Origin of the sequence: Weissella cibaria KACC 11862, assembly GCF_000193635.1 — a bacterium.
Lineage (GTDB): Bacteria > Bacillota > Bacilli > Lactobacillales > Lactobacillaceae > Weissella > Weissella cibaria.
The window spans coordinates 1-57671 of sequence record NZ_AEKT01000031.1; the positions used below are offsets into that span (position 1 = coordinate 1).

The window sequence follows — 57671 nt, forward strand, 5'->3', positions numbered from 1 at the left end:
ACAACACACGAACGATTTTTAATATTGTTTAATCTTCCACTTGATCAGGATGATTTTCAGCAAATTCAACTTCTTTACGTTCTTCTTCATGCGCTAAATCAGCTAAATGGCGACGTGACCAGCGATATGCAATCAACACAACAATCAATAACGCGATGGCCGCGGCTTGAATCAATACGCCAATCGTATCAGCATGATATACCAATAAATTACGCAATAAAGCTGTAATACCAATATACATAAAATTCTGTAATGAAATACGATCTTGCACAAAATACTCTTTTGTTAAGACCACGAACTCGAAGAACAAGAACGTTTCCAAAATCGTTTCAGTCACTGCGTAAAAATCAACTTCTAAATCGGTGTGCAACACCATCGTACCTAAATTCCAAAGATCCTTAAAAAAGAATCCGACCATGGCAATGCCCAAAATGAGCATCGCCACGTCTAGTACAATGCCATAACCCTTCTCGATAAATTTTCGATTCATATGGCTACCCTCCAGTAGTTCTTACTTCTAATCATAACAAACCCCACCTAAAAAGTACCGCATAACTTGTCTCAAACTATTTTTCAAACAATTCCAAGCCTTCACGACCAATGTAAATCGCAAAGATAACGGCCGCAACCGCATCAGCCCACCACAAACCAAATAATGCTGTTAACAGCATGCCCAGCAAAACCAAGGCCGCTAACACGGCACACGCCACGTTACACATCGCATCTTCGCGTAGGGCTTCCGAGCCAATTTGGGCACCTAATCGTCGCTTCATCGTTGTCATAACTGGCATCAAAACCACTGACGCAATCGCCACAACTAAGCCAATACCACTTTCACCCGGCACTTCATGTTGCACTAAATTGATAACTGACGTGACGATAACGTAAGTTGCCAATAATAATAAAATTGCCTTCACAATTTTCGAAGCACGTCGTTCAACAGTCAATACCCGCTCATTATCAGCACCATCATATTCTGCCCGCAGTCGCCAAATCAACACGCCCCCCGCGATGACTTCCAAGAGCGCATCCAAGCCAAAAGCAATCAACAAAATCGAACCAGCTTGCAGACCGGCTGAAACACCCAACACAAATTCAAGTGCCATCCAAGCGATTGAAATCACTTCCAATTGAATGCCCTTCGCTAATAATTTTTGTTTCACTATCATTTCCCGTTCCCCCAAAATAATACATGTCATTTTCTTCATATATTATAACATAACTTTGAGAAACTGTGCACAAACAAAAAGTAAGCGCGGTAAATATAAAAACGGTTGTTCCACGTGGAACAACCGCATCCTATTAATTCATCCGTGAATGTTTAATACCATACGTTAGGTACAAAATCAGTCCTAACACAAACCAAATAGCCGCTGCAATTAATGTTTCAACGTGTAATTGCGTAATCAAGAAGAACGTAAATACGGCTGACAAAATGGGCAACACTGGAAAACCGGGCATCTTATAACCATCTTGTTTCACATCAGCACGCTTACGTAATGGCAAAATGCCTAGCGACACAACCATAAAGGCTAGTAACGTTCCCATATTAACCAGATCAACCAATTTGTCCAACGGTACCATACCGCCAAAGAATGCTACTACAATCGTTGCAATTCCCAACGCGCGGTTTGGTTCACCCTTTTGGTTTAACTTCCCTAAATTACCGGGCAATAGACCATCACGGCCAACAGCATAGATCAATCGTGATGACGCATAAAGCATCGTTGTCATCATAGTGAACATCCCAATCAATGCACCAATTGTAATAATTAAGGCCGCCCAATTTTGACCGACTTGTTGTAACGCAAACGCAGCCGGATCAGCCACATTTAGTTTGGTGTAGTGCACCATTCCTGTCAGCACGAACGCGACTAATCCATACAATATGGCTGCAATAATCAACGTCCCAATAATTCCGATTGGCATGTCGCGCTTCGGATTTTTCACTTCAGCTGCTGAAGCCGATAAGGCGTCAAATCCAAGAAAGGCAAAGAAAACCATCGACGTGCCGGCCAAGACACCTTGTACACCAAATGCGCCATGCATCCGCGCTGGAATCACTGGCATCAAATTACTGCTCTTAATAAAGAAGAACCCCACCACAATAAAAATAATGATAATCGCGACTTTCAACAAAACCATTGCGTTTTGAATTCGCTTCGATTCCTTCATACCACCACGTAACATTAACCCAATCAACAACACAATGATTACCGCAACCAGATTCACGTACGTCCCTTGGGCTGGATTGTAAGCTCCCGACAAGGCCGTGGGTAGTTTGAAGACCGGCGCTATCAAATTGGCAAAATAGGCTGACCAGCCGGTCGAAACTGCCGCGACCCCCAATGCATATTCCAAAATTAGTGCCCAACCTAGCACCCAACCAACAACTTCACCAAAAATAACGTTACCATACGAATATGCTGAGCCCGCAACCGGCATCGCTGAAGCAGTTTCCGAATATGCCATGGCCACTAACCCCGAAACAATTGCGGCAATAATAAAACTAAAGACAACGCCTGGACCAGCGGTTGTCGCAGCAACCGTTCCTGGCAAAATAAAGATTCCGGTCCCGATGACCGCACCAATTCCCAAGCCAATCAAATCTTTCGCGGTCAGCGTTTTGGCAAAGTGTTCATCACTTTTTAAATACGCCGTCAACGATTCCTTCTTAAACATCCGTTGCCACAACTGCATCCTACTACCTCCTATGAAACCAATAAAAAAACACGTATCGGATAACACCAAAGTATCCGATACGTGTTTAAATGAGTTCCATGGTCTGCCCGCAGCAGTTAGCATGTCTCACACACTCGGATACTTTACCGTCATCCGAGTGTCCAACGCAAAATAACTTTACGATTGTTTCGGATGACTAACCGAAGAAAAACGTAAAGTTGAAAAACGCTTGCGTTGTTGACAGGTGCATTTGCATGAATTTCATTTCCTTTTCTAATTGTTTAGGTTTTAACTCCCTAATCATAAGTGAGGAATTAAATTTCGTCAACCATTTCTCAGTAAATACTCATACTGACTATTTGTAACCGCCTCGGAACACCTTAGAAATCGGATAATGGCGCGAACAGTTGGAAAAAGCATATAATGTTAAGTAAGTATTCTAAATAACTGAGGTGGTTTCATGTCGATCCGCACATATCATAATGCGCAAGTCTACGATGTTGCGCAAGCGAAATTCATTCCTAATTCATGGTTCTCAGTTGATTTAACAACCGGGCGTATTACGGCTACCGGTACTGGCGCTACGCCTGCCGATGCTCAAGAACTTGTTGATTTAAATAACAAGTTCATCACGCCTGGTATGATCAACACCCACGTTCACATCATTAATAAAGTCTTCCCATACGGGCCAAAAGCCTCACGCGAACCCTTCGAAATTGCAATGCAAGCCCAAGCTAACTTAAATGAAATGTTAGCTTCAGGGGTGACATACACCCGTGTTCTGGCAACTGCGCAAAGCTTCGATATTGGTATGCAAAAAATGACGCTGAATGGTCAATGGCGTGGCACTGGCGTTGTCGCATCTGGTCGTGCTTTCTCAACCATTGGTGGCCACGCTTCCAAGATTGGTGAAGCTTTGTCTGGTCCAGAAGAATTCCGGGCCGGTGTCCGCCGTCGGATTGAACAAGGTGCCCATGCGATTAAGTACATGGCGTCAGGTGGTATTGCGTTTGATCAATTCGAGCAACCTGATATGCCACAAATGACGGAAGCTGAAATGGCTGCTGGCGTTGACGTGGCACACCGTCGCGGCATCAAGGTTGCGGCGCACGCGGAAGCTTTGCAAACTGTTAAAGAAGCCTTGCGCGCCGGCGTTGATTCGGTTGAGCACGCTTTTGTGATTGACGATGAGGCACTCGAATTATTCCAATCAACGGGTACATATTTAACGCCAACATTAGTGGCTCCTTATGTCATCATCAAGCGCGGTGATGGTTTGTTGCCACAGTGGATGGTCGACAAAGCCTACAAGTGGGTTGATTCACACTTTGCAGCCTTTGGTAAAGCGGCAAAGAATGGCGTTAATTTGGCACTGGGTACTGATGCTGGTTCACCATTGAACGGTTATGCTGACACTGCCCTTGAGGCTGAACTTTGGTCAATTGCCGGCGCAACTAACGCCCAAATCTTGCAGGCACTCTTCACGAATGCAGCTGATTTATTGCAAATTAGTGCTGATTATGGTGAATTAGTTCCTGGCAAAATGGCTGATTTCGTCGTCTTTGATGCTAGCCCACTAGCTGACATTAAGGTACTCCAAGAGCCAAAGCGAGTGGCGAAGTTTGGTGAGTTCGTTGACACAACTGGCTTCCAAAATCCTTATATCTTACCTTTAGATAAAGGACATTTAGCTTATTAATAGTAGATTCTAAAAGGTCCCAACTCCTCCGCATTTGTTCGGAAGATTTGGGACCTTTTTATCGCCATGTTCGTTGCATTGCTGAGAAGACAGCCAAAGTTGCCTTGGCATCCGCCAAAGCACGGTGCTTCTGCTTACCAATCTCGACATCATACGTCGCAGCCAAACCCGATAATGAAATATCATTAGGATTACCATTTAAGGCCCCGTGGAGCTGTTGCGTATCAAAAATTTTACCATTCGTGTGCCACTTACCTAAATCATGATAGCGGAGCCCCTCTTTGACTAACTGCACATCCCCATCAACAATCGCGTGGCCAACAACCGGATATTCGCCAACAAACTTCATAAACCGGCTCAACGCCCGTTCTTCCGACAAACCGTTATGAATCATATCCAACGTAATCCAGCCGTGTTCCCCACCCATGGATTGTGAAATGAATTTAAATGACGCCATTCCACTGCCCTTGGGCGGGTTATTAACAATCACGGAAAATTTTTCAATATCTTTACCGGTGGTAATTTTCAAAGCCCCAATTTCAATAATTTGATTACTACCGTTCATCTCTAAATCGAAAACGACATAATCCTTCAATTCTGTAAATAGCATTAACAATACTCCCCGCTCGTTTGTTTCTCTCAAGTATACGCTTCACCGACGAACTCTTCACTTGCATTTACTTCAAGTCAGCGTAAAGTTAAGATTGTCAATTATACAGAACAGGAGATTTTCCCCATGAAATCACTCGCAAAGTACAATAAGTTGCGTCGAAACTTCAACATGGAAAGCCACCGTGGTCTACAGCTCGACGAACACGGTAATACCGATGTTTTTGAGGGTGTCCAAGTCACGGTTTTAGTTAAGGATGATCAAGCAACGATGATTTTCATCGATTCAGAGGATGCTGATAGCGACGAAGCTGGTCGCGCATTCGTTGCCTTCGAGCACGGCATGAGCTGGTCATCGCAGGAGTTCTTCAACGCCTACATGGCCGTTCACGAAAACCCCGACGAACCAGCTGTTGCGACAGCAAACGGCATCCAAGTGACCCACAAAATCGATGCAAACGGGTTGCACATCAAAATTGTGCCAGCTTAATTTGCGCAAATAAAATGACCGCCAGGCTAAAATTCCTGGCGGTCATTTTATTTATCACAGCAGCTATTGGTCTTATTAATACGTAATCTTCAAATTCTTAACAACGGCTTCGGCTTCATTGAACAAACCTTCAATGATGTCCTTAACCGGACGCTTGCTGTTAACCATACCCGCAATTTCGCCGGCCATGACTGAACCATTTTCAACATCGCCATCAAAGACAGCCTTTGAAAGTGATCCCAATGATAATTCTTCTAGCGCATCACGTGACGCACCTGAATATTCAAGCTCCAAATACTTTGCAATCATTGGATTCTTAATTGAACGAACTGGCGCACCAGAACGGCGACCCGTCACAGTTGTGGCCGTATCATTAGCTTCCAAAACGGCTTGCTTAAAGGCATCTGGTACTGGCGTTTCATCAGCTGTTAAGAAGATTGTGCCGGCTTGGATACCTTGTGCGCCCAAAGCGTAAGCAGCGGCTACACCACGACCATCACCAATCCCACCCGCAGCAATAACGGGAATATTCACGGCTGATGCTACTTGTGGTACCAAGGCCATCGTTGTCGTCTCACCAACGTGACCACCAGATTCCATTCCTTCAGCTACAACCGCAACGGCGCCCAAATCTTCCATCTTCTTTGCCAACTTAACTGATGGAATAACTGGAATAACCTTGATACCAGCCTCCTTCAAAGCAGGCATGTATGGCTTAGGCGTACCGGCACCCGTCATAACGATTGGCACTTGTTCTTCGATAATGACATCAACCATGTCAGGAATGTTGTTCATCATCAACATCAAGTTAACGGCGAATGGCTTATCTGTGCCGGCCTTAACTTTACGGATTTCTTCACGCAAGCCTTCCTTATCAAACCCAGCTGATGTCAAAACACCCAATCCACCGGCATTTGAAACGGCGATAACTAACTCATGACGTGAAATGCGCGCCATTGATCCTTGAATCAAGGGATACTTGGTTCCTAAAATTTCTGCAACAGTTGCCATAATAATGTCTCCTTTTTATCTCGTTAAATTTCTGATTGGTTAACAAGGGCAGAAAGACCACCCCATTCTTCTGCAAACAATCCAGCATCCATCTGCTTTAGATCATCACTAATAATAGGCTTGAAATCCATGTGAGCCAAAATGTCAGCATCCAAATCCATACCTGGTGCAATTTCGGTCAACATCAAGCCAGCAGGCGTCAATTCAAACACCGCACGCTCCGTAACATAAACAACGGGTTGTTGATTTTCAGCAGCGTATTGACCTGAGAACGTAATTTGTTCCACACTAGCCACAAACTTTGGAAAACGACCTTCTTGATCGATTACCAACTGACCGTCTGCAATGTGTTCTTTCAAACCAGCGGCAGTAAACGTACCAGCAAACACCAATTTCTTCGCCGTTTGTGAGATGTCAATAAAGCCACCAGCACCAGCGACACGCCCATTGAACTTCGATACATTCACGTTACCAGTTGCATCCGTTTGTGCCAACCCAAGGACTGACAAATCGATTCCGCCACCATCGTAAAAGTCGAATTGCGCATCCATATCAACCGTTGCCTGTGAATTATAGGCGTGACCAAAGTCCTTCAAACCAGCTGGCACACCGCCAACTGAGCCCGCTTCAGTCGTCAAAACAAAGTCATCATTAACGCCTTCCTCAGCAGCAACAGCGGAGACGTTAACCGGAATACCAACACCTAAGTTCAAAATTGCACCTGACCGCAATTCCATCGCGGCACGACGCGCAATGACTTTTTTCGCATCCAGTGGCAATGCGGGTACAGATTGCAACGGTACGCGAATTTCACCAGAGAAAGCTGGGTTATACAACGTATTTTCCGTTTGATATTGATTTTCAGGTTGTGCAACAACAATGTGATCAACCAAAATACCAGGTACCTTAACTTGCTTAGGGTTAAGGGTGTTCGTCTCCGCCAAAGCTTCCACTTGGGCAATTACAATACCACCAGAATTGTGAGCTGCTTGCGCGATAGCCTGGACTTCCATGTCCAACCCTTCCTTATCAAGCGTGATGTTACCAGCTTCGTCAGCATATGTTCCACGAATCAAGGCCACGTTGATTGGGAAAGTTGGATAACGCAACCAGTCTTCACCATCCAAAGAAATCTTTTTAACAATTTCTTCAGTCGTCACCCGATTCATTTTGGCACCTTCGATATCTGGATCCACAAATGTGCCCAAACCAATCTTCGTAATGACACCAGGGCCCTTTGTAGCGATGTCATGATACATACGTGTGATGACACCTTGTGGCAAGTTATAAGCTTCTAACTCATTGTTATTGATTGCTTCACCCAACCGAGGCGAGGCAGCAGCAATACCACCAATCCAGCGCTTCAACAACCCTGGGGCTGCCAAATGGCTCATCCCTTTTTGATCACGATTACCAACCGCACTAGAATGCATCGCCGTCAAACCCTGTGGGTGTGACTCACTGGCGTAACGTTCCTCTAGCGCAATCAAAAGTTCCTCTGCAACGCCAGCAAGGCCAAACCCGCTGACTGCAATTGTATCATTATCTTTAATCAAGTTTACAGCTTCACTTGCTGAAATAACCTTGCTCATGGTTGTTACCTCTTTATTTTCGGTATAAAATAAACTAAATATAAGTGAAGTTTGTTACCTAAATCACTTATCAACACTATCTAGTATACGCATTTGTGAAAGAACGAACACACTAAAAAAGTTAGTTACCCCAACCAAAAGTTGCGCAGGAGGTCACCATGGGTCTTGAACGCCTTACTTATTTTATCGACGCTGTTGATTTGGCTAGTTTTACGGCTGCGGCTCAGAAAAATTTTGTGTCACAAACTGCCATTAGCAAGCAAATGAAAAATTTAGAGGAAGAAATTGGCGCACCGCTATTTCATCGTGAAAATAATCGGGTCACCGTCACATCAGCTGGTCGTAAATTCTATAATCACGCTAAACAGCTCATCACAAATTACGAGCAGGCCGTCCAACTGGCGCACGCGGTCGGCGCTACCGACAAGCAAACCCTCACAATCGGTTTTACAACCTATTATGAGACACAATTAATGTCACCTATGCTCCACGATTTTATGGCCATGCACCCAGAAATCGACATCACCATTTCACAGGATAATTTTCGCGATAATAACCAAGCCCTATTGTCGCAAACCATTGATATTCTATTTTCCCGCAATTACGGGCTTGATTCACTTGCCGACTATGCACAAATCCAAACAACGGTCTTAGAAGAGGGCAATATGCTCGTCGCTGTCGCCGAAGATGACCCCATTACGCGTTATGAAGTGGTGCCAAACGAGGCATTAGCTAACCGCGACGTCATCTTTGTATCTTCTGATCCCAACATGCTGGCCCCACATGGTTTAACCAGCAATGCCCAAGCCGATGGCTATTCGTTCAACAGTGTCACACGCATTCAGAGTTTGGAATTGCTCTTAATGTTAATCCGTCTGAAAAAGCGCATCGCCTTCTTTCCTGAAAACTCACTCTTCAGTACGAATGGCGTCGTATTCCGACCAATCGCTAGCACATCACACCGTTATGAAATTGTCTTAGCAACTAACCAGCAAAATCCAAACACTGCCGTCAAAGTTTTTACTGATTTTGTCACATCAACCATATAAAAAGGGTTCAGCCTTTCGGAACACGTTTAAAAGCCGCAAATCCGCCGATTTTATCTCGGCAGATTTGCGGCTTTTTAGGCTGAGACAACGATTCTGTCCCAGTTTATTTTGTTTACATCATTAACAGGTGAATCAAGCCAAGCGCTAGCAATACCTGAATCACACCAATGACCAAACCAAAACTCAGGAAGCGAACCCCCGAATTCTTGATAATTGACCATTTTAGACTCAACCCAATGCCAGCCAAATTAATGACCCCGAAGAAACTTGCCAATTCCTTGGCGACAGCGACTACCGGTGCTGGCAAGCCAATCATCGTATTTACCAACATAAAGATGACAAAGGCCGTGACGAACCATGGCATCATGCGCCAAAATGGCTTTGCTGGTGCCATCACAGCTTCTTGTTGCGTTTGTCCACGACGACTCATCTTCGTAAAGGCCATAACCACAAAGGCCAACAATACCACGCGGAGCATCTTAAACAATGTTGCGTACGTTCCAGTCGCATCATTGACCATCAAACCAGCGCCAACAGCTTGACCAACCGATTGTAACGTACCACCAATCAAAGCACCCGATAATAAATCATTGTGACCTAGAATAGCCGGTCCGATGGTTGGCAAAATCAGCAACAGTGCCACACCAGTCAACGACACGGTCGCAGCAGCGGTCCGGCGTTGCGTATCATTAGCACCAATTACCGGCGAAACGGCAGCAATCGCGCTCGTGCCACACACCGCATTACCTGCACCCATCAACATTGCTGACTCAGATGACACCTTAAAAAAGCGCCCACCGAGCCACATGACAATTAAAATTGTGGCCGTCATCTGCAACACAATAAACAAAATCCCTTGCCAGCCTAACTGCTCAACCGTCCTAAGCGTGACCGTTAACCCAAGAAAAGCAATGCCAAATTGAATAAAATACTTTTCCGACCAATCGACCCCGGGGTTCCAGATTTGCTGACGAAAGGCAGTATTCCCAATCACAATTCCTAACAACATGGCGATGCCTTCCGCACCCAAAAACGGTAGTAATGGGGTTAACCACTCTGCAACGACTGCGAGGGCAACCGTCAGGCCAATACCTGGCAACATCTCTCTAGTAACTCGCATCGCAATTACCTCCTTTATTTACAACCAGTTGTTAACCTAGTTCCTTTTTCCACGTATATTTTATCAAAATAAAAAAATACGGTCCAACCAAACATTTTGATTGGACCGCACCAATTAGTTGCGCTAATTAATATAGTGAAACACCATTATGTTCTGAATCAATGGGTGCCACATTATCCATTAGATAATGTTCTACGGCACGCTTATATGATTGATGACTGCGCATCGCAATGCCCGTCAACTTGCTAAACTCAGTCGCATTTAGTGCCCAAACTTGCGCCACCGACTGTTTTAACAAGTGATCATGGAGCGTTTGCGTCAAACTAATAAATCGTTGGAATTCAGCATGACCGATACCGTAGATACGCTTTAAGTTACCCGTTCGCTTTTCGATGTTCGCTAACATCACCAACCCTTGCGCAAACGTTGCCGCCGTTTGCCCACCAAAGTTATACATCGTTGGTGTTGGGTAGGGGTGACCATTTGGATAGGCCCCTGATTCAGCCTCGTAAGCATGCAACTTGGCTACCACTTGGCCTGCCACATCAGGTCGAATACCTGACTTCACCAAAATATTACCAAATTCCAGCATGAACGCCTGCGTATGAACTGTCATCGTCATTATCTAAATCCCTCTCTTTGTACTCTTCTCTTAGTCGCCGAATACTAGTGTATGGCGAACCCAATTAGTGTACGCAAAAAGTTCACAGAATAGTACAAAAAAGTGTTGTTTTTGTGATTAACTCATCTTTAGTTAGCGTGCGCACCAGCCATAAAGCCATCGATAAATCCTTGAATAGAATCGGTTAGATATGGCACGCCTAAAATAACCACAAAGGCTAGCATGGCCCAGAAAAACGGCCTATTTTTAGCAAATAACTTATTGATATCCCGCCAGTTAGCAGTAATCATCACTGAAATAAATGCAACCAGTCTCAGTAGCTCGACATCATTATCGATCGTTCCTACCTTAATATGCAGCCAAATTTTTTCAATAATGTATGTGACTACGCCCAATACGAGTGTCGTAAAGACAATAATATTAGCTGGTGTAATCTTTGTACTTTCGCCTGATTCAAACTTTTCAATCAACGCTTCATCCCCCTTTACTAACTCATCTAACGACACCACGAAAAGGTCGCTCAAAGCCAGAACATTTTTGAAACTTGGCAACGCCGATCCATTCTCCCACTTTGAAATAGACTGTCGCGAGATACCCAAATAATCGGCTAAATCTTGCTGCGACATGCCTTTGTCCTCACGACGTTGTTGAATATTATGCCCAATTTCCATAACCGGCCTCCACAGTCAATAATATATATCCACCATACCCGAATCGTATATTTTTAACCAGCAACTATCGGTTGCACTTTAATATGCAACCAAAAAACGCCTAGCACCTGCATGCTAGACATTCTTAGTCGCTTATTTCATTAATACCGTAATGAGGACAATAGCCAACACAACCTGGAAAATAATGGTCACTAAACCATAGCCCAAGAATTTCATCCCTGACTGCTTAATGGTCTGCCACTTCAAATTCAAGCCGATTCCCGCCAAGTTGACAATACCGAAGAAGCTTGTAATTTCGTGAGCCGTTCCTGTCAGGACGTGAGGCAAACTGATAAATGAATTCACCAGCATCAATACCACGAACACCATCACAAACCATGGGATCTTAACACTTGTTTTGGGCGCAGTCGCTTCAATTGGCGTCAGCTTTGAGGCATGGCGCGCCATCAAAATCACGACAACTGACAACATAATGACACGCAACATTTTAAAAATTGGTGCGTATGTCACCACGTCGCCACCAACCAATGAGGCCGTTCCTGATACCTGACCAACCGATTGTACAGTACCACCAATTAGGGCACTCACCAGCAAGTCGTTATGTGGAAAGACTGCCGGACCAATAATCGGCAAAACGAACAAGAGCACCACGCCGGCTAACGAAACCGTCGCAACAGACGTACGCCGTTGATCATCAGTTGCGCCGACTGCCGGCGCAACTGATGCGATTGCACTTGAACCGCACACCGCATTTCCCGCACCCATTAACATGGCCGTTTGTGGTGCGACCTTAAAGACGCGACCGCCCAGCCACATCACCACTAAAATTGTGGCCAACATTTGCAACAAAATAAAAATGATGCCCGTCCAACCTAATGATTCAATGTTCTGTAACGTGACATTTAGCCCCAAGGCAGCGATACCAATTTCAATTGGATATTTTTCAGCCCACTTCACACCGGCACCCCACCGTTGCTGGGCAAAAACAGTATTTCCTAATATAATCCCTAGCACCATCGCCAAGGCTTCAGCGCCCAACGTTGGTAACCAAGGTGATACGAATTTTGCAACAAGCGCGACAGCTAGTGTCAACAAGATACCAGCAATCATTTGTCGTTTTATGGCCATAATTAATGACGTCTCCCACTAAATAAACTCTGCTATCCAGTGTACGCCTCTTTTATCGTTTGTGCTGATATATTTTCTTCACAACGAACCGAATAATAGCTGTTAATACCGCTGCCACAATCAGTGACTTAATAGCACCTGGCCAAAATGAATCTGTGCGAAAAACAATCGCATCCGACACGGCATAAATCAGCATGAATAATAAGCTGACCCAATCTACATATTTTGTCATACCTTTCACCCCTAAAGCGTTAACTTAGCTCAAGTCACGCTGCATATGTGTATAGTGATGCGCACCAATCATTAGTTCGCCCACTGCGACAAACCCTTCACGTTCATACAATACGCGCGCCTTTGGATTACCATCATCAACATTTAAGCCAATGACCGTTTCACCTTGTGCTACCACCACTTCTGGCAAAGCCGCCAGCAATTGTGTGCCGACACCTTTACCGCGTGCTGATTCAGCGACTGAAATTGAGTCGAGATACCACTCATCGGGCAACGTCTCAACATCTGGGAACAGTTCTGCTAATTCACCAAACCGTTCCGCTAACAATCGTTGCATCGTTAAATCCAAATGTGGCTCGCTAGCTGACGGATAGCCAAACGCCACCCCCACAATAGCCCCACCTAATTCAGCGACCGTTGCGTGCGTATGCGAATAGCGGGCCGTGTCATCAGCCAAGGCACTATCATGCAATAATTGTTCGATATTATCGCGTCCTAACTTGGCTACCATTGGAATTTCCATTTGGTCAATAATCGTCATTTCTAAGTACACAATGGTTGCTGTATCAGCCACTGTTGCTGGTCTAATTGTAATCATGTTTAAATCCTCCCCCATCTTTGTTACTAGTCTACTGGCTTTAAGGGGGAATTACCACTTTCATTTGGTAAACACCTTGAAAGGCAACTCAAAACCCTTTAATATGTTATTGTCCCAGTTTGGATTTGCGGAAGATCGAGCCGCACGAATGAAAATATAAGGTTAAAGAAAGGAATTTTGACATGGTTAAAGCAAAGTCAGCTTACTGGCAAGGCGTTGTCGACGAAGCACAACAGCACCCTAAGGCGGCCGGGATTGAGAAGACCCCATTCTTCTCACTTGCCCCAATGGAAGCCGTAACGGATACTGTTTTCCGTCGCGTTGTTGATAAAGCCGCTGCGCCTGATGTTTACTACACGGAGTTCACTAACGCCCGTAGTATTACACACCCAAAAGCTAAGTTTACTGTACAAGGTCGCCTACACGTTGATAAGAGCGAAAAGGTGCCAGTTGTGCAAATCTGGGGAAACCGTGGTGAAGACTTCGAAAAGTCATCCCTTGAATTGCGTGATCGTGGATACAATGCCATTGATTTGAACATGGGTTGTCCGGATTCAACAGTTATTAAGAACGGAGGCGGATCAGATTTGATTCGTCACTACGAGTCAGCACAAGAAGTGATTCAAGCTGCCAAGACGGCAGGCTTGCCCGTTTCTGTTAAGACGCGTTTGGGCTTCAATGATTTGGAAACATTCCGCGAGTGGATTCCATTCCTTTTGAAGCAAGATATTCAAGTTTTGACGGTTCACTTACGTACACGTAAGGAAATGTCAAAGGTGCCTGCTCACTACGAGTACATCGATGAAATCGTTAAGATGCGTGATGAAATTGCACCAGACACATTGTTGCAAATCAACGGTGATGTTAAGACTCGTCAAGAAGGGCTGGAATTGGTTCGCCAACACCCTGGTGTCGATGGTGTCATGATTGGTCGTGGTGTTTTCGAAAACCCATTTGCCTTTGAAATCATGCCTGCTGATCACACGTTGGATCAAACCCTTGAATTGCTCCGTTTGCAATTGGATTTGTACGATGAGTTCACGGCTGAATTTGGGCCAATGAACTTCCAAAAGTTGAAGCGTTTCTTCAAGATTTACGTCCGTAACTTTGCGTACGCTTCAGATTTGCGTGTTGCCCTAATGGATACCAACACGACTGACGAAGTTCGCGCACTTTTGGCCGAATTCGACAAGCAATGGGCGGCTAAGAAAGCTGCCGACGCTGTTGCAATTGAAGCTAATTAATTAATAAATCCCCCAGCGCATGCACTGGGGGATTTATTGTATCTTCAGAAAGGTCATTACCTATGCAATTACAAACCGGTGATTTAATTTTTGTTGGTGTCACAGACACCGACGACTTCTCTCAACGCATCGCAGCGAGCACACATCGCGAGACCGCTGTTGACTACACCCATATCGGGCTTGTCGAGAAAACGACAGCCACACTCTTCGTGCTCCACGCGTCACCCGAAACTGGCAGTACCCGCGAACCTTTGGCGACGTTTTTGAACCGCCAAACTGGCGTCGCCGATGTTTACCGACCAACAATCAGCAACGCACCCTGGCCAGCAATTTTACAAAATGCCAAAGCAATGCTCGGCCAACCCTATAACTGGTCCTTTATTAAATCCCGGCCTGGCTATTACTGCTCTGAATATATTATGAACGCCTTTCAACCAGCCCAAATTTTCACCGAAGCGCCGATGACATTTGGCCCCAACAATAGCATCTTACCCGGCTGGCTGGATTACTATGCCGACTTGGGGTTACCCGTGCCAAATGGTGAACCCGGCACCAATCCAAATGGCCTTGCCAATTCACCTCACCTTAACTATCTCGGTCGTCTTAACGACGTGAACGCGGTTGATGCTTGGTAATTTGACGCTGGCTAAGTGGTGACCGCCGTTTAGCCGCCACCCCTTTCGCCTGCTCGGGTACATAGGCATACCGGGTGCCGTGCGCAGCAAATAAATCTGCAAACCAAGCAATTAAAATTTGTGCGACAACCATAATGGTCCCGACCAAATTAAGATAAACCATCAATACCAACAATGACCCCAGCGATTGATAAAATCCTACGCTCTTAACGGCAAATTGTGCATAAAAGCTAAAACCGGCATTCAACGCTAAGAGAAGTAAAACTTCAATCCCAGAACCGGCCACAAGCGCCTTCCAAGGTAACCGTTTAGCCGGCAATGCGAAGTTGAACACACACATCAATACCCAGAGCCCAAATAGCGCAAACAACCAGCTCTGCTTGGCCAATTTATCTAACCATGGCATATCAAACGGCAATGCCGCAATAATTGCTGGCATCATCGCACTTGCACCCATCAGTACGCCGGCCGTTAACAAAATGACCATCAACCATAGAAAACTAAAGACCCGAGTTAGCATACCACTAACCCGTTCTGGCACATCATGAACCGCATTAAACGCTTTACGAATAACCGCCAACACTGAACTAGCACCCCAAATCGTGATCACGATTGAGAATGACAAAATTCCCACACCACCACTTAGGACCGATGTAATAATCGGTCCAAGAATCGACATGATGTTTTTAGGCAATTGTTCCCGCAACATACTATTGAGTTCCTGGGCATTAATGCCGACCAGCCCGGCGATGGCTCCCACACTCATCAAAACCGGCACCAACGATAATAATGTATAGTATGTAATCGTTGGCCCGACCATATTGAGATTAGCCCGGCTCAAATACGTCTGGAGCGCCGGCACCTGAAATTGTTTCTTCAGTAACGCGAGATCAACCAAAAATCTACGCATAAGCATCCCCCTAACTGTCCTTTTGATTAAGTATCGCAAGGTTGCCCAGGGCGGGTCAATGATTATGTATTTTGGTTTGCCAAGTTGGTTACACAGAAAAACGGTCTGAATGTTTCACATGAAACATCCAGACCGTTTTTCATTGTTGTCGATTATCTTTGACGTAATTCCAAAAGCTCCCCAAAGCTGAAATTAAATCAATGCCGGGCAAAATTGCGATAAAGACCCACTTTGAAAATGGATCTGTTGGTCGAAAAATAATAAACCAAACAATATCAATTAGCAATTGCACCAGTAATTGTTTTGGTGTTGCTCGAAAAAACGACTTACCAAAAGCCCCTATCATAGTATCCCCTTAATCAGAGCCACTTCGCCAAAAACGCTGCCTTTTCATCGGTGAATTCTGGCGACATGTAGTCTGCCGGTCCGTGTCCTGTTCCCTCAACTAAATGCAACACTGCCTTGTCTTCAGAAACAAACTCACGGGCTCCGTTAATCATATTTACTGTCTGTTGATAAGGTACCACAGCATCAGCCGTTCCTGCAAATGCCAAAATAGGTGGCATCTCTGCGTTGAAGTACATCTTAGGACTGTACATCTTCACACGTTGTGGAACGTCTTTGGGTGCTTGTTGATTAAACATTTGTCCCTCGAACGACTCAGCCGTACCCGTTTCAGCATACTTAGGCGTAACGCCACTCTCATTGAATTGGTCAACAAATTGATCAAATTCGTATGGCCCATACATCGCAATAATGGCATTAACCGTCTCTGGTTGATTATTGTTATCACCCATAAATGGGTTTTGCAACGCGTCAACTGACGCTGTTACGCCGGTCATCACGGCCAAGTGGGCACCTGAAGATTCACCCATCAACGCAACACGATTCATGTCCAATTGATATTCATCTGCATGCGCACGCAAGAAGCGCAAGGCTGCCTTAATTTCATAAATTTGGAATGGGAAATCCTTTTGATGAATTAACGAATAGTCCACACTAACAACGGCATAACCCTTATCCAGCAAACGCAAAGCCGGTTCCAATTTATGTGAACTCTTGTCACCGAAAATCAAACCGCCACCATAAATATCAACAATTACCGGGAAAGGCCCTTGTCCTTCATTAGGCAAGTACACATCAAGCGTGTGGCGCTCACCATCCATGTAAGCAATATCGTGCCATTGTTGCTTAATGTAAGCCGTCTCAGCTTCAATTTTCTTATAATCGCGATCAATAAACTTGTCTGTCATATCAGTCCACTCATTTCTCTAGGCATAATAAAAAAGGTAGCTGCATATCTGCATCTACCTTTTATCATACACTATTTTAATCTTTAACTCGGCGACTAAGGGCAATCATAATGACAAACCAAGCTAGTGCCAGGAGCGTTGTGGGCATCGTTGATTTCGTGAACAACAAAATCATAAAGATACCAAACAAGAATGCTAACGTTAGGTAATCCGTAAATGGTGCACCAGGCATTAGGAAGCGCTTCTCACCATTCTTAAAATCAGCTGATTGGCGGTAACGCAAGTGAGCAAACACCAACACGCCGTAGATAACCACGAAGGCTGCTGAGGCCACTGATGTCACCAAATCGAAAGCATTTGATGGGAAGAATACGTTCACCAAGACAGCCAAGGCAATCAAGACAGCTGACACGTTGATGGCGTTACGTGGAATGTAACGGCGGTTCAACTTACCAACATAGCCCTTACCATTTGATAACGAGAACAACATCCGACCCGTCGTAAACAATGAACTATTCAATGACGAGGCTGCCGCAGTCAACACGACGAAGTTAATAATGCCGGCTGCCGCCGTAATCCCGATACCTGAGAACACTTGCACGAATGGTGATTCACTTGCACTGTAGTTCGTCCAAGGTTGGATACTCATAATTGCAACTAAGGCACCTACGTAGAAAATCAAGATTCGAATAATAATTGAATTGATTGACTTTGGAATCGTTGTCAACGGATCCTTTGCTTCAGCGGCTGTCATACCAACGAATTCAATTCCCAAAAAGGCGAAGAATACCATTTGGAAGGCCGCTAGCAACTTGTGCCCGTGATGTGCAATGACACCGTGTTGCCACAAGTTCGACAAGCTTGTCACGCCGGCTGACGTTTTCGCATGCGTCACAATCATAATAATTCCAGCAACAATCATCGCCACAATCGCAACGATTTTAATCATTGAAAACCAGAATTCGGTCTCACCAAACGCCGAAACTGCGATGACGTTGATGCCATAAAGCGCAACCAGGAAGATGATTTCCCAAATCCAAACCGGAATACCTGGGAACCAGAACTTCATATACGTTCCCACGGCCGTTAACTCAGCCATGGCAATCGTAATCCAACCGATCCAATACGTCCAACCAATGACGAATCCCGCTTTTTTACCAAGATACTTTTCCACGAACCCGACAAAGGTTGGCTTGTCCGGATCAGTCAAAAGTAACTCCCCTAGCGCACGCATCATCCAGAACATAAAGAGTCCTGTAATAATGTATACAAGCAAAATGGCAGGCCCTGCTGTGCTAATTGAATGTCCCGCTCCTAAGAACAATCCAGTTCCGATTGTTCCACCAAGCGCGATCATTTCAACGTGACGACTAGATAGGCCTCGCTCTAGCTTCTGCTGTGAAGCTTCTTGCTGTGCCATAATAACACTCGCTTTCTATATTTATTTCTAATTTACAATCTCAGCCCCTACTGGGATGTTTTTTTACAACACTTAATCTAGTATATAAGAATTCCCCCATTTTTCAATATTCCTTACCATTTACATGAGTGAAATTTAATCATTCTCATGTACGTCAGCCACAAAAAAAGAGAGTGAGACGAAAGGCGCTTTGGACCCGATGATAACGTCGTTTGACCCGCTTATGCCTTGGAGCGTAGCGTAGAGGCATGAGTGGGTCAAATGGCGTTATATTAAGGATTCAGCCTTTCGGAACACGTTTAAAAAGCCGCCAATCCTCCGATTTTAAATCGGGAGATTGGCGGCTCTTTTGAGGCTGAGACAGAGACTTCTGTCCCAGCCTCTTGATTAATAATTGTTTAGTAATTTGGTCCTGGGAAATCGTCTGGTGTCAATGAATCCAAACGTTGCAATAAGCGACGCAAAATACCCTTCTCCGTCATTGCTGCCCACATACCTTCCAAGCGACGCTCACCGTAAATGACAACTGATGCCACGGCGCGCACATCACGGAAGTCTGAACCAGTACGTGAAATTTCATCCACTTCTTCTTCAGGCAACTCTTGGTGACCCTTTTGCTTCAACGTGCGATCAAAATTCTTGTCGAAGAAATCTGACCATTCAAACGCCTTTGCCAACTCGATCATACGAGGGTCGTATTGTGGGTGGCCATCTGCGACAGCACCTATTACCCAAGGAATTTCCTTGCCTTCAATTTCTGCCAAAAAGGCATCCCACTTCTTAAAATCAAAAGGGTGTTCCTTTGCCATTTGTTGCCTCCTTCTTTTGACGAGCGTGTTCGACAACTAGGTCGACCTCTCGATATCACGAAAGCTATTGTAACACTTTACTTCCTTTTAGTCAGTAAATAAGACTAGTCTACATACCGTTCTGGGAACAGCGTTGCTAATGGAACCGGCACTTGAATCGTTTCTTCGTGGTCATCTACCGCCAACGTTAAGTCAGTCCGGGTCCAATTTTTAACCCGAATACCCACAACCATTGCTTCGGCAACAAGCTTCGCAAACTGGCCAGTACCAAACAACGCTGCAAATTGCGCATCATGTTCAGTTCGGAACAACTCATAACGCTGATTACCTAATTCAGTTGCCCATTCCTGGAGCGCTTCCGGCGTACCAGCCGTCGCAATAATCCGAGCAGCCGGCGTCTTAGCAGGCGTCAAAATACGCTCAGCCACCAATGATAGCCCATCATTAAACCGCATGCCAAAATGATCTGCCAGTTGCGAAATCTCACTCATAATTGTCATGGCGTCTGCCTTGTTAGGCAATGGACTTACAGGACTTTGCAGCGCGATTTGATTGGCCAACGAATCACTTTGAATTAACTCAGTTGCTGAGTACTCACGGTCGCTCATGACAAAATGCAACAATAGTAAATGAATCAAATTCAGGGCGTTTTCAGAAATACCAGCCGGATCAAACGGATCAGCATCTAAAATTCGCAATTCCAAATATTCAACCCCGTGTTGCAACATATCATCGTAGTCTTCACGACCTTTAAAGCGCACCGTGCCATAAAATTCATGATTTGAGAATAATTCACCACGTGCAATATGCGTTTTAATTTGATTAAAGTGATCTGCCAAGTTCGTAGCATAATCAACCCGAATGTTACCATCGTTGGCAAACCCAAATTGACTGGTTCGAATTGAACGTACCGGCTGGTCCATGCGAGGCACCCGCGAATCAGTATCATTCATGCTGAACGGCGCAGCCCCAAACAGATAAACAAATAACCAACGGTGCGCCGCAATTTGTTGCGCCAATTTAAAGTAGACGGCATTTTTAAACGTCACATAATCCGCTTCATCACTCAATGCAAACAACTTTTCCAACAACGTTTCTGGCAAAGAATAATTCAAATGCAAGCCCGTAATAATCTCATGCGTTGACCCATATTTCTTAGCCAGCCAGTCCCGGTAATCTTGCATCCAAGGTCGATCGAACGTTTCATCAACCCACTGCAAATCATCCGCCGTTAACTTAGGTGGCATGCTTAATGGCCAAATCGTCTCGGACCCCGACATATGATCCCGCATGACCCATTGTAACTGCAACAAAAAATCCCGAGCTGCTTCAAACGAGCCAACCGGTTCCGTTACCAATTCAGATTGCGTCTCACTATAGTCGGTCTGTAAATAAGGGTGCGTTGTCCGTGAGCCCAAACTCGCGGGATATGTTCGCCGACTTAACCGACCCTCGGCAGTCACCCGGTGTTGTTCAATTTCTATGCCAAACTGGCCACCACTCAACTCACGATATAAGTTATTTTCAGCAATTAATTTGCCAATTTCCAAATGGTTTTCTGCCATTTCACACATCTAACTTTCATTTAGTATTTAAAAACTATTATAAACAAATGAGACAATTTTAACAGCCTTTTTGTCGTGTCCCTTTTTATTTGTCCCAATTCAGAAAAGCGCTTATGATTAGCCTTGAAATTAGACGAATGGAGTCAGCACTATGAAGATTGGAATCATCGGCGCAACCGGAATGGCCGGTTCAGCGTTCGTTATTGAAGGTTACCAACGTGGGCACCAAGTAACGGCAATTACCCGTTCAGCTAGCAAGGTAACACGTATGTTTGGAAACGAAATTCCAGCCCTAGAACGCCAAAACTTTGAATTGACTCGTGAAGACTTGACGCAATTCGACGTAATCGTCGTTGCCTCAACGTTCTCACGTGCCAGCGATCACCCTCGCTTTGCTGAGTACCTACACGACCAATTGGCCGGCACAGACGCCCCAATCGTGGTCTTCGTGGTTGGTTCATCAACATTGCAAATGCCTGACGGTTCAGTCATGGCTGACCGTTTGGGTCTAATGCGTGGTCAAGCACCTTGGATTGAAGTTGCCATTGAGCAAGCCGCTGAGTTGAACTACTTGAAGACGGTTGATGATTTTGCCTGGATGGCAATTTCACCACAACAAGCCTTCATGCCAGGTCCTGCAACGCCAACGTACTTGAAGTCAGATGATGCGTTGATTTTTAACAACCGTCAAGAATCACGTGTGACGACTGGTACTTTGGCCAAGGCCTTGTACGATGAGTTGGCAAACCCAACCCACGTTCACGGTCGCTTCACTGCCGCCGATAAGTTTTAACAATTAACACGAAATTACTGTTCAAAAATCATATAAATCCTAATATAATCCAAATCCATACAAGAACAGTAAAAAGGCGTCGAGCAATGCTCGGCGCCTTTTCGTTATGCTTAGAACTTTCCGTTGGTGTTTGCCCACTCTGATTCAGCGGGAATTTCTTCGATAATATCCCAGTGTTCAGCAATCTTGCCATCAGCAACCCGGAACAAATCATAGAATGCGACTGGCTTACCACCAAATTCGCCATCCCCCAAAACCAATACAAAGTTGCCTTGACCAAGGACCTTAAAGACCTTGTCGTAAACCATCGCAACGCCCTGTTCGGCCATCGCAGCAAAGGCTGTCGTCAAACCGGTCAAACCGTCAGCGATATCGACATTATGTTGGATGTAATCTTCACCCGCGATATATTCTGGCAGCTTATCTGGATTTTCACCGCGCAACACGTCACGAACAAAGTCAGCAACCAGTGCCTTATTGGCATCTGTCTTGTCCAAATCGGTTACTTCAGTTGCACCATCTGTTTGTGTGTGCCCTGATGGATTTGGTGCCACGACATTGGCCACGTTATCCCAGTGCTCAGCAATTTTGTCGTCTTCAAAACGGAAGACATCTAGTGCAACTTGATCACCACTACCAGCAAAATTAACGATACTGTGCAAAACGACATACTCGCCATCTTCAAATGAACGAACCGTCTTCAACGTCGTCTTAACTGGCGCTTCTTGCAAACCCTTAACTGCCGCAACGAATGCATCACGACCATCCCCAAAATTCAAATTGTGTTGCTTGTATGAAGGCAAGGCACTTGCCTCAGCCACTGCAATATCACCACTTACAAACGTACCAACCAATGCTTTTGCAATATCTGTGTGTGTCATCTGTTTTCCCTCCCAGGTGTGGGTATTCAATAATTGTTTTTTATCTATGCCAATAATATAACGCAATGCCGACAATTGCATAAGTAGGCACTTCAAAGTGGTATAGTTTCGCAAAGGAAACTTTTGTACGATAATAGGGTTAATACGAAATCATTTTAGGAGAAGCACATGGGCTTTACTGTTGAAATGACCCCTGCCATTGCCGAAAAGCTCGTCACACTGAATGAGTTGCACCGCAATCGTTGGCGGCCAGACATCGTTAATTTATTATTGGAAACCGACACATTACGGTTTGGTGAATTAAAAAAACAACTCGGCATCACGCAAAAAGTGCTGACCGAAAACTTAAAGTGGCTCGAAGAAAATCAAATCGTCATCCGGACGGTTTACCCCGAAGTGCCACCCCGAGTTGAATATTCTTTAACTGAAATTGGCAAAGAACTCCGCGACGTACACGAAGCGATGCGGATCTGGGCCGACTACTACGTCACCCACGCCAAATAAAAAATGCGTTCGCAGCTTGCTGTGAACGCATTTTTTTGACACTTTAATTTTCTTCAGTAACGGTTGGCTTTTCAATTTGCCAAAGTTGCCAAGCATAAACAACAATCGTCCGCACAACAGCGTAAAATGGCACTGCCAAAATCATCCCCGGAATCCCCGCAATATTTCCGGCCGCCAACAACAACACAATAATTGTCAGTGGGTGAATATTCAACGAAGCCCCCATAATTCGTGGGTAAATCAAATTACTATCAACTTGTTGCACAATCAAAACCACAACAATCACCCACACCGCCTGCATTGGACTTTGCGTAAAGGCCACGAACAAGGCAGGTACTAAACCGATGTACGGTCCAACGTACGGAATCAAGTTAGTTAGGCCCGCAAAAACACCTAGTAGCAAGGCGTAATTTTGTCCAATGATGAAATAACCAATCGTCGTGAAGACACCGACGAAAATCATTTCAATCGCCTGACCGCTGATGTATTGCGCAATCGTGCCATTCAAACGGCCTAAAATTTCGGCAACCCGGCCACGGGAGCGGTCTGGGAAAATTTTCTGCAGAAATGGCACTAACTTTTGACCATCATTCAACATATAAATCGTCATAACTGGTACAGTAATCGCAGTGATTGTGACACTCGTGACTGTCCCGATCAACGTGCTCAAACTATTTGCAGTCCCTGAGATGAACGTTTCGCCGAAATTCTCAATTTGGGTTTGAATTTTAGCAAAATCCACTTTGACGCCGATTTCTTTAACCCAACTCACTTGGCTCATATGTTTAACCCATTGTTGCATCGTTTCGACCAACGCTGGTGCATTTTTCACTAGCTTACCGACTTGTTCAGCCAAGGCTGGCACCAACGACAGCACTGCGGCCACGATTAAGGCCAGCAATAAAATCATCACAATGGCAATAGCAACCGGTCGGTTAACATGGTGGCGCTTACCCACTGGTATTTTTTGCAACGCTTCAACGACTGGGTTTAATAAGTAATATAAAAATCCCGATACAATCAAAGGCACAAACACCGCCCCAATGAATTTTCCAATCGGTTCTAGAATAAAACTAAGCTGCGTTATGACTAAAATTAACAACGCAACCGCGAGTAATTCAACGGTCCAAAAAAGAATTTTAGACTGTTTCAATTGTTGTAACATACCGCTACCTCGTATTTCTATTTGCCTTTCATTATATCAGAACATGCGACAAACGCCCATTTACGGGCGTAGTGAAAAGTTTCACTATCCAATTAAGTTTAACCTAACGCATTTATGCACGTGACAGTTGTCATGCGAACAAACTTTCCACAAGTTATCCACAGGCAAACTGTGTACAATATAAGTATTAATATCTCGAGGCATGCATTATGGCATTTTTTAACTTTAACGGTAGTCAACTCAGCTATCAAACATTCGGCAATCCAAGCAATCCCGCCCTCTTATTGCTGCATGGCAACAATGGCTCGCAGCATGATTTTAAGCGGCACGTTACTTATTTGGTCCCGGATTTTTATGTGATCACACAAGATGCCCGCGGCCATGGACAATCAACATCAAACACTGATCATCTGACGTACAGCCTCTTAGCCCAAGATGTCGAAGCCCTGCGCCAAGAACTTCATATCACGCATTGGCACATTGTCGGCTATAGCGACGGCGCTAACCTAGCGTTGCGTTACACATTGGATTTCCCCGGCCATACTGACACCATGGTCTTAAACGCCCCAAATTTAACGTTGTCGGGCGTCCAAGCGCCAGTCATGGCCCTCGCAACCGGGATTGATTGGTTACTCCGTCGCACACGCTATCTGAGTAAGTTTCTCCATGCCCGTTGGTTGCAGACACAATTAATGTTCGAATCACCCCACATTAGCAAGGCTGATTTGCGACTGGTGCCCAACCGGACATTAGTTTTAGTCGGTCAGTTTGACTTCATTAAGCGACAACACTCTGAAAACATTGCAAATTCACTTCCAAATGGTCAGCTGATGGTGGTAAAATTCCGTAGTCATTTATTCATTCAGGTTTCCCCACACGCATTCACAAAAATCGTGCGTCAGTTTATTAAGGAGTTATTCATATGAATCAGAAATGGCATAACATTCGGCGAGTTATGATTATCGCCGTCGCGTTTGTCGCGCTATTTGAATTAGGCGCTGTCATCAAACGCATGCCGTTAAAAATTTTGTTAGCAATTTTCGCTGAAATCCCGATTGGCCTATTAATTGGTATTTTCGTTATCGGTATCCTAACTGCCAGCGTCGGGGTTAGTTACAATTGGGCCTATAAACGTCTGTTAACCCCTACAGATTCCAAGCATTATTGGCTATCAAGTTGGGTCGTTAATGCGTTTGATAATGCCTTTGGTGTAGCGGATTTCGTCGTAACATGGTTGCAAGACCGCCTTTTCGATGATAACCGCACCGAACGCAGCGCAACCTTACATCGTGGTTGGTGGTTATCGACCAGTGGTTTGGCCGTTGTCAGCTTGCTAAGTCTTATCGCAACCGGCATCTACTGGTCACACACTGCCGTTGTCAATTACGCGCCTTGGCTGGTTGTTGCCGTCGCTTTACCATTCATTGGGTTAATCGTCAGTCGCTTCCGTCATCGTGACAGCTTACCCTTCAGCGCTAGTGATTACGCCCGAATTTTCGCCGCGTCGTTAGCTACCTGGGTGGCTAACACAGCCGGTTTTCTATTGATCGGTGCTTTATTCCAAATGCCAATCGCCATCTGGTCAGTCATGCCATTATTCATCGCTGCCCGGACTTTTGGTATTGTGACACTCGTTCCTGGTGGTTGGGGAACGTTTGATATTTTCGCCTTTATCGGCCTGCAAACACTTGGGATGGACCCCGCTGTTATTTTCTTATGGATTCTGTTCTATCGTGTCGCTTACACAATTGTGCCGTTCATCATCGCGGTTATTATCGCCGCAACACGCGCACTCCGCGAAACCAACCATAAGTTCCGTGGTGTACCCAGCGTCATTGTGCGATCAATGCTGCAAAAAGCAGTGACCGTCTTACTCTACTTTTCAGGCATCACATTGATCATCGCTGGTGCCTTACCAGGGACATTACAATCGTTCCACCTATTGCAGCATCTCAGCCCATGGACATCGGGATTTTTGTTGCAAGTACCCAATATTTTCATCGGGTTCATGCTAATTATCGCTGGCCGTGGCATTGCAAATAAGGTTAGTCGCGCGTACTGGCCAACGCTAATTTTGTTAGCTATTAGCTTTGGCTACGTTGCTGTTTCACACGAACATATGCAACCCTTAGTTTTACTTGGTGCGTTGTTCATTGGGACGTTATTCATCAAGCCAACGTTAACCCGGGTGCAATTCATTTACAGTTGGGAAAATCGACTAGTTGACGGTGTCATCTACGGTGGGTTGTTTATTGCTTACCTCACCATTGGGGTCGCTAATCTGCCTGCCGTCTCACACCGTTTCCACGTGCGAACATCTGGGTTCTTCTTGGTCCCATCGTTGCACTGGTGGTTGATTGGATTCATCGCAATTGCGATTGTGAGCCTTGGTGTGCTTGGTTTTATCGCTTACATGCAAGGCCGCACGCAATTACTCGGTGAAGCCCTTGATGAGGAACGCGTCAATCAAGTACTGGCACGTGGTGATAATCACTACACCAACCTGATTTTCCTTGGTGATAAGCGCTTATTCTACTACCGGCCCGACCAAAGCGAGACCGATACGGTGGCTATCCAATTCCGTTTGGTGAACAACAAGGCCGCCGTCATGAGTGATCCATTTGGTGATAGTGCTGACTTCCAGGCCGCCTTGGCCGCCTTTATTAGCGAGGCCGACCGCCTTGGCTACACGCCAATTTTCTACGAGGTTTCCGAAAAGATTGCCATGATGGTGCACGAATTCGGCTATAATTTTATGAAACTTGGAGAAGAAGCGTGGGTTGATACACCATCATTCAAGACAGCTGGTAAGAAATTCGCGAATATCCGTAGTGAAATCAATCAAGCAACTGCCGCTGGCTTCACATACGAAGTGTTGCAGCCACCATTTTCAGACGCCTTGTTGCAAGAATTGCGCCAAATTTCTGACGAATGGTTGCACGGTCGTGAAGAAAAGGGTTACTCGCTTGGATTCTTCGACAACCACTACTTGCAACGTGGCGGTATCGGCGTCTTAAAGGCACCTGATGGCCACATCGTCGCCTTTGCAACCCTGGTTACGTCTGAAACTGAAAATCAAATGACCGTTGATTTGATGCGTTTCACAAGCGAATCACCCAACGGAACGATGGATGTGCTATTCGTAAAGACATTCGAGTATGCGCGTGACGCTGGTTACAACACGTTTAATTTGGGGATGTCACCCCTATCAAACGTGGGACTCCACGAACAAAGTTTCATCCGTGAGCGCGTTGCTAATTTGATTTATCAATTCGGTTCAAAGATTTATTCATTCGAGGGTCTCCGTCATTACAAGCACAAATTTGCGAGTGATTGGCAGCCTTACTACATCGGTTATTCAAACCATTCAAACATCGCCTTTGTCATGATTGCGTTGTTGTTGATTGATAACCCGGGTGTTGATTTAGATTAAAAAAATGCGTCCTCCTACAGCTAGGGGGACGCATTTTTCGTCTATATCAATTATTAAATAAATAAACCAATCACCAACCCAATGGCCAACGTCACTGAGATCACAACAGCGTTCTTAATGGCTTGTGGGAAATTAGGCTTAATTGGGTTCGCTTGAAAGGCCCGGGTGTTTTTGCGCACAATCGGGAATGATACCAACGCCAACAAAGCCGGCCATGGCAAAATACCCAATACAACTGACAAAATCAACATGAAATATCCGGCTAAATAAATCCAACCAAACAACTTAACTGCGCGATCTTTACCCAAATGCCAAACCAATGTGTGGCGATTTTCAGCAAGGTCTTCTTCGTAGTCACCGATGTTGTTTGCCAACATAATGTCACCAATTGCGAACCATGAAATTGCTGACGCTACGATAGCGTGTAACAGCAATTCCCCGTTAAAGACTGGCGCTACATTGACGTATGTCGCACTCAAGAAAATCAAGTACCCCATCGTCAAACCAGAGGCCAATTCACCGAATGGCGTTCGTGATAATGGTAGTGGCGTACCAGCATACCAGTACGCAACCGCAAAACCAATCAGCCCCATAATCAACAATGGTATACCTGTCTGCGTAACCAACCAAAGGCCACCGACGACCACAATTAACACAAGACCGATTAACGTCGTCCAACCTTCGCGGGGAGTAATCCCACCCGATCCAACGATATTGTTCACACCGTTCTTCCACTCGTCACTGGTTGCTGATTTAAAGTCCTGCAGATTATTCCAAACATTCACCCCCATCTGCAATGCAAAGGCGACAATCACAAAGACAATTGCTGGCACTGCATTCATGTGGTGATACGTATTTGCCGCGTACAAATTACCCAAGATTAAGGGTAAAGCGCTAGCGACTAATGATTGAATTTCAACGAACTTCAACCATGTTTTCAAAGTCATGCTCAAAACCTCCAAAAAGTTTTTCCGATAGTTCAGCTTACCCGAAGAACGGCATTGTCGCAAGAATTATACCGCTAAATAATAAGTAGGGTAGGGGTGCGTTGGGATGCATCGCGAAAATTGTATATAGCAAGAAGTTGCTATATAGGCAAAAGGGGCACACTTTACACGTGTTACATGTTACAGATCGATAAACAGGGCATTCACCTAAATTTGTAAAAAATTTTCATATTTTCAACTTCCGGCGGCCCCCGAATAACTCCCCATGCCGTTTGTATGCTTATACATTTTTATGCATATCGCCAATCGGCTATTTATGCATTACGGACTAAACACGCGAAAATCGCGTGGCCAAGTTTAGTCCAACGTCCTTACTGTTTGTTAATTGTCACATCCCAACTGACGATTTTTTGCCTACTATTTTTCTAAACATCTGCTCGACAAATCAACACTAAAAAACCAACACAATCAATCAGCAAGTTGCGTAATTGATTGTGTTGGTTTGATGGCATCTATTTGGCAGTGTCGGTTAGCATCTGCGCAAACACCCCAATTTCAATTCATCGCCTTCTCAACCATCCCCATCCTGCCAGCAAACCAGCGAAATGGTATACCTAATTAAATGGCTTTAAATACATGACGCGACGCATCAACTGGAATGATTTCTGACTCCACTGAATCAACGCGCCCATAGGGGGATGGCGACACTTTAACACCGTTAACAAAATCTATCATCACCGTTTCGTCAGCCTGCGCTTCAATTCGAACTGATCCATCTGACGCATTCCAAACGACCCCTGTCACACCCAATTTATCCGCCAATTGCTTTGTAAAGTAGCGAAAGCCAACCCCTTGAACGCGGCCTCGCACAATCACTTTTTTCGCTATCATCGTCCTTTACCTCATCTGAAAAACGACACAAAAAATCCCACGGGATACGTGTATCTTGTGGGATTAATTATAGCCTTTAATTACTTCTTAGTCGTCAAATCTGTATCGAAATACTTCTCAGACAACTTCTTCATCGTACCATCCTTCAACAAAGCCTTTTCCGCCTTTGTGATGGCCTTGGCCAACTTCTTGTCCTTCTTGTTCAACATTGGTGCGGCCGTCGTCTCGCCCAAAGCCTTAGTTACCTTAGCTTGCAAATCCGTCTTTGGGTGGGCCTTCTTGTAAACGCCCCATGAATCTTGTGAGTTCAGTGTCACATCAGCCTTACCTGAATCAACCAAATCCAACGCTTCCGCAAAACCAGGCGCTGAAACAATCTTGGCCCCCTTCTTTTGGGCCGTTTGACCAAAGTCTGATGACGCCGTTTGTGCAGCCTTCTTCCCCTTCAAATCTGAAGCGTTCTTGATGTCTGACCCCTTCTTTGTGATCATGACAGAATCTGTGTACAAGTATGCTTGCGCAAATGTGTACGCCTTCTTACGTTCTGGGTTAATTGACATGTTGTTAAAGACCACATCATACTTCTTGGCATTCAAACCAGCCACCAATGAATCGAATTTCGTTTGCACGAAGACTGGCTTAAGCTTCATTTCCTTAGCTACAGCCTTAACCAATTCCACTTCAAACCCAGTTAACTTACCAGACTTATTACGGTATGAGAAAGGTGCATACGTACCTTCCAAACCAACCGTCAACTTGCCCTTCGTGTGCACGCTGCCCTTGTATGCAGCTGCAGACGCTGTCAGTGTTGGTACGGCAACACCACCGATAACCCCAGCTGCGACAAGCGCAACGGTCGTCTTCATCATCTTATTCATGTCTATAATCTCCTAATGCTATCCCGCTGCCCCAATTAACAGCGTCGATCCCAAACTTATTGTTACGACTGAAACGCTGACTGCGACATTTAGTCGCATCCACCAAAATCGTTTTGCATAACGCACCTGTGATACCCGCATCATTCTCTTCTCTTTCTACTAGCTGAAACAGAATGATACGCGTATCCCATTTTTCATACAAACAAAAAAGGAGTTGTTTCGGTCATTTACAAATAATAACCAAAACAACTCCTAAATTGCAAATCAGCGAACCGATATGCTCACGGTCATATCTTTAATTCGTCTTACTTTGTTGGCTTGTGGCTGTAATCAGCTTCCAAGTACTTAACTGAGATCTTCTTCATCTCGCCGTCCTTGCGCATCTTTGCCTCAGCCTTTGTAACAGCCTTATCCAAAGCCGTCGCCTTCTTGTTCATCATTGGTGCAGCACCCGTTACAGGCATGTACTTAGCTGGTGACTTAATAGCAACCAACTTCGTCTCTGGGTGTTCCTTCTTGTAAACACTCCATGCCGCAGCATCGTTCAACGTTGCATCAGCCTTACCGTTCTCAACTGTCGCAACTGCTTCAGCAAATCCAGGTACGGCAACGTTGGTTGAACCCAACTTTTCAGCGTACTTCACATAGTTTCCAACTGCTGATTGGGCAGTCTTCTTACCCTTGATATCTGTCACAGACTTGATACCAGAGTCCTTCTTCGTGACAACCACACCACCAGTGTAAATGTACTTAGAACCATAACGGAACAACTTCATGCGTTCCTTATTAGGTGCCATGTCATTCAAAATGATGTCGTACTTGTTAGCACGAAGCCCCTCAACCAATGAGTCCCACTTTGTTGGTACAAAGACCACCTTAAGACCCATCTTCTTACCAATTGCCTTGGCCATATCGACGTCGATACCTTCCAAATTACCGTTCTTAGCACGGTATGAGTAAGGTGCGTACGTACCTTCCAAACCAACAGTTAGTTGATCCTTGTGAACGAGGCCAAGGTCTTTTGTTGTATCCGCATTAGCGATTACACACCCCGGCGCTCAACATTGTTCCTGCTGCAAATACTGCAGCGGCTAGCTTAATCCCATTAAAGCTGTGCTTGTGCATAATATCTTACGCCACCTTTCAAAGTATGAGCAAAATCATAACCCGTTCTCAAATCGTTGTCAAACTGTTTTGTCATAGAATTTTAATTGCCAGGGAAATTTCATCCTAAAACGCTTGCAATAAGTCAGCGAAATCTCTACAATGGACACATATTAAAGTCGTAAAAAAACGAAAGGACCGTTCCCATCATGATGTCAGTTAACACACAAATCACTGTTGCTTGCATCAGCCTAGCGCGCTTATCGCGGTAGGTCGTTTTGGTGAACTAATCATTTCGATGAACCAGTGAGAGCGTGCTAGGCATTCCTGTCGAAACAGAAATTAGCCTGCGCGCTCTTTTTTTGCGCCCAAACATCCAGAAAGGGAATCATCATGTTTGAATTTATCGCTACTTATGCCCCACAATTAATTGTGGCTGGAATTAAGTACACCGTGCCACTTGCACTTATTTCATTTGTTTTTGCCGTTATCATTGCCGCCTTAGTTGCCGTGTTACGTTCATACGTGCCACACGCAACGGGCATCAAGTCAATTGGTTGGCGCATCCTCAAGTTTATCTTGTGGTTCTACGTCTGGCTGTTCCGTTCAACGCCAATGCTAGTCCAACTGTTCGTGGTCTTCTATGGTTTGCCAAAGCTTGGTATTAGCTGGTTGTCACCTTCAGGCTGGGCGGCAGCTGTGTGGGTATTGTCATTGAATACGGCTGCCTACGCATCTGAAGCCATTCGTGCGGCAATCACCTCAATTCCAGATACACAACGTGAAGCTGGGGCGGCACTCGGTATGACGGATGCCCAAATTTTCATTCGCATCATCTTGCCACAAGCTGCACGTATTTCAATTCCAACCTTGGCCAACTCATTCATTTCATTGGTTAAGGATACGTCTTTGGCATCTGTCGTGACCATTGTCGAGATGTTCTACCTCTCACAACAATTGGCCGCAACCAACTTCGAGCCTTTGCAAATGTACTTGCTCGTCGCTGCCATCTACGCAATTTTCGTTTCAATCTTGTCGATCCCACAACACTACATCCAACGTTGGGCCGACCGTTTCGTAAAGGTACAGGGGTAATTCATTATGTTGAAGTTAGAACACATTGATAAGCAATACGCAGAACACCACGCCTTGAAGGACATCAACGTAACGTTCAATCCACATGAGACGACCGTTATCGTTGGTCCATCAGGTTCAGGAAAGTCAACCTTGTTGCGTTCTTTGAACTTGTTGGAGCACCCCGATTCAGGTTTGTATACGATTGACGATCGCACAATTGATTTGAGCCAACCGGTTACGACGGATACGTTGTTATGGGTACGACGCAAGACGGGGATGGTTTTCCAGCAACCTCGCATGTTCGATCACCTAACCATCCTTGGCAACATTATCGAAGCACCTGTTCACGTGCTGAAGCAAAAGAAAGCTGATGCCACTAAGAAGGCTCACGAATTACTGCAAGCCGTTGATTTGGATAACACAGCTGACCGTTACCCTTACCAACTTTCCGGTGGGCAAACACAACGTGTGGCCATCGCCCGCGCTTTGGCCATGGAACCCGACTACTTGTTGTTGGATGAACCAACATCTGCTTTGGATCCTGAATTAGAAGCCCAAGTTTTGCGTGTATTGAATGGATTGGCCAAGGAAGACCAATCAATGATTATCGTGACGCACAACATGGAATTTGCCCGTGAAGCAGCTGACCGCATGTTGTTCCTAGAAGATGGTGAAATTGTCTTCGACGGTACACCTGCTGAATTCTTCAGCGAACCAACCGATCGTATTAAGCACTTCTTGAATGCGTTCAAATTCGAAAATTAAATTGACTGAAAAGAGCACTCGCGGTAGCGAGTGCTCTTTTTGTTGTTAACGTGTCAGTCTGTCACGCAAACCAATACGGCTAACTATTTTGCGTCGTTAAACTTGGCAAACAGGCCATAAATACCGGCAACCATCAGCACATAAAGCACAATAGCGACAACTGTATCTAGCCATTCTGCGTCACCTACCATTGGTGACAAGAAGTCAACGGACGCTGACATCACAACCGAAAATACAGCCAAGCCAATAAACAAAACCATCGCTGTAATCGTGACATTTGCCCAGTGTGATGATACTGATAGGAAACGGCTCATCCCCAGATTGGCGGCCAGGCCAATAATATTAACCAATAGAAACAAGCCAATCATGACAAACACTGTGCCAAGAACAACTTTCCCAATAATTGGCATCACTTCTGACACATTTTGCGGATTAAATCCGACAAATTTCGCATTTACGAACGGTTTAACAATCGCCATGTACACAAGCAACATTGCAAAATAAAGAATAGCGTTCACCATCGGCACTAAAAAACGAACCAGCAAATTTGTCGTAAAAAAACGGCGTTTCGAGACTGGCAGCAGGACAAAATGGGCGTCTTGCCAAGATAAAACGGCCTGCTTTAACGCCAGCAACCCATAGACAAAATAGAAGAATCCCAGAATTATCAGACCTTGTGTCACAATCGTCCAAACCATGTGGCCAACAGATTGGCCCCACTGTGCATGAATAATTGCCACAGCTACCAGCACCATAATACCGGCATAGATTTTCAACACCTGCCACAACGGCCGGTAACTATCTGCAATTATTAATTTCACTAATTGTTTTGTTGATGTCATAACTCAATCCCCCCATTGTCTTCTACATATCGTTGCACATAATATTGTTCCAACGTCATATGCTCATTATCCCGAATATCATCGATGGTCTGATCAACAATGATATGCGCATCTTTTAAAATGAGGACACGATCGACAACCGGTTCTATTTCTGCGATTTCATGTGTCGACATCAAAATCGTCGCATCCTCCGGCACCCATTGAATCAGTGTTTGTAACAACTTACGCCGTGTCAGGACGTCAACGCCACTAAACGGCTCATCCAACATGAACACCTTAGCATCACGGGATACCGTCAATGCAAAAATCAACCGTTCTAACATCCCCTTTGATAAGGCAGATACTTGATCTTGCTCATTGAGCCGAAGCGTTTTATTTACTTCAGTCCAGCGTTCCTGATTAAAATCCGGATAACCTGCACGATAAAAAGCCAATACATCCGAAATCGTATCGCGCTTGCGAACCCAGTTAAGGTTTGGGATAAAAGCCACGGCGGATTTAAGTGCATCGCCCGTTAGACCATCCAACGTGATATGGGCCCCTTTCTTCGGCAACACAGCCCCCACAATTAAGCGCATCAATGTTGTTTTTCCAACCCCATTTTCACCCAGTACCCCAATGATTTCTGGTGCGTCACTCTCAAAGTTGATGTCTTGCAACACTGAGCGTCGACCACGCGCGTAATTTAATCCCGCTACTTTAAACATACCCCTTACTCCTTCTGTACTGACGCTATAGTTTCCGCAATAATGCGCCGTAACTCATCTTCCGAAACAAACGTCAAACTATTTTTAATAAACGTTTCCGCCATCGCCCTAATTTTTTTCGTTCGAATCATTTCAAACGTCTTTTCGTTCGATGTTACAAAGTTCCCCAGGCCACGACGCGTTTCAACTAAACCACTCTCAACCAAACGGTTCACCGCATTTTGCACAGTACGGCCGTTAATCACTAACGTAGCCGCTAGTTCACGAACGCCAGGAATCTTTGTATTCATTGGATACTTACCATCTAAGATTTCCCGCTCTAGGAAATCGGCGACTTGAATATATAATGGTTCACTATCATTGAATTCCATCATTCGCCCTCCTGATATAGTGTAGTATAACACTACTACACTAAGTTGCAAGCGCCATTAAAAAAGCCAGGCTAAAATTGCCTGACTTCGTGTCGCTTATTTAATACTTATTTTTTAGGTAACTGTAACTGCCAGCGCTCATTAAAGAACTTGCGGTAAGCCATAAAACTAGCAAAAACTGATGAAATACCAGTCGCGGACAACAACATGAACACCACCATGATTTGATATTTAATCGCATGAATTGGATCAACCCCCGCCATAATCAAACCGGACATCATCCCCGGCAATGAGACCAAACCATACGTCCGCACTGAATCAATTGTCGGTTGCATCCCTGTTCGGATTGCCTCGCGGACAATTTCACCCGCTGCTAATTTTGGTGATGCGCCCAAAGCCAACCGTTCAAACACTTGACCTTGCTGGTCACGGAATTGTTGATTCAGACTGCGATAAACAAGTCCCACCGCCGTCATTGAATTTCCTGCGACCATACCAGTCACTGGAATCATTTGGTATGGTTCAAACTTCAGCACACCGGTTAAAACCAGAATGCTCATCGTGATGGTTGTTGATAGTAATAAGCCCCACCATGAAATCACAAACGCTCCCGGAATGCCTTGACTTCGCTTTTTTCCGTTGCGGGCGGCGTTATAAATAATGAATAGTTGCATAATCAGTGTCAGCAACCAGTTATCCACATTGAAAATAAACTTCAATAGGTATCCAACAATAATTAATTGCACAATTGCGCGGACAACCGAAATAATTGTCTCTTTCTCTAACTTCAACTTTTGTCGGTAGCTAATCACCAATGAAATGACAACTAAGATAAATGCTAATGCTAACGACCAGTTACTAACATTAATTTGACTGTTCATGACGTCGTGCCCCCTCTCCGTTTTGAATCGTCAAGATATCTTGGGCATCGGCGATTTCACCTTCATCGTGCGTCACTGATAACACAATTAATCGTTCGCGCGCATGCAACGCATGAATCGCACGCCAAATAACCTGCTTGGTCTCTGCATCTAAGCCTGTTGATATTTCATCAAGTAACAGGACCTTAGGTGGAAATAGTAGATTGCGCAACACCCCAACGCGCTGCCGTTCACCACCCGACAACTCCGTCACAGCCTTATCTAAATAGTCCGCCGGCAAATCCATCTGCTCCAACCCTGCAATTTGTTGCTGTTCATTCGGTGTTTGTTGGCGCACCAGATACGGCAAATCTAGATTGTCACGCACCGTTTCACCAAATAATTGCGCTGATTGCGTGGCATACGACACTTGTTGGCGGTAATCGCCAATGGGTAAACGCATAACGTCTTCATCATTCAAGAAAATATGCCCCTCTGTAATATCCTGCAACCCAGCAATGGCTTTTAATAGGGTACTTTTCCCGCCACCCGACGGACCAACCACGGTTACCCAATCACCATCATGCAACTCAAAACTAATATCATGCCAAATTTGACGACCTTCAACTTGATAGCCCGCCTGATCAACCACTAGCTTTGTCATAAAAACCTCCCCAAATAAAAAAATGATACACACCATCCTGTATACCATTTTACACAATTATTCTGCTGTGGTTGTTGCAATATCTTGCGTCACGACTGGCAGCATCTCTAACCAAGTCGTTTCAAATAACGCTTTAAACAAATTATCGTCCCATTTATCTGCAAAGAACGGGTGGTAAAAATACGTGAATGTTTGCATGATGGTCATACCACGTTGATGACGGAATGTATCCCAAGCCATGATATTTTCAACCGCAGCCGCAAAGTCCTGTAGTCGTGGGTCAATCAAAACACTGCGATCGGCAAGTTGTTCCTCATAGAACGCCATCATTTCCGGTTCGCGGCTAAACCCTTCCCGCCGGCGCGAGGCCAATAGCCATAGCCAATCATGCAACGCAGTCTCCCGTTCCTCCTCAGGCGCCCGGACATTGGCAGCCCACACCGGTCCATCCACTTGTTCGAGCCAATCTGTATTCATCGACTCAAACAGTGCTTCTTTATTGGCAAAATGCTTGTACAACGCCGCTGGTGTAATCTCCAGTCGACGTGCCACATCCGCCAATCGTGATTTTTCAAAGCCTTTTTCAGCTAAAACTTGTCGTGCAGCGTCAAAGATAGATTCTGTTGTAACCTTTGCCATGGCGCTCCGCCTCCTTTGTTTTGGCAACAATTAACTGCCTTGCTTTCTACATTATAATCGAACCTTAAAAAAGTGCCTAATCTTTTCAACTTATTTATATTTTTGGTATAGTGGATAAGTAGTTATTTGCTTATTTTTAGCAAGTAACAGAGAGAGTCGCATGGTTGTTTATGATTTAAACAACACTAATTTAATAGGAGTGTGAACAAAATGGCAATTTCATCATTGACTGACACATACACGCTTTCAAACGGCGTTAAGATTCCTGTCGTAGGATTTGGAACTTGGCAAACGCCTGATGGTGACGTGGCTTACCAAAGCACGATTGATGCTTTGGCTGCTGGCTACCGTCACATCGATACGGCCGCCGCTTACGGTAACGAAGAATCAATCGGTCGTGCTTTGAAGGATTCAGGCATCGCCCGCGAAGAAATCTTCGTAACGTCAAAGTTGTGGAACGACATGCACGGTTACGAGTCTGCTAAGCAAGCCTTGGATGACACATTGAAGCGTTTGGACTTGGACTACTTGGATCTTTACTTGATCCACTGGCCAAACCCAAAGGCTAACCGTGACAACTGGGCCGAAGCAAATGCTGAAACATGGCGTGCTATGGAAGAAGCCTACGAAGCTGGTAAGGTTCGTGCCATCGGAATTTCAAACTTCCAAGTTCACCACTTCGAAGAGTTGTTGAAGACGGCTAAGGTAACGCCTATGGTTAACCAATTGTTTGTTAACCCTTCTGACATGGAAGACGAAATCGTGGCTTTCAACAACGAGCACAACGTTTTGACGGAAGCTTACTCACCATTGGGAACGGGTAAGATGTTGACGGTTGCCGCAATTCAAGAAATTGCTGACAAGTACAACAAGTCAGTTGCGCAAATCGCATTGCGTTGGTCATTGCAACACGGCTTCTTGCCATTGCCAAAGTCAACGCACAAGGAGCGCATTATCGAAAACGGTCAACTCTTTGACTTTGAGTTGACGGCTGATGATATGGCTGCCTTGGACAAGCTTGAAGGCGTAGCTGGTTCACACAACGACGCTGACAAGACGAACTTCTAATCTACTAGACAAAAACACCCTGGCTGAACGACTCGGCCAGGGTGTTTTCGTGTTAAGGAACGATTCAATCTCGGAATCATTCACGTGACATAAAGCAGATCTCTCACCAACTACTTCATATCGTTCAGTATTTATTTCTTAGTGCGTAGCGCAACTGAGATGCCACCTACAGCAAGCAAAACAACAGTTGCCAATACGATATCCAAGCTAACTTGGACCATTGATGCGTTACCCTCAAGGCTCAACAAGTACATCAAGCCAATTACAAGAGCGACCGTTACAACACCAAAAATTGCTGATGCCTTCAAAGACATCGCGTACTTCATATCTTGCACGATAAAAACCTCTCTCAACATATATCTCACACGAGTATCTATTATAACCGTTACTTACTATTATTCAAGAGGAAACGGCAAAACCCGTCCACAAAAATGGATAACATTGTTAACTAATTATAAGCACGCCTTATATGTTCCATGTGAAACAAAAAGGTGATGCATCGCCTTAGCAATGCGTCACCTTAATTAATCTTGTTTAAATTGTGTTGCGACGTATTCCTGATACAACTTATGTGTTGCAACAAGTTCTTGGTGTGTACCCGATCCGCTCACATGGCCTTGCTCAATAAAGTAAATATTATCTGCATCGACAATGGTACTCAATCGGTGAGCAATCACTAATGTTGTCCGGCCTTTCATCAAAGACTCCAGTGCCTTTTGAACCATCGCTTCAGACTCTGAATCAAGGCTAGCCGTTGCCTCATCAAGCATCAAAATCTTAGGGTCGCGCAAGAATGCCCGCGCAATTGCCAAACGCTGACGTTGCCCACCAGACACTTTGACACCGCGTTCGCCAACTTCAGTATCAAGCCCCGCTGGCATATCACGGACAAACTTCTCCGCAAACGCCAAACCAAGCACCCGCCACAAATCATCATCGGTATAGTCACCTGCCAATCCATAGGTCAAATTATGCCGAATCGTTCCTGCCATAATCGCAGAGTCTTGACTAACGAAACCAATTTGGGCACGCCAATCTGCCAATTGCACATCCTGTACATTCGTCATACCAATACTGATTTGTCCGGCCGTTGGCTCATAGTACCGTTCTAGCAAACCAAAAAGCGTTGATTTTCCACCCCCGGAAGGACCAGCAAAAGCGACCACCGTGTTAGGCTTTGCTTCAAATGAGACATCCGTCAGAATTTGCTTACTGTCGTCATGGGCAAAGTCAACATGCTTCATAGCCAGCGTCTGCCCTTCGACATCTATAACCGCACCCTGACTAAAATCTTCTTCCGGTTCTGCCAATAGCGTTTGTACGCGCTCAGTCGAACCGCTAGCCTTAGCTAAATCTGAAAAGAATTGGCCCAGTGTTGCAGCGGGGCCCAACAGTTGGAAAAGATACATCAAGAATGAGAACATCGTGCCCATTGTCATGCTGCCTTGTGCGACACGGTGAGCACCATAACCAAGCACACCCACAAACAAGCCCATCATCACGGCGGTCATAAGCGGACCAGCAATTGAATCATAGACGGCCTCTCGGAGACCAATCTGATACAACTTTTTGATTGTCGTGTGACCTTTGGTCGTCTCAAACGCTTCAGCATTCGACGACTTAACTAGCCGAATTTCGCTGAGTGTTTCACCGGACTCACCATTAAAATCAGCTAACGCATTTTGGCGATCACGACCAATTTTATGTGACTGACGCATCACTGGCATCATCACGAGCATGACCAACGGAATTGCTAACGCCATAATTGCTGTCATCCGCCAATCCTTAATGACCATCAATGTGAGCGCACCCACAACCGTTAGTAACGATGTCATCATACGTGGAAATGAATTAGCCAACAAATCTTTAATTTGGGTTGAATCATTAATCAAACGTGACGTCATTTCCCCCGCTTTCGTGTCATCAAAATAACTGACCCGCAAGCGAATGAGTTTATCCCACAAATTATTACGCAATCGACTGACAACATTTTCACCAAAAATCCCGAGTACCGTGCCTGATACCGCACTAATAACTGCGCTCAAGATAAACATGCCGATAACACTTGCCAACAATGTTTTGTTAATTGCCTTACCAAATCCGTTAATCAAATCACCCGCTAAATGCGGTACGGCCAATTGAATTCCCGTTGCAACCACACCCAAACCCAAGCCAAGCGCTAACTGCCAATAAGCTGGTTTTGTCTGACGCACCAACGCCATAAATGCTTTCATGTTAAACTTCGCTGGTCGCGTATAGGGTGTATCACGACCAATTTCACGATTATCCATGATTAAATATCCTCATCCTCACCTTTGGTTGTCTTATTGTTGCGATTAAACCAGCCAGCAAACGGGAAATCACCATGCCCATCATGGCGCATTTGATGCATTTGGCGATGCATATCGCGCCCCATGTGATGCATGTCATGCATCCCCTTAAACTGATCACCAAATGCGCCAAAAGCTTCACGCATTTCTTCGGGCGTAACTTGAATGTCTTCTACGTTGGCCGCAACTCGGCGTAACAATGACTGCAACTGTTCTTGCTCAGCACCAGTTAAGACGTTAAAGGCACGTTCACTCAATGAATCGTTGCCATTATGCAAACCAGCTAACGTTTCTTCACCAAGCGTTGTAATAAAAATTAACGATACCCGACCGTCGGTTTCTGAGGCTCGTCGTTCCGCCATTCCAGCGTCAACCAACGCTTTCACTTGCAAGCTAACTGAGCTTGGTCGAATATCCAACTTTTCTGCAATTTCGGCATTCGTAATGCCGTCAGTTTTTCCCAACAATGACAATAATCGTAGTCGACCTCGACCCAGATTTTCATCACTATTGCGCTTCGTGCGATTGTTGAGTGCCATCGCCGTCATAAAATAGCGAGATTGCAGCAATCGTCCAAACGTTGCCATCAAGTCTTGTGTTTCATCTGTCATAATTTAATTTGCCTCTTTTATTTTCAATAAATATATCGTTAGGTTTTACTTTGGTTAACCTAACGAAAAAGAAGTATAAACTGTTAGTTAGGTTTATTCAACACAAACCTAACAATTAATCAAAAAAAGCGACTAACGCCGAAACGTCAGTCACTTTTTTACTAGTCTTCACGCAACCAAACCGCGTCTGATTGCTCATTATCATTAATCACTTGATGCACTGTTTTTTGGGCTTGGGGCACAAACATCAACGGTTCTGGGTTAACCGGCACATACTGCACATGCAAGGTTTCATCCCCGTCTTCCTGCAATTCGCCGGTCACTAAAGTCACTTCAAACCCCATCGCCAATGTTTCTTGGGCATCACCCCACCGATTTTCAGCAACAATTTCAGAAGAAATCCCAATCAAACGTTTCACTTGCACCGTTAGTCCCGTTTCTTCCTTGAATTCACGCACAATGGCCTGTTGCGGGGTCTCGCCGTACTCCACGTAACCACCCGGGAAGCCCCAGCCCTTTTGGATATCAGACCGCTTTTCTAATAAGATAGCGCGCCGATCTTCTGACCACAATACACCAAAAACTGTATTGAAAATCATGCCTTCATGACCAACCTTTGCCCGCATGCGCGCAATATAATTCTGTTCTGCCATAATCAATCTTCCCCCTTATTACTAGTTATTTAACCACTACCTGGCAAAATAACAAGTCCTTAACGACGAAGATGATGAAACAAGCTATTCAAATAAGTGACGGCGTAATAAATTCCTGCCGGTACAACAATGATCCCCGCAATCAAGACACTAAAATGCTGCTGGAAGAATGGAATTGAACCCAGATAATACCCAATTAGCGTTGATCCAAGCACCCAAATTAAGGCGCCAATTATATTTTGACGTTGAAAAGTTGCTTGATCATATCGACTTTCACCAGCAATTAATGGAATAAAAATACCAAGGACCGGAATATATCGCCCAAATAACATGGCTAATTTAGCATGCTGATTAAAGAAATCAACGGTATCATCCATACGACGATTGCGTGTATTATGAGCTAATCCACGTCGGAATTTAAAGCGCCAGCCCAGATAGACCACTGGCAAATAGCCTAACCATAACCACCATAATTGGATTGGGATTTCTTGATGCGCCGCTAAACTTCCCGCCAAAAACATGGTCGTTTCTGCGGGGAGCCATGCAAACAGGACAAAGTAACTTTCAAAACCAACAATTGCCCATAAAACGGGGTAGACCAACCAAGGGTTCATCATAATCGGCTTTATAAAGAGCACTGGATTACGAATAATCGCGAGCACATCTGTTAGCTCAATCATCCGTTACAGTCCAATCATCTGGCAACACGGTCATAAAGCTAATGTATGTTGTGATGGTGTGCTCATACCCATTATTGCCATCATTCGCCATGTGTTGGAACAACTTTGCATACACAGGATGTGTCTTAACATAGGCCATAACATTCGCCGTCCGGGCTGGGATTTCTAACCCTTGAGCGCCCAACATCAAATCTTGCACCCATTGATAGGGGGTCATCGTACCGCCATCCCACCACGGCGTCTCCGCGTGATAAAAATCGCGGACACTTGGCGCCAAAGCATAATACAACTGTTGTCCCCGTTCCAACTTCGCCTCATCTTCAACTAAGTCGCCACCGAACGGCCGACCATTAATGCGCTCAAATTCTGTTCGAACCGCGTCATAAGCTGACAGCGGTAAGATATGTTGTTGCCCAATATGGGTAAAGCCCCATGCTTCCAATGGAAAAGTTGGTGCAACATCAAGCGGATTAATAATTGCATGGACTTGTGGGTACGCGTCCGCATAATCTTCATTTGCAACCTGCTTGTAAGTTGTCGTTGGCGCAAACGCGTATGCATAAACTGCTGTTTCACCCGCGTCAACCAACAATTTGCCGACAACCTCTGTCGCACTACCGCCACGCGAATGACCCGTTACCCAGAACACATTTTGCTGTTCCGGATCACCTTCTGTCAGCATAAAATCACGTAATTGAGCCGCCACCTTTTGGCCGATGAAAATCATATTATTCATGCATGGCGCATCATCATCGCCAATCATGAAATCACCAGACCATTCTGCACTTTGTGGCGTTCCTCGAATAATCGCAGCGAACAAATTCATATCGGGCAATCGCTTAACACCTAACGTGAAGGCCACATTATTCGGATCATCTGCAATGCCATAGTTAAAGTCACTCGTCGTAAAGCCTAACTTTTGTAGGTTTGCCGCCGCATAGCCGGTTCCCACCGGTTGACTGTCCTTGGTATACGTTGAACCAGCCATCACGACACTAACCCGCGCTAAATCATGCTGATATTGTTTACTATCTTGTCGAAACAAGTCATCCGTATACGGAACATCTAGCTCACGTGCGCTAGGCGTCGCATTTCCGTTATGACTTGTTGAAAATGTTAATGCCACCATGCCATCTCACCTCCGAATTTTTTGTCTCTCTGTGGTCATTATACATTAAGGACGTTAAACGTCACCGCCATTAACTACGTTGCCAGTAGAAAAAAGGCTAAGACAGAAATCTCTGTCTTAGCCCCAAAATGTCTTTTGTCTCACACTTCTTTTATCGTTACTTTGCTGGTGTCGTTGGTACCTCAACATCACCAGCCACGATTGCCGCTTTAGCTGATGCAACGGCATCCTTTTCTTGCGCATTCAAGTTCTTAGTCACGATTGAAACACCATTTTGCTTCAATCCCAAGACAATATGCTTACCACCTGGGAAGTTGCCGGCCTTGGCCTTATCTGCAATCATGGCCAAGCCAGTTCCGACACCCTTAACCGATGACGTCAACGTGAAATTGCTCTTCTCGCCATCCTTGGCCGTATAATCACCCATATCAGACTGGTCCATATCAACACCAATTACCCAAACTTTTTGCTTGGCATCAGCATCAACCGTCACATTATTATCCTTGGCTGCCGTAAAGACACCGTTTCCAGCTGGTCCAGCCGCGTGGAAAATTACTTGCTCACCCTTTGTAATCATGGCATTCGCAATTGTCTTTCCCTTCGCTGCATCAGTAAATGAATTTGCGTATTGCACATCAACCGTCATCTTTGGATCTACCGACTTAACGCCCGCCACATAGCCGGCCTCAAAGGCATCAATCACGGCACCACGTTGGCCACCAACAAAGCCAACTGCATTGTCGCCCAGCTCTTGCGCCTTAGTTGCAGCTGCAACTCCGACCAAGTAAGATGATTCCTCTGACTTGAACGTAACCGAAGCCACGTTCTTGTACTTACTGTCAACCACATCATCAATCTGTAGGAACTTCGTGTTTTCATGCTGCTTAGCTACATTGGTCAACGCATCCTTCGTTGCATAACCAACGCCAGCAACTAGGTTGTAGTCACCTTCAACGGCCTGTGAAAAGTTTGGGGCAAAATCGGCGGCTGTCTTTGACTCAAAGTACGTGTAACCACCCTTGCCTTCAGCCAACTTATTTTCCTTACCCCACTTTTGCAAACCTTCCCATGCACTTTGGTTAAATGACTTATCATCTACGCCACCAACGTCTGTCACCATCGCAACTGAGAATTGCTTTTCCGTATCGGCATCTCCGACAATACCTGATTGATAAACGCCAACACCAACCGCTGCAATCGCCAATACGGCACCAAACAACTTAACACGACCTGAAACCATTTTAAATTCCTCCATAGATGCCTACCCTCACTGTGATAGGACTTGAATAGTTCCGGGTTTCCCAAAACGACTCGTGATTTTTGACACGTTCCTTTCGAACAACCGTATATAATCGTATATTAAACAACCAGCCACTGCAATTTGTTCGTGTTGAACAAATTGTGAAGAATGTGAACATTTGCGGAACTCCCCACCGAGACTGACTTAGCGCATGCTTTTTTAACAATCAACAAAACCCGAAGGACACTTATTTTTCGTGTACTTCGGGTTTTAATCGTTTTTATTACGGCGCGAGCAACTGTCGTTCGCAGAATTATTGCCGTTTCGTCACATTCATAATCACAATCGCGACCAACGTCAACACAATTCCCACGACTTGGAATGCCTGAAATTGTACGCCTAATAGCAACGCTGATAGGACCGTTGCACTTAGCGGCTCCAACATACCTAGCATACCCACTGTTTCTGGTGCCACTTTGCGCAAACTAGCGATGTACCAAACAAACGCCACAATTGAGCCAAAGACGACGATAAAGAATAATAGCGTTAAATCAATCGCATCAAAGTGGTAGGCTGGGTGGTACAACGGCGCATAAAAATTAGCTGCCAAACCACCAATAAACATCCCCCAACCAACTACCAAAATTGCATCATATTGTTGCAATAATCTACCCGGAATCAATGTATAAGCAACCAAGCCGATTGCGGATAGAATACCAAACAACAATGTTTTGTCATTAATTTCTAGACGGGTCAAATTACCATTCGTCACTAGTAAGACAATTCCGACCAGCGAAAGCACGACCGCAATCACTTCTTGTCGACGCGGCCATGTTTGCCGAAAAATTGCCAGAAAGATAACAATCAATGCCGGTGCCATATACTGCAACACAGTTGCCACCGCCGCATTACCATAATAGAGCGTCCGAACAAAATTAGATTGCGCAAAATAAATACCAATCAAACTAAACGCCAACAAGATACCGGCATTCTTGGGACTCCGCCAAATTTTAAAAATATTCTGGCGTCGTAGCAATGAATAAATTAATAAAACAATACCTGAAATAAATAACCGTACCGTCGTTAGCCAATCCGGTGATACGTTGATTCTTTCAAACAGGATATTTGAAAGAATTCCGTTAATCCCCCAAAATAGGGCCCCGCCAGCAGCCATGCCGACATACCACTTCTTACTCACACGCCCACCACCTAACTTATTAAAATAAAGTCTAATGTTGCCAGTATAGCACTAAAAAAGACAGGTTAATTAGCAAATTAAAGCTTCCAATTAATCTGTCTTTTTCATCTATCGTTTAAATGACCGGCCAACAATAACAACAACGATACTCAACCACCCACCTATGCTCAGCCAAATGAGTGGCCAAACATAACCTGCTGGCCGATAACTAACCTGGATTTCATTCTGACCCAGTTGTGGCACAACGCGTAGTGCACCAATTCGCGATTGCGTTGGCTGCGTTAATCGCCGGCCATTCAACGTGACTTGCGAATGTTTGTAAATAATCACTGGCAACGTCGCCTTGTGTGTTGTGGTTGCCCGCCAAGTTAACGTCATCCGATCCGACGCCTGTTTGACCTTTACATGAATCGGATTATTGATAATTTCCTGCATATAACGATCATATGCATTATCACTGGCACGAAGCCCATGATTAACAACATAGTCCGGCGTCGCTTTTTGAATATCCTGCAAGCCTGTCGCCAATGAACCAAAGCGCCAATCGGACGCAATTTGCATTGGTGTTTTGTTTGGGTTGAATTGGACATGCTTCGTATTTTTAACTAGTTGCGTGGTATGCAAGCGATGTGCATTCTTAGCAAGCATGCTGCTTGAGATTGCAACGGGAACAAGGACCACAACAATCGCAATCACGATTTTTGTGCTGCGCCGAATGCGACTCGTAATCACGACCATCGATAGTAATCGTGCTAACAAAACCACCAGCGCTAAATTACTGACCACCGCTAAGCGTGATGGAAATTGCATCGTATTTACAATGGTGGGCATTAATTGCTGAACGGCATGCCAGGGGAATTCTGCCAACGATAAGACAAAGAATAACGCCGCCAGCACTAGCATCACGCGATATTCACGTTGTAATTTTTGATAAACCAACGTGCTCCCGATAAAAATAACCACCACCCACAAAGCCAGCACACTGTAATTACGTAGACTTGGCAAGCGATCAAAGGCAACATGCATCCCCTTTTGACCAATATCAGCCGGCGTAAACGGCGTCAAAATCCGATTTGTTCCCATCACATCAAGCATGCCAACAATTACATTGGCACTCAAGATTGCATATAACCCGATTGCGCATACCAGGCGAACTAGCAATTGCCGAATAACCGACCACGGTTGTTTCATGATGCTAATCACGAAAAAAATTGCCAAGACCAATGTGGCTAGTAAGGATGTAAATAAATGTGATTGGGTTATTACCGCTAACGATACAGCTAACCCAATCCATGAAAACGTTGTTGGTTGTTTCATAAAGGCGATGCCGTAATAGATAACGTAAGGTAAGAGTGCCGCCCCGATTGCTGAGAACGCTTGGCTGTTTTGCCACTCCGTTGTTAACGGTAATGCCATATAAACAATTGCACTTAGCAAGCTGGCGTAGCGGGTCGCATCCAAATACCGAACCAGCCGATAAATGCCGAACCCCGCAATGACTAACACCACCACATCCGTCACAACTTCAAACCAAAACCAATTGGGTAATAGAACCAACAATGCTCCCATGAGATAGGATAGCCACGGTCCATACAACGGTGTCACAATTCTGCCGGATTGTTGATACCCATACTCAGCCATAAAATAACTAAACTGCCCATGTTTTAATTGCTCAGCAACATCATAGAAGCGATTAAAGTGAAATAACGCATCAATGCCAACGACAGGTCGATTAGACAACAGTAATGGCAAAACCAATCCCAACGCCGCTAAGAATATGAACAACCCCGCAAAGCATTGCGCTCGAAAACGTTGCATCATGCACCTCCAGCCAATTTTAATGTTTTACCTTGCTTTATATATACCAAATTATTCCGACAAATATGCGAATATATCGTAATGTCTTTTTTTATCGCAAACAAAAAACCCGTCAGATGGGCTTCTGACGGGTTTCTCGGATCAAGTCGTTTGGGCAAACGACGATCTTATAGGAGTTAGGTTGCTCGAATTAATTATTCGAGCGGAATATGAGTAGTTGTTTGTATGGGTGCTGTTGATTAGGAGTTATCCTCCCTTTCAACATAATTAATCATACGGCGCGAACCTTAAAGAAGTAATAACACTAACTTTACGTTAACTTAAAGAGAGACCAAGACAATGATTTCTGTCTTGGTCTCTCTAAATTACTTCGTCTTCTTTGTAAACTTCACAATACCTTCCCAACGAGCAGTTTGTGGGAACATATCAATTGATTGAATGTATTCAACGTTATAAACGCGCGTCAAGTCGACCAAATCACGGGCCAACGTTGAAGCATTACATGACACATACACAAACTTATCTGGTTGCGTGTCCAAAATCGTCAAACGCAATTCTTCATCCAAGCCGGTACGTGGTGGGTCGACGACCAATGCATCCGCGACCCAGCCTTCGTTTGCCCAGCGTGGAATCAAATCTTCTGCCGCACCCGTGTAGTATGCTGCATTCTTAACGCCATTATCCAAAGCATTCTCATTGGCATCATCGATGGCTTCTGGCACTGTGTCCATCCCACGAACTTCACCAGCGTGATCGGCTAGTGTAATACCAATCGTGCCGACACCTGAATAGGCGTCGATCAACTTATCGGCTTGCGTTAAGTCCAAGGCTGAAATTGCTTCGTTATACAAACGTTGCGTTTGGCGTGGGTTCAATTGCAAAAACGCACGGGGTGACAACTTAAACGTCTTACCGTTAATCGTCTCCGTAATGTATTCACTACCCCACAACAACTTCGTATCCTCGCCCCAAACAAGAGACGTCTTATCCGAATTGATGTTTTGGTGAACAGATACCACCTCTGGCAACTCTTGATTAATACGGGCAATCAATTCATCAGCACTTGGCAAATACTTGCCATTCGTGACGATCGTCAACTGGACATCACCAGTTGTCTCAGATACGCGGGCAATCAACGTCTTAACAATGCCTGAGTTCTTGCGTTCGTTGTAAATTGGCATCTCCATATCAGCCAAAATATCACGCACCTTACGTACAACCTTAAGTGTCGCTGGGTGTTGCGTTGATACCTTGGGCAAGTCCACTAAGTCGTGTGAGTTGCGCTTATACATACCGACCGCCAACTGACCATTTACTTCACGAACCGGGAACTGGGCTTTATTACGGTACCCGTCCGGCTCATCCATCCCAATGGTTGGGCGTAAATCAAATTGCTCGTATCCTTCAGGCTTGTACTTTTCCAACGCCTGACGAATGACATCCCGCTTAAATTCGAGTTGACCATCGTAAGCCAAGTGCTCTAATTCAAAACCACCCACTTCTTGATTATCAACAGGTTCAACACGTTGTGGTGAGCGTTGCTTAATTTTACGAATACGCGCTTCGATAAACTTTTCCGTCACATTCGTCACAACCACATCGACCACTTCATCAGGTAAAGCACCTGGAATAAAGGTAATCTTACGCTTATAATATCCGATTCCTTCACCATTGATTCCCAAACGCTTAATGGTAATCAATAGCTTGTCACCAACGTTTACTTCAACGTTTTGTTGGTTGCGATTATCGCGACGTGGCCCACGTGTTCCACGTGGAACAAACTTGCCACGATTTTGATTGTTGCCACCCTTACCAGGCTTACCTTGATAAGGACGGCGCTTTTTTTCTTCAGCCATTTCGTTCTACAAAGACTTACCGTCTACTCTTTCTATATGATAAGTACTATTCTAACATGTCGGAAGTGAATTGACCCGTCTCCACCATTGACCAAAGGTAAGCTTTAGGTCTACTGTTAATAGGTGATTTTTTAGGAGGATTTAGACTATGCATTACGTTGCCATTGTTGGTTCGAACAGCAAGACATCTTTAAACCGCCGTTTAGCTGCAGCCATCGCCAAGCGCTACGGTACCGATGACGTCACAATTGACGTCTTAACACTTAATGATTTACCCATGTACAACGTGGACGATGAACTCACCCCAGCACAAGTGGTAATCGACTTTAAGCAAACCGTCAAAGCAGCTGACGGGGTTATTTGGGTCACACCAGAATACAACCATTCAATTCCTGGCGTATTGAAGAATGCCATTGACTGGCTGTCACGCGTTGATAAGGTCATGATTGGCAAGCCATCAATGATCATGGGCACCACCCCTGGCTTCTTAGGGACTATCCATGCCCAATTACACCTACGTGATATCTTATTTGCGATGCAATCACCTGTCTTGATGGGGAATGACGTCATGGTCGGCGGTGGCCACGCAAAGCTTGATGCAGATAACAACATTACCGATGCCAGCACCATTGACTGGCTTGATACTGTAATGCCAAACTTCAAAGCATTTGTTGCTGCACATCAATAATGAAAAAACGAGACTGGGACAGAAGTCTCTGTCTCAGCCTCAAAAGCCGCCAATCTCCCGATTTGAAATCGGAGGATTGGCGGCTTTTAAACGTGTTCCGAAAGGCTGAACCCTTAATATAACGCCATTTGACCCACTCATGCCTCTACGCTACGCTCCAAGGCATAAGCGGGTCAAACAACGTTATCATCGGGTCCAAAGCGCCTTTCGTCTCACTCTCTTTTCATATCTTTAATTAAACATTTGAACCGGCCGAATAATCAGCGACAGTCCCATCAAAGTTGATAACCTGTCCATTATGATTTTCGCCATCGGTGGCAAAGCCAGCAATCAATTCACCTGCCTCATCTGAGGTCTTAACAAAATCACCTTGAATATGATTATTCAAATCCGTTGAAACTGCCCCTGGCATAACAGCCATAATTTCAACTGGCAGTTCTTGTTGGGTAAATTCCAAGCCAAAATCCTTGGTCATCACGTTCAATGGGGCCTTTGCTGCCTGATATGCAAGTGGGTGCCACCAAGCATTTGGCTCAATTGGCACTGAAACGTTCACAATTTTACCAGCGTTTTTAATCAAGACTGGTAATAGACCCTTGGTTAACTCATATGGCCCAATGAAGTCCACCATATACGTCTCGATTAATTCTTGGGCCTCAAATTCCCAAGCCGTCCGGCCCATGTCACCAGAAATACCAGCGTTGTTCACTAATAAACTAAAATCTGCTTCTTGCTTTGTAATGTCAGCAACCGCATGTTGAATACTGTTCAAATCAGAAACATCAATCAATTGTAATTTGGCATCTCCATATGCGCGTAATGCCTCAACCGCAGCTAAACCACGTTGTTCGTCACGTGCGCCTACCAATACACGATAGCCTTGTTGCAAAAGGGCCTTCGCAATACCAAACCCGATGCCTTTATTAGCTCCGGTAACCAATGCTGTTTTAGTCATTCTCTTTCTCCCGTTGTTCATTCACATACTTTTCATAACGCGCAATCTTAAAGTTAACCCCATCTAGGCTCGCTTCACGCATTGCAATCTGATCATAAATATCTTGACGGTGCGCTACTAACATTGCCAATCTTTTGGGAATTGTTGCATCTCCTTCAACAATCCAATCAACATACTGCTTAATTTGGCCAATGGTCATGTCCGTGTTCTTCAAATGTTGAATCGTCTTCAGCAATGAGATTTGCATTTCCGTAAAAACACGACGATCTGCCTCGTCACGTTCAATAAACGGCAAAAGCCCCCGTTTATCGTAAAAACGCAACGTCGATTCCGGCACGCCAAACATTTCAGCCGTCTCACCAATTGTGTAAGTTTTCGCCATTCATTCACCTCACTAACTTTGTGTACACTACTATATCAGTTAAACCTCGGTTTAAGTCAAACATTTCTTCTCCAGCAAACAAAACGGCCGTCAGTTGGGAGTCTGACGGCCGTTTCGGATCAAGTCGCATGGGCTTGCGACGATCTATATCGTTTAAGGAGTATTCAGGTTGTCACCTGAAAAAGTAGAAAGAATTATGAATAGGGTTTTTTCTATGGGTTTGTTGATTAGGTGGGTTCCCTTTCAACACAATTAATCATATGACGATTAGCTTAAGGCAAAACTAACGGCAACTAAAAGCTAGCTTAACTTCACTGAATCGGCCGTAAAATAATTTGATTCCCATCTGTTTTAACTTCAAATGTCGTCTCGGCACCATGCGGTAACATCGACGCTGGCATTTCAAAATCAAAGTCAATCTTATCTGCATGTCGTACCGGCCGAACCCGTTCAACAGCCAACTGCACTTGATTGTGCCATTGCATCAGCACCCGCAAGTCTTGGCGCGAATACACAGTTTGGTCAGAAACCGCAAATAGCTGATCGATAATAAACGCATTGACATTCCGCAACATTGCAATCCGACGACTCGCTGAAGTTGTCGGCAAATTACCGGTTTCATATTGTTCAATACTAGCCCGCGAAAGTCCTAATAACGTCGCGAACCCACGTTGTGAAATTCCAATCTTGTGTCGAATTAATTTAATTTCATCTTGATATACCAGATGATGCACCTTGGCGTATGCCCTATACACGGCTTCTAACCGTTCGTCATCTAATTTTTGATCAAAAACCACTTCTCCCGTTTTCTGATAACGACGTTCAGCAACATTAGTAACTGTCACTTCTTCCCCACGTACTTTCGTCGTTACATCAACTAACACAACTTCTGTATCAGATTCTGGTACCACAGTATCTAAGCTCTCAATATAGTACGTCATTTATTCTCCTTAGATTCATGTATTGAAATGATGAATAACATCTCTAACCTGATTTGTAACTTGAAATATAAGCCGCGCTGCCCCTCACGTCTGATGAACACCCAAATCCATTCACCTTCATGATTCCGATCCGGATCGGGACCTTTAACATACTCAGCAAACGTTAACGCCGCAACCATACGTTAAATTGTCCCAATTCGCAGGCCATAGCTCTCAATAAAGTCTAAATTTACCTGTCGCGGTACAATAACCACTCGATTCTGAGCAATCAGATTATTTGAATTGGCTAAAAACGTTTCAACTAGTTGCCGTGACGAGCTATTGAATAAACCCATGTATCCCTCATTTCCTAAATCATATCATTGCCCTAAATTTAGGGCAATGATATAGCGCGTTGTGTTTATCACAGCAGCTATCGATCACGTCGGAGGTCTTAACCCGCTGACATTCCCAGTCTGCTTTATCTAATACAGACAATGAGATTAGTTATTTTTCCAAAACAAAAAAGACTGGGACAGCAGTCACTGTCTCAGTCTCCTTATACCAAGTCACGTTTTTTAAAACCAATATAACCGACAATCAGCAACACGACAGCTAATCCGCATAACCAACTACTACGAACAACCGACAAGCTAACAACCGGCACATTGTAGGTCCAGCCATACGGCGACAGTTTTAATGCCCACATTGGCAAATCCATGAGATTCTTCATGTAGGTCATTAAAAACATCACGCCCGCGTAGCCGTAAATTAACCCAAACCAACGCGGTGCCCATCCCAGTAACACAGCCGCAATTGCTATAAGCACTGCGATACTTGGCACATAACCTACCAGAGCTTGTTGCATCATGGTCACATCCATTGGCACTGTCAGAACCATATTAGCGGTAAACCAAACGATCATAAAGGCCACCCCCCACAAGCAAAGTGCCACAATCATTGCACCACTAACATACGTCGCATAGAGTTTAAGACGCGTTAATCGCATGCCACCGAGTAAGTCGTATGCCCCACGGACGGTGTCTGTATGAAACCGTTGCATCACATTTAGCCCGGCCAAGATGGCCAAGAAACTAATAAACATGCTAACCATCACCAAAAAGTGTCGGTAGATGGCATGATGCATGCTCGCTTCAAGTTGCGCGCCGATAATTTTAGTTAGCTGCGGGTTATCAATCATCATCGTACCCACCTCATGAAACAAGCTACCAAACATAGCGCCAAAAAATGCCAAGCCGACCAACCACGTCAACACTAGTCGGGCTTGCAAACGCACAAATAAACTCGTAAACCCACGTAACCAAACGGTCGCCCGTTGCCGACCGCGCCCTGCAAATTGGATTAGCCCAGCGTTAATGTCCCGCCCGTTAACGAGCGCTAACGCAATCAAGCCCAATACAATCGCAAACCAGCCTTGCGTTAAAATTGCCCCCGCTCGGTTATCTGCGAAAATGCGAGCACTTTCAAGCCAATTTAATGGTGACAACCATCGCCATTCCGCGGCTCGACGAACGTCAATCACCGCACGCAGCACATACATTACCGCAATGACACCATATCCAATGGCATTAACTGAGCGAGATTCCGCGAATAATTGGCTTAATACCAAGGTGATACCGGCCACCATGAGGCCAAACGTCCCCAATAATGTCGCAAAAAGTATCGCGCCGCCACTGGTTGCACCATGCATGGGAATTAGCACCACCCCAATTCCCATCGTCATGGTCATCAAAACATTCACACCCAGCACTTCAAAAATCGTTGCTAAGACCGGCGTAGTCGCCGTTGTGACACCTCCTCGAATCAGTTCTGTTTCACCGGACTCTTCCATTTGACGAGTACCGCGAACCACCAGTTGTACGTTCATCAAACCCATTAATACCGCCATAATCGGCAGCATGATTGCGGCATATACGATTGCAACAGTATACTGCGATAATTCTGGCATCCGTGCGAACATGGCCGTCATCATGGGCGTTCGTAACATGGTTAGCAATTGATCTAATGTTTCCGGCGAATTATATAAATCCGCTAATTTTAGCGCACCAGACACAATCAGGCTAAAATTCACCAATAGCCAAACGATGATTACGCGATAATCACTTTTTAAATTAGCCCCTAACAACCACCACATATTACGATTCATGCGCCACAGCCCCCGTATCATAATATTGCATGAATAAATCTTCTAGCGTTGGTGGCGTGACCTTCAAATCCGTTACGCCTGCCGTCACTAATGCCGTCATTGTTTTAGGTAATAACGCACGGGCTACCGTAAAGGAAATTTCGCCATTTAATTCTTGATGAAACTTCGGATAATCCTGAAACGGTGTCCAATCCTGGACTTGCGCATTAATACGCAGGGCCGCGTGCTCTTGCAAATCAGTCAAGGAACCAACTTCAACAATCCGTCCTTGCCGAATCACTGCCACACAGTCCACGACCTTTTCAACCTCCGATAAAATGTGTGAACTAAGTAGCACTGTTTTCCCCGCCTGCTTTAACGCTAATATCTGATCTTGAAAATTGCGCGCCTGGAGGGGGTCGAGACCACTCGTTGGCTCATCAAAGATATACAAGTCAACATTTGCACTAAACGCTGCAATTAACGCCACCTTTTGTCGATTACCTTTCGAGTACGTGCGGTTCTTCTTACGCGGATCTAATTCGAATAATTTAATCAAATCATCAACTCGTTTTGTCCGGGCATGACCACCCATCCGCAACAGCAAATCAATCGTTTCGCCACCGGTTAAATTAGGCCATAGATAAACATCCCCTGGCACATAAGCAATATGTTTATGGGTATCCAATACATTGCCCGTTGCGTCTTCACCCATCAACTTAATCGTGCCACTGTCACGCTTCAACAAACCAAGTACTGAGCGGATTGTCGTTGTTTTGCCAGCTCCATTCGGTCCTAAAAAGCCAAACACTTGGCCTTGGTTAACTGTAAATGAGACATCCGACAAGGCTTGGAACTTGCCGAACGTCTTATTTAGATGTGATATTTCCAATACTTTCGTCATATTTCATCCCATTTCTTCTGAATATACCTACTGTATCGAAAAAATATTGTCGAACCGCAATCAAAAAGCGAGATTCGCATGAATCTCGCCTATCATTTAATGTCGTCGTTGTTCAAAACTGTAAATTGCGGTGCCCAAGATCGCAAAGCCAACCCCGACCAAAACGGTCGTAAAGGCAAAAGTTGTAAATAAATACGCAACAACCAAGCATGTTAAGTAGGTTAACCACCTACCACCTGGTAGTTCAAAGCCAGTCGGCAATGTTTTATCGTTGCGCAACTTCAGTGAAGCAAAAATCGTGCCTAAGTACTGGACAAAATCACTCAACACAATGAGCTTAATCAAAAACAAATAGCTGCCACTTAAAATCAAACCACCCGCAATCAACATCGTTAATAACACCGCGCCGACGGGAGCCCCATAACGATTCGTCCGCGATAACTCCCGTGGCAAAAAGCCACGTTCACGTGCCATCGAGGCCAGTTCAATTGGCGAGTTGAACGAAGTTGCAATCGCTACCCCAATAATTGAAAGCATCATGCCAGTAATAATAACCGTACGGCCAATACGTCCCAAAATAGTATTGAAAATATCAGCAACCGGTAATGACGAGCCAGCCAATCCGGGACCCAAAACTGACATTGCCACCAACTGCATCAATACGAAAATAGCTGTGGTGGCAAGCATGACCGTCAAGATGGCGCGCGGCAACATTTTACCAGGGTTCTTCATCTCTTTCGCTGCAATTGGGATTAAAGAAAAACCGGTAAACATGTAAAGGGCGTTCCCAAAGGCCCCTGAAAAGTCCGCCACCGGCTTGGCTTGTGCCACCGCAAAATGATCAACATGCCCAAGAACAAACCAGACTACCGTCGCGATGAAGACCGCCACAATCACCCCAATTTTAATTAAACTCGACATATCATCAATACGACTCGAAATTCCCGTGCCAAACAGGTTCATAATAATTAGCAACGTCATAATCGTTAAGGCCAAGCCGTTATAAACCACTGGTGTGCCAACGGCCGGCACCAAACCGGTCAATGTTTTTAAAAACGCTGCCGATTCGGCACTGATGGTAATTACCCCAAATAACCAACCAAACCAGCCGACTAAGAAACCTGGATAATGGCCAAACGCCTTTAAGGTATACACCCACGCGCCACCATCTTCATCAATCCTGGATGACATCACCGCATAATGCATGGCGATTAATGTCGCCGCAATGCCTGCT

Annotated in this window: 59 protein-coding genes (1 of these 59 running past the window's edge); 13 read left to right on the top strand and 46 right to left on the bottom strand. The window is 44.9% G+C overall.

Translation table 11 applies throughout. The annotated features are described in order from the left end of the window. Window positions 1-28: 28 nt before the first annotated feature. The 3 genes from ESE_RS0106605 to ESE_RS0106615 all read right to left on the bottom strand — a co-directional run bounded on the left by ESE_RS0106605 (window position 29) and on the right by ESE_RS0106615 (window position 2700). Window positions 29-490: a phosphate-starvation-inducible PsiE family protein gene (locus tag ESE_RS0106605; RefSeq protein ID WP_010373122.1), complete on the bottom strand. Its 462-nt coding sequence runs from the start codon at window positions 488-490 to the stop codon at window positions 29-31. Between the two features lie 76 nt (window positions 491-566). Further along, window positions 567-1169: a cation diffusion facilitator family transporter gene (locus ESE_RS0106610; protein WP_010373125.1), complete on the bottom strand. Its 603-nt coding sequence runs from the start codon at window positions 1167-1169 to the stop codon at window positions 567-569. Between the two features lie 133 nt (window positions 1170-1302). Beyond that, window positions 1303-2700: an APC family permease gene (locus ESE_RS0106615; protein ID WP_010373128.1), complete on the bottom strand. Its 1398-nt coding sequence runs from the start codon at window positions 2698-2700 to the stop codon at window positions 1303-1305. A 442-nt stretch (window positions 2701-3142) separates the two neighbouring features. On the opposite strand from ESE_RS0106615, the gene ESE_RS0106620 reads away from it, so the two are divergent. After that, window positions 3143-4381: an amidohydrolase family protein gene (locus ESE_RS0106620; protein ID WP_010373131.1), complete on the top strand. Its 1239-nt coding sequence runs from the start codon at window positions 3143-3145 to the stop codon at window positions 4379-4381. Between the two features lie 58 nt (window positions 4382-4439). Here ESE_RS0106620 and ESE_RS0106625 read toward each other — a convergent pair whose 3' ends face one another. After that, window positions 4440-4991: a 3'-5' exonuclease gene (locus tag ESE_RS0106625; RefSeq protein WP_010373134.1), complete on the bottom strand. Its 552-nt coding sequence runs from the start codon at window positions 4989-4991 to the stop codon at window positions 4440-4442. Between the two features lie 126 nt (window positions 4992-5117). Here ESE_RS0106625 and ESE_RS0106630 point away from each other — a divergent pair, with 126 nt between their 5' ends. Then, a complete protein-coding gene (locus ESE_RS0106630; RefSeq protein ID WP_010373137.1) occupies window positions 5118-5480 on the top strand; it encodes a hypothetical protein in 363 nt (120 codons plus the stop codon). Window positions 5481-5555: 75 nt separating this feature from the next. On the opposite strand, the gene ESE_RS0106635 is transcribed toward ESE_RS0106630, so the two are convergent. Beyond that, window positions 5556-6491 carry a nitronate monooxygenase gene (locus ESE_RS0106635; protein WP_010373140.1) on the bottom strand — a complete coding sequence of 312 codons (936 nt, stop codon included), beginning with the start codon at window positions 6489-6491 and terminating at the stop codon, window positions 5556-5558. 23 nt (window positions 6492-6514) lie between these two features. Beyond that, window positions 6515-8083 carry an acyl CoA:acetate/3-ketoacid CoA transferase gene (locus tag ESE_RS0106640; protein ID WP_010373143.1) on the bottom strand — a complete coding sequence of 523 codons (1569 nt, stop codon included), beginning with the start codon at window positions 8081-8083 and terminating at the stop codon, window positions 6515-6517. Window positions 8084-8241: 158 nt separating this feature from the next. Here ESE_RS0106640 and ESE_RS0106645 point away from each other — a divergent pair, with 158 nt between their 5' ends. Next, window positions 8242-9132 (top strand): LysR family transcriptional regulator, encoded by an 891-nt coding sequence (locus ESE_RS0106645; protein ID WP_010373146.1) that lies wholly within the window; start codon window positions 8242-8244, stop codon window positions 9130-9132. 112 nt (window positions 9133-9244) lie between these two features. Here ESE_RS0106645 and ESE_RS0106650 read toward each other — a convergent pair whose 3' ends face one another. The 6 genes from ESE_RS0106650 to ESE_RS0106675 form a co-directional block, all read right to left on the bottom strand. Beyond that, complete coding sequence (locus ESE_RS0106650; protein ID WP_010373150.1) at window positions 9245-10252, bottom strand: YeiH family protein; 1008 nt, start codon at window positions 10250-10252, stop codon at window positions 9245-9247. Window positions 10253-10379: 127 nt separating this feature from the next. Further along, window positions 10380-10874: a hypothetical protein gene (locus ESE_RS0106655; protein WP_010373153.1), complete on the bottom strand. Its 495-nt coding sequence runs from the start codon at window positions 10872-10874 to the stop codon at window positions 10380-10382. Between the two features lie 128 nt (window positions 10875-11002). Continuing rightward, window positions 11003-11545 (bottom strand): helix-turn-helix domain-containing protein, encoded by a 543-nt coding sequence (locus ESE_RS11900; protein ID WP_010373155.1) that lies wholly within the window; start codon window positions 11543-11545, stop codon window positions 11003-11005. A gap of 132 nt (window positions 11546-11677) precedes the next feature. Further along, window positions 11678-12673, bottom strand: a complete 996-nt coding sequence (locus tag ESE_RS0106665) for a YeiH family protein (RefSeq protein ID WP_010373158.1) — start codon at window positions 12671-12673, stop codon at window positions 11678-11680. A gap of 52 nt (window positions 12674-12725) precedes the next feature. After that, the gene (locus ESE_RS0106670) at window positions 12726-12905 is read right to left on the bottom strand and encodes a hypothetical protein (protein WP_010373161.1); all 180 of its coding nucleotides are present in this window, start codon (window positions 12903-12905) and stop codon (window positions 12726-12728) included. Between the two features lie 24 nt (window positions 12906-12929). Beyond that, window positions 12930-13502 (bottom strand): GNAT family N-acetyltransferase, encoded by a 573-nt coding sequence (locus ESE_RS0106675; protein WP_010373164.1) that lies wholly within the window; start codon window positions 13500-13502, stop codon window positions 12930-12932. Between the two features lie 182 nt (window positions 13503-13684). Here ESE_RS0106675 and ESE_RS0106680 point away from each other — a divergent pair, with 182 nt between their 5' ends. Then, on the top strand, window positions 13685-14746 hold the full coding sequence (locus ESE_RS0106680; RefSeq protein ID WP_010373166.1) for a tRNA dihydrouridine synthase: 1062 nt from the start codon (window positions 13685-13687) through the stop codon (window positions 14744-14746). Between the two features lie 62 nt (window positions 14747-14808). Beyond that, the gene (locus ESE_RS0106685) at window positions 14809-15381 is read left to right on the top strand and encodes a YiiX/YebB-like N1pC/P60 family cysteine hydrolase (RefSeq protein ID WP_010373169.1); all 573 of its coding nucleotides are present in this window, start codon (window positions 14809-14811) and stop codon (window positions 15379-15381) included. Here ESE_RS0106685 and ESE_RS0106690 read toward each other — a convergent pair. From ESE_RS0106690 to ESE_RS0106715, 6 genes are all read right to left on the bottom strand, one after another. Further along, window positions 15350-16291 carry a YihY/virulence factor BrkB family protein gene (locus ESE_RS0106690; RefSeq protein WP_010373172.1) on the bottom strand — a complete coding sequence of 314 codons (942 nt, stop codon included), beginning with the start codon at window positions 16289-16291 and terminating at the stop codon, window positions 15350-15352. The two genes, ESE_RS0106685 and ESE_RS0106690, sit on opposite strands and share 32 nt — an antisense overlap. A 139-nt stretch (window positions 16292-16430) precedes the next feature. Beyond that, a complete protein-coding gene (locus ESE_RS0106695) occupies window positions 16431-16637 on the bottom strand; it encodes a hypothetical protein (protein ID WP_010373175.1) in 207 nt (68 codons plus the stop codon). A gap of 13 nt (window positions 16638-16650) precedes the next feature. Continuing rightward, a complete protein-coding gene (locus ESE_RS0106700; protein WP_010373178.1) occupies window positions 16651-17544 on the bottom strand; it encodes an alpha/beta hydrolase in 894 nt (297 codons plus the stop codon). Between the two features lie 76 nt (window positions 17545-17620). Beyond that, window positions 17621-18964 carry an amino acid permease gene (locus tag ESE_RS0106705; RefSeq protein ID WP_010373181.1) on the bottom strand — a complete coding sequence of 448 codons (1344 nt, stop codon included), beginning with the start codon at window positions 18962-18964 and terminating at the stop codon, window positions 17621-17623. 398 nt (window positions 18965-19362) lie between these two features. Continuing rightward, a complete protein-coding gene (locus ESE_RS0106710; RefSeq protein WP_010373183.1) occupies window positions 19363-19773 on the bottom strand; it encodes a DUF6508 domain-containing protein in 411 nt (136 codons plus the stop codon). Window positions 19774-19877: 104 nt separating this feature from the next. Further along, window positions 19878-21338, bottom strand: coding sequence for a glutamate--cysteine ligase (locus tag ESE_RS0106715; RefSeq protein ID WP_010373186.1), 1461 nt, complete (start codon window positions 21336-21338; stop codon window positions 19878-19880). A gap of 151 nt (window positions 21339-21489) precedes the next feature. Between ESE_RS0106715 and ESE_RS0106720 the strand changes: the two genes are divergently transcribed. Continuing rightward, window positions 21490-22131: an NAD(P)-dependent oxidoreductase gene (locus tag ESE_RS0106720; RefSeq protein ID WP_010373189.1), complete on the top strand. Its 642-nt coding sequence runs from the start codon at window positions 21490-21492 to the stop codon at window positions 22129-22131. Between the two features lie 110 nt (window positions 22132-22241). Here the strand turns inward: ESE_RS0106720 and ESE_RS0106725 are convergent, their stop codons facing one another. Next, on the bottom strand, window positions 22242-23012 hold the full coding sequence (locus ESE_RS0106725; protein WP_010373193.1) for a nuclear transport factor 2 family protein: 771 nt from the start codon (window positions 23010-23012) through the stop codon (window positions 22242-22244). A 168-nt stretch (window positions 23013-23180) separates the two neighbouring features. Here ESE_RS0106725 and ESE_RS0106730 point away from each other — a divergent pair, with 168 nt between their 5' ends. Next, complete coding sequence (locus ESE_RS0106730) at window positions 23181-23516, top strand: winged helix-turn-helix transcriptional regulator (RefSeq protein ID WP_010373196.1); 336 nt, start codon at window positions 23181-23183, stop codon at window positions 23514-23516. Between the two features lie 43 nt (window positions 23517-23559). On the opposite strand, the gene ESE_RS0106735 is transcribed toward ESE_RS0106730, so the two are convergent. Continuing rightward, a complete protein-coding gene (locus ESE_RS0106735; RefSeq protein ID WP_010373199.1) occupies window positions 23560-24681 on the bottom strand; it encodes an AI-2E family transporter in 1122 nt (373 codons plus the stop codon). A 209-nt stretch (window positions 24682-24890) separates the two neighbouring features. On the opposite strand from ESE_RS0106735, the gene ESE_RS0106740 reads away from it, so the two are divergent. Together ESE_RS0106740 and mprF are read left to right on the top strand one after the other, a co-directional pair. Next, window positions 24891-25607, top strand: a complete 717-nt coding sequence (locus tag ESE_RS0106740) for an alpha/beta fold hydrolase (RefSeq protein ID WP_010373203.1) — start codon at window positions 24891-24893, stop codon at window positions 25605-25607. Beyond that, window positions 25604-28114: a bifunctional lysylphosphatidylglycerol flippase/synthetase MprF gene (mprF, locus tag ESE_RS0106745; RefSeq protein WP_010373206.1), complete on the top strand. Its 2511-nt coding sequence runs from the start codon at window positions 25604-25606 to the stop codon at window positions 28112-28114. The genes ESE_RS0106740 and mprF overlap by 4 nt, the downstream gene beginning before the upstream one ends. A gap of 53 nt (window positions 28115-28167) precedes the next feature. Here the strand turns inward: mprF and ESE_RS0106750 are convergent, their stop codons facing one another. The 4 genes from ESE_RS0106750 to ESE_RS0106765 form a co-directional block, all read right to left on the bottom strand. After that, a complete protein-coding gene (locus ESE_RS0106750; protein WP_010373218.1) occupies window positions 28168-29061 on the bottom strand; it encodes a prenyltransferase in 894 nt (297 codons plus the stop codon). A gap of 618 nt (window positions 29062-29679) precedes the next feature. Beyond that, window positions 29680-29952: an acylphosphatase gene (locus ESE_RS0106755; RefSeq protein ID WP_010373219.1), complete on the bottom strand. Its 273-nt coding sequence runs from the start codon at window positions 29950-29952 to the stop codon at window positions 29680-29682. An 80-nt stretch (window positions 29953-30032) separates the two neighbouring features. Then, entirely contained in the window at window positions 30033-30830 is a 798-nt protein-coding gene (locus ESE_RS0106760; RefSeq protein ID WP_010373222.1) for a transporter substrate-binding domain-containing protein, read from the bottom strand. A gap of 305 nt (window positions 30831-31135) precedes the next feature. Then, entirely contained in the window at window positions 31136-31810 is a 675-nt protein-coding gene (locus ESE_RS0106765) for a transporter substrate-binding domain-containing protein (RefSeq protein WP_010373225.1), read from the bottom strand. 517 nt (window positions 31811-32327) lie between these two features. On the opposite strand from ESE_RS0106765, the gene ESE_RS0106770 reads away from it, so the two are divergent. Beyond that, window positions 32328-33029 (top strand): amino acid ABC transporter permease, encoded by a 702-nt coding sequence (locus tag ESE_RS0106770; protein ID WP_010373230.1) that lies wholly within the window; start codon window positions 32328-32330, stop codon window positions 33027-33029. 6 nt (window positions 33030-33035) lie between these two features. After that, the gene (locus tag ESE_RS0106775; protein WP_010373233.1) at window positions 33036-33776 is read left to right on the top strand and encodes an amino acid ABC transporter ATP-binding protein; all 741 of its coding nucleotides are present in this window, start codon (window positions 33036-33038) and stop codon (window positions 33774-33776) included. Between the two features lie 83 nt (window positions 33777-33859). On the opposite strand, the gene ESE_RS0106780 is transcribed toward ESE_RS0106775, so the two are convergent. The 6 genes from ESE_RS0106780 to ESE_RS0106805 all read right to left on the bottom strand — a co-directional run bounded on the left by ESE_RS0106780 (window position 33860) and on the right by ESE_RS0106805 (window position 37859). After that, window positions 33860-34618 carry a hypothetical protein gene (locus ESE_RS0106780; protein ID WP_010373236.1) on the bottom strand — a complete coding sequence of 253 codons (759 nt, stop codon included), beginning with the start codon at window positions 34616-34618 and terminating at the stop codon, window positions 33860-33862. Beyond that, the gene (locus tag ESE_RS0106785; protein WP_010373239.1) at window positions 34615-35325 is read right to left on the bottom strand and encodes an ATP-binding cassette domain-containing protein; all 711 of its coding nucleotides are present in this window, start codon (window positions 35323-35325) and stop codon (window positions 34615-34617) included. Before ESE_RS0106785 ends, ESE_RS0106780 begins: the two co-directional genes overlap by 4 nt. 5 nt (window positions 35326-35330) lie before the next feature. Beyond that, entirely contained in the window at window positions 35331-35699 is a 369-nt protein-coding gene (locus tag ESE_RS0106790) for a GntR family transcriptional regulator (protein ID WP_224158844.1), read from the bottom strand. A 104-nt stretch (window positions 35700-35803) separates the two neighbouring features. Next, window positions 35804-36577, bottom strand: coding sequence for an ABC transporter permease (locus ESE_RS0106795; protein WP_010373245.1), 774 nt, complete (start codon window positions 36575-36577; stop codon window positions 35804-35806). After that, on the bottom strand, window positions 36561-37220 hold the full coding sequence (locus tag ESE_RS0106800; RefSeq protein WP_010373248.1) for an ABC transporter ATP-binding protein: 660 nt from the start codon (window positions 37218-37220) through the stop codon (window positions 36561-36563). The genes ESE_RS0106795 and ESE_RS0106800 overlap by 17 nt, the downstream gene beginning before the upstream one ends. A gap of 57 nt (window positions 37221-37277) precedes the next feature. Beyond that, complete coding sequence (locus ESE_RS0106805; RefSeq protein WP_010373250.1) at window positions 37278-37859, bottom strand: TetR/AcrR family transcriptional regulator; 582 nt, start codon at window positions 37857-37859, stop codon at window positions 37278-37280. 210 nt (window positions 37860-38069) lie between these two features. Between ESE_RS0106805 and ESE_RS0106810 the strand changes: the two genes are divergently transcribed. Continuing rightward, window positions 38070-38927 carry an aldo/keto reductase gene (locus tag ESE_RS0106810; protein WP_010373252.1) on the top strand — a complete coding sequence of 286 codons (858 nt, stop codon included), beginning with the start codon at window positions 38070-38072 and terminating at the stop codon, window positions 38925-38927. Window positions 38928-39058: 131 nt separating this feature from the next. Here the strand turns inward: ESE_RS0106810 and ESE_RS0106815 are convergent, their stop codons facing one another. The 10 genes from ESE_RS0106815 to rlmD all read right to left on the bottom strand — a co-directional run bounded on the left by ESE_RS0106815 (window position 39059) and on the right by rlmD (window position 50442). Then, window positions 39059-39253 carry a hypothetical protein gene (locus tag ESE_RS0106815; protein WP_223822984.1) on the bottom strand — a complete coding sequence of 65 codons (195 nt, stop codon included), beginning with the start codon at window positions 39251-39253 and terminating at the stop codon, window positions 39059-39061. 198 nt (window positions 39254-39451) lie between these two features. Further along, window positions 39452-41218: an ABC transporter ATP-binding protein gene (locus ESE_RS0106820; protein ID WP_010373256.1), complete on the bottom strand. Its 1767-nt coding sequence runs from the start codon at window positions 41216-41218 to the stop codon at window positions 39452-39454. Between the two features lie 2 nt (window positions 41219-41220). After that, on the bottom strand, window positions 41221-41868 hold the full coding sequence (locus ESE_RS11535) for a MarR family winged helix-turn-helix transcriptional regulator (RefSeq protein WP_010373257.1): 648 nt from the start codon (window positions 41866-41868) through the stop codon (window positions 41221-41223). 161 nt (window positions 41869-42029) lie between these two features. Next, a complete protein-coding gene (locus ESE_RS0106830; RefSeq protein WP_010373259.1) occupies window positions 42030-42521 on the bottom strand; it encodes an NUDIX domain-containing protein in 492 nt (163 codons plus the stop codon). Window positions 42522-42580: 59 nt separating this feature from the next. Next, complete coding sequence (locus ESE_RS0106835; RefSeq protein WP_010373261.1) at window positions 42581-43201, bottom strand: DedA family protein; 621 nt, start codon at window positions 43199-43201, stop codon at window positions 42581-42583. Next, window positions 43194-44330 carry a lipase family protein gene (locus tag ESE_RS0106840; protein WP_010373263.1) on the bottom strand — a complete coding sequence of 379 codons (1137 nt, stop codon included), beginning with the start codon at window positions 44328-44330 and terminating at the stop codon, window positions 43194-43196. The genes ESE_RS0106835 and ESE_RS0106840 overlap by 8 nt, the downstream gene beginning before the upstream one ends. 157 nt (window positions 44331-44487) lie before the next feature. Beyond that, complete coding sequence (locus ESE_RS0106845) at window positions 44488-45570, bottom strand: BMP family lipoprotein (RefSeq protein ID WP_010373265.1); 1083 nt, start codon at window positions 45568-45570, stop codon at window positions 44488-44490. Between the two features lie 313 nt (window positions 45571-45883). Next, window positions 45884-46768: a DMT family transporter gene (locus ESE_RS0106850; RefSeq protein ID WP_029237476.1), complete on the bottom strand. Its 885-nt coding sequence runs from the start codon at window positions 46766-46768 to the stop codon at window positions 45884-45886. A 108-nt stretch (window positions 46769-46876) separates the two neighbouring features. Beyond that, window positions 46877-48586 (bottom strand): glycosyltransferase family protein, encoded by a 1710-nt coding sequence (locus ESE_RS0106855; RefSeq protein ID WP_010373268.1) that lies wholly within the window; start codon window positions 48584-48586, stop codon window positions 46877-46879. Between the two features lie 365 nt (window positions 48587-48951). Continuing rightward, on the bottom strand, window positions 48952-50442 hold the full coding sequence (gene rlmD, locus ESE_RS0106860) for a 23S rRNA (uracil(1939)-C(5))-methyltransferase RlmD (RefSeq protein WP_010373270.1): 1491 nt from the start codon (window positions 50440-50442) through the stop codon (window positions 48952-48954). A gap of 148 nt (window positions 50443-50590) precedes the next feature. Here rlmD and ESE_RS0106865 point away from each other — a divergent pair, with 148 nt between their 5' ends. Then, window positions 50591-51130, top strand: a complete 540-nt coding sequence (locus ESE_RS0106865) for an NADPH-dependent FMN reductase (RefSeq protein ID WP_010373271.1) — start codon at window positions 50591-50593, stop codon at window positions 51128-51130. A 235-nt stretch (window positions 51131-51365) separates the two neighbouring features. Here ESE_RS0106865 and ESE_RS0106870 read toward each other — a convergent pair whose 3' ends face one another. From ESE_RS0106870 to ESE_RS0106905, 6 genes are all read right to left on the bottom strand, one after another. Beyond that, on the bottom strand, window positions 51366-52085 hold the full coding sequence (locus tag ESE_RS0106870; RefSeq protein WP_010373273.1) for an SDR family NAD(P)-dependent oxidoreductase: 720 nt from the start codon (window positions 52083-52085) through the stop codon (window positions 51366-51368). Continuing rightward, a complete protein-coding gene (locus ESE_RS0106875) occupies window positions 52078-52467 on the bottom strand; it encodes a MerR family transcriptional regulator (protein ID WP_010373275.1) in 390 nt (129 codons plus the stop codon). The genes ESE_RS0106870 and ESE_RS0106875 overlap by 8 nt, the downstream gene beginning before the upstream one ends. Window positions 52468-52778: 311 nt before the next feature. Beyond that, window positions 52779-53408 (bottom strand): type II TA system antitoxin MqsA family protein, encoded by a 630-nt coding sequence (locus ESE_RS11905; protein ID WP_010373277.1) that lies wholly within the window; start codon window positions 53406-53408, stop codon window positions 52779-52781. Between the two features lie 538 nt (window positions 53409-53946). Continuing rightward, complete coding sequence (locus ESE_RS0106895; RefSeq protein WP_010373282.1) at window positions 53947-55554, bottom strand: ABC transporter permease; 1608 nt, start codon at window positions 55552-55554, stop codon at window positions 53947-53949. Next, window positions 55544-56437 (bottom strand): ABC transporter ATP-binding protein, encoded by an 894-nt coding sequence (locus tag ESE_RS0106900; protein ID WP_010373283.1) that lies wholly within the window; start codon window positions 56435-56437, stop codon window positions 55544-55546. The genes ESE_RS0106895 and ESE_RS0106900 overlap by 11 nt, the downstream gene beginning before the upstream one ends. 96 nt (window positions 56438-56533) lie before the next feature. Continuing rightward, window positions 56534-57671: the 3' portion of an APC family permease gene (locus ESE_RS0106905; protein ID WP_010373285.1), read on the bottom strand. Its footprint extends 140 nt past the window's final position; 1138 of the gene's 1278 nt are visible here — the last part of the coding sequence; its start codon lies off the right edge, out of view — the gene reads right to left on this strand; its stop codon occupies window positions 56534-56536.

Coding starts and splice junctions, on each gene's coding strand:
- ESE_RS0106840 (WP_010373263.1), bottom strand. CDS start 44,330: ATGGTGGCATTAACATTTTCAACAAGTCATAACGGAAATGCGACGCCT.
- ESE_RS0106895 (WP_010373282.1), bottom strand. CDS start 55,554: ATGAATCGTAATATGTGGTGGTTGTTAGGGGCTAATTTAAAAAGTGAT.
- ESE_RS0106740 (WP_010373203.1), top strand. CDS start 24,891: ATGGCATTTTTTAACTTTAACGGTAGTCAACTCAGCTATCAAACATTC.
- ESE_RS0106690 (WP_010373172.1), bottom strand. CDS start 16,291: ATGCGTAGATTTTTGGTTGATCTCGCGTTACTGAAGAAACAATTTCAG.
- ESE_RS0106775 (WP_010373233.1), top strand. CDS start 33,036: ATGTTGAAGTTAGAACACATTGATAAGCAATACGCAGAACACCACGCC.
- ESE_RS0106715 (WP_010373186.1), bottom strand. CDS start 21,338: ATGGCAGAAAACCATTTGGAAATTGGCAAATTAATTGCTGAAAATAAC.
- ESE_RS0106705 (WP_010373181.1), bottom strand. CDS start 18,964: ATGGCACAGCAAGAAGCTTCACAGCAGAAGCTAGAGCGAGGCCTATCT.
- ESE_RS0106780 (WP_010373236.1), bottom strand. CDS start 34,618: ATGACATCAACAAAACAATTAGTGAAATTAATAATTGCAGATAGTTAC.
- ESE_RS0106620 (WP_010373131.1), top strand. CDS start 3,143: ATGTCGATCCGCACATATCATAATGCGCAAGTCTACGATGTTGCGCAA.
- ESE_RS0106645 (WP_010373146.1), top strand. CDS start 8,242: ATGGGTCTTGAACGCCTTACTTATTTTATCGACGCTGTTGATTTGGCT.
- ESE_RS0106755 (WP_010373219.1), bottom strand. CDS start 29,952: ATGATAGCGAAAAAAGTGATTGTGCGAGGCCGCGTTCAAGGGGTTGGC.
- ESE_RS0106790 (WP_224158844.1), bottom strand. CDS start 35,699: ATGATGGAATTCAATGATAGTGAACCATTATATATTCAAGTCGCCGAT.
- ESE_RS0106855 (WP_010373268.1), bottom strand. CDS start 48,586: ATGCAACGTTTTCGAGCGCAATGCTTTGCGGGGTTGTTCATATTCTTA.
- ESE_RS0106770 (WP_010373230.1), top strand. CDS start 32,328: ATGTTTGAATTTATCGCTACTTATGCCCCACAATTAATTGTGGCTGGA.
- ESE_RS0106650 (WP_010373150.1), bottom strand. CDS start 10,252: ATGCGAGTTACTAGAGAGATGTTGCCAGGTATTGGCCTGACGGTTGCC.
- ESE_RS0106730 (WP_010373196.1), top strand. CDS start 23,181: ATGGGCTTTACTGTTGAAATGACCCCTGCCATTGCCGAAAAGCTCGTC.
- ESE_RS0106635 (WP_010373140.1), bottom strand. CDS start 6,491: ATGGCAACTGTTGCAGAAATTTTAGGAACCAAGTATCCCTTGATTCAA.
- ESE_RS0106710 (WP_010373183.1), bottom strand. CDS start 19,773: ATGGCAAAGGAACACCCTTTTGATTTTAAGAAGTGGGATGCCTTTTTG.
- ESE_RS0106610 (WP_010373125.1), bottom strand. CDS start 1,169: ATGATAGTGAAACAAAAATTATTAGCGAAGGGCATTCAATTGGAAGTG.
- ESE_RS0106845 (WP_010373265.1), bottom strand. CDS start 45,570: ATGGTTTCAGGTCGTGTTAAGTTGTTTGGTGCCGTATTGGCGATTGCA.
- ESE_RS0106720 (WP_010373189.1), top strand. CDS start 21,490: ATGAAGATTGGAATCATCGGCGCAACCGGAATGGCCGGTTCAGCGTTC.
- rlmD (WP_010373270.1), bottom strand. CDS start 50,442: ATGGCTGAAGAAAAAAAGCGCCGTCCTTATCAAGGTAAGCCTGGTAAG.
- ESE_RS0106700 (WP_010373178.1), bottom strand. CDS start 17,544: ATGACAGACAAGTTTATTGATCGCGATTATAAGAAAATTGAAGCTGAG.
- ESE_RS0106605 (WP_010373122.1), bottom strand. CDS start 490: ATGAATCGAAAATTTATCGAGAAGGGTTATGGCATTGTACTAGACGTG.
- ESE_RS0106785 (WP_010373239.1), bottom strand. CDS start 35,325: ATGTTTAAAGTAGCGGGATTAAATTACGCGCGTGGTCGACGCTCAGTG.
- ESE_RS0106875 (WP_010373275.1), bottom strand. CDS start 52,467: ATGGCGAAAACTTACACAATTGGTGAGACGGCTGAAATGTTTGGCGTG.
- ESE_RS0106675 (WP_010373164.1), bottom strand. CDS start 13,502: ATGATTACAATTAGACCAGCAACAGTGGCTGATACAGCAACCATTGTG.
- ESE_RS11535 (WP_010373257.1), bottom strand. CDS start 41,868: ATGACAGATGAAACACAAGACTTGATGGCAACGTTTGGACGATTGCTG.
- ESE_RS0106800 (WP_010373248.1), bottom strand. CDS start 37,220: ATGACAAAGCTAGTGGTTGATCAGGCGGGCTATCAAGTTGAAGGTCGT.
- ESE_RS0106625 (WP_010373134.1), bottom strand. CDS start 4,991: ATGCTATTTACAGAATTGAAGGATTATGTCGTTTTCGATTTAGAGATG.
- ESE_RS0106725 (WP_010373193.1), bottom strand. CDS start 23,012: ATGACACACACAGATATTGCAAAAGCATTGGTTGGTACGTTTGTAAGT.
- ESE_RS0106670 (WP_010373161.1), bottom strand. CDS start 12,905: ATGACAAAATATGTAGATTGGGTCAGCTTATTATTCATGCTGATTTAT.
- ESE_RS0106655 (WP_010373153.1), bottom strand. CDS start 10,874: ATGACGATGACAGTTCATACGCAGGCGTTCATGCTGGAATTTGGTAAT.
- ESE_RS11905 (WP_010373277.1), bottom strand. CDS start 53,408: ATGACGTACTATATTGAGAGCTTAGATACTGTGGTACCAGAATCTGAT.
- mprF (WP_010373206.1), top strand. CDS start 25,604: ATGAATCAGAAATGGCATAACATTCGGCGAGTTATGATTATCGCCGTC.
- ESE_RS0106870 (WP_010373273.1), bottom strand. CDS start 52,085: ATGACTAAAACAGCATTGGTTACCGGAGCTAATAAAGGCATCGGGTTT.
- ESE_RS0106795 (WP_010373245.1), bottom strand. CDS start 36,577: ATGAACAGTCAAATTAATGTTAGTAACTGGTCGTTAGCATTAGCATTT.
- ESE_RS0106835 (WP_010373261.1), bottom strand. CDS start 43,201: ATGATTGAGCTAACAGATGTGCTCGCGATTATTCGTAATCCAGTGCTC.
- ESE_RS0106695 (WP_010373175.1), bottom strand. CDS start 16,637: ATGATAGGGGCTTTTGGTAAGTCGTTTTTTCGAGCAACACCAAAACAA.
- ESE_RS0106630 (WP_010373137.1), top strand. CDS start 5,118: ATGAAATCACTCGCAAAGTACAATAAGTTGCGTCGAAACTTCAACATG.
- ESE_RS0106640 (WP_010373143.1), bottom strand. CDS start 8,083: ATGAGCAAGGTTATTTCAGCAAGTGAAGCTGTAAACTTGATTAAAGAT.
- ESE_RS0106805 (WP_010373250.1), bottom strand. CDS start 37,859: ATGGCAAAGGTTACAACAGAATCTATCTTTGACGCTGCACGACAAGTT.
- ESE_RS0106735 (WP_010373199.1), bottom strand. CDS start 24,681: ATGTTACAACAATTGAAACAGTCTAAAATTCTTTTTTGGACCGTTGAA.
- ESE_RS0106750 (WP_010373218.1), bottom strand. CDS start 29,061: ATGACTTTGAAAACATGGTTGAAGTTCGTTGAAATTCAATCATTAGTC.
- ESE_RS0106820 (WP_010373256.1), bottom strand. CDS start 41,218: ATGGATAATCGTGAAATTGGTCGTGATACACCCTATACGCGACCAGCG.
- ESE_RS0106665 (WP_010373158.1), bottom strand. CDS start 12,673: ATGGCCATAAAACGACAAATGATTGCTGGTATCTTGTTGACACTAGCT.
- ESE_RS0106680 (WP_010373166.1), top strand. CDS start 13,685: ATGGTTAAAGCAAAGTCAGCTTACTGGCAAGGCGTTGTCGACGAAGCA.
- ESE_RS0106810 (WP_010373252.1), top strand. CDS start 38,070: ATGGCAATTTCATCATTGACTGACACATACACGCTTTCAAACGGCGTT.
- ESE_RS0106615 (WP_010373128.1), bottom strand. CDS start 2,700: ATGCAGTTGTGGCAACGGATGTTTAAGAAGGAATCGTTGACGGCGTAT.
- ESE_RS0106900 (WP_010373283.1), bottom strand. CDS start 56,437: ATGACGAAAGTATTGGAAATATCACATCTAAATAAGACGTTCGGCAAG.
- ESE_RS0106815 (WP_223822984.1), bottom strand. CDS start 39,253: ATGAAGTACGCGATGTCTTTGAAGGCATCAGCAATTTTTGGTGTTGTA.
- ESE_RS0106685 (WP_010373169.1), top strand. CDS start 14,809: ATGCAATTACAAACCGGTGATTTAATTTTTGTTGGTGTCACAGACACC.
- ESE_RS0106760 (WP_010373222.1), bottom strand. CDS start 30,830: ATGAATAAGATGATGAAGACGACCGTTGCGCTTGTCGCAGCTGGGGTT.
- ESE_RS11900 (WP_010373155.1), bottom strand. CDS start 11,545: ATGGAAATTGGGCATAATATTCAACAACGTCGTGAGGACAAAGGCATG.
- ESE_RS0106830 (WP_010373259.1), bottom strand. CDS start 42,521: ATGGCAGAACAGAATTATATTGCGCGCATGCGGGCAAAGGTTGGTCAT.
- ESE_RS0106865 (WP_010373271.1), top strand. CDS start 50,591: ATGCATTACGTTGCCATTGTTGGTTCGAACAGCAAGACATCTTTAAAC.